Source organism: Allosphingosinicella vermicomposti, from assembly GCF_003012815.1.
Taxonomy (GTDB): Bacteria; Pseudomonadota; Alphaproteobacteria; order Sphingomonadales; family Sphingomonadaceae; genus Allosphingosinicella; species Allosphingosinicella vermicomposti.
The window spans coordinates 1-57671 of record NZ_PXYJ01000004.1 but is presented as its reverse complement, the minus strand read 5'-3'; the positions used below and the strand labels follow the sequence as shown (position 1 = coordinate 57671).

Genomic DNA, 57671 nt, shown 5'->3' with positions numbered 1-57671 from the left:
GAGCGGAATTCTATTATGCGTCTTTTTTCCACCCTCATGCTCAGCCTAGCCGTCCTGTTCGGCGCTGGCTGCTCGGAGCCGAGCCAGGCTCAGTCGGTCGAGCGCTTCGTCGTCAAGGGGCGCGTCGTCGATGAAAACGGCAAGCCCATGGCGGGCGTCGAAATCGTCGCCGATAATGAATGGCTTTCCGCGTCCTACGTCACGGGCCGCACCGGTCCCGACGGCCGCTATCGCATCCAGCTGCCCCGCGCGCATGCCAGCTACAGCGTCAGTGCCACCGCCAAGGTGAAGGTCGGCGGTCAGGTGACCGAAATGGATCTGGCGCCGGAAAATCCGGACTCCTTCGCTTCGAACGACGGCGCTGTCCGGAACTTCTCCCTTAAGCTGAGCGGCCAGAGGGCCGATGGAACTCATTACGGCGGTAACGTCCTCGTTTTCCAGCCTTGGGATTCGATGCTTGAGGAAACCGACATTCAGCTCACGCTTCAGCCTGTAAGCGGCGGCGCGTCGTTGACCAAGCAGGTGACGCGGACTCCTGACGGCCCGGCGGTCAAGGGCGTGCCGCTCAATACCTACCGGATTACGGCGTCGATCAATGGCAGGCCGCTCAAAATCCGGCGGCGTGACGAGGGCAATTTCGGCGCCTCGGTAACGGCTGGCTTCAAGGAAATCCTGACGGGGCTTCACGAACTCCAGATCGAAGTACGCTAAAAGAGGAAGGGCGGCCCTCAACCGGGAGCCGCCCTTCTTTGTAGGCGTAGACCGTTGGCAACTTCGCGTTGCTTAGCCGCGAAGGCAGCGTCCCGGCCTAGCCTCGTCAATGCGCGTCCAAAAAATCAGGCCCGTTGCAGTCCCCAGCCGCCGACCGGCTCCGTCGGCACGCTGCTGTCGAAACCGGCGATCAGTGGGCGTCCCTTCGCGATTGCGGCCTGAACGGCGGGTAGTGAAAGGGAAGCCTTGTGGCTTCCCGCGTCGTCCCACACTTCGGTGACCCAGACCGCGTCCGGATCAGTGGGATCGCGGGCGACGATATAGGAAAGGCAGCCGGGCATTTCTCCGGTGCCCTCCAACAGAATGGCAATAAGGGCGTCCCGTTGGCCGGGCGTTGCGCGCATCTTCCCGATAAAACCGTACATGGCTGTCCTTTCTCCGGCCACGGCCGGAAAGGCGGGAACGAGGCTTGCCGCCGCCAACCCGGCGAGGAGGGTGCGGCGTTCAAATCGCGTATCCGGCCTGTCTGGGCCCATCATCGGCTGGCCTTTCACGGGCGATGCTAGGCGGCGATCGATCGCCGTTCAAGCGCCTGCGCGGCTTCCTCCATCAGTGTCGCGATGATATCGGCGACAGGCCGTTCATCCTTCACCATGCCGACCGATTGACCGGCCATGATGGAGCCGCTTTCGACATCGCCGTCGATCACCGCGCGGCGGAGGGCACCTGCCCAATAATGTTCAATCTGAAGCTGGGCTTCGGCCATTTCGATCTCGCCGGTGTCGAGGCGGTTGGCGACTTCGCGCTGCTTTGCGGCGAAGGCTTCGGTTTCCTTGTTCTTCAAGGCTCGGACCGGGATGACCGGCAGGCGCGGATCGATCTGCACGCTCGTCACCGCGTCGCGGGCCGAAGCGCGGATGAACGCCTTCTTGAAATTGGGATGGGCGATGCACTCGGTCGCGCAGACAAAGCGGGTGCCGAGCTGCACGCCCGCCGCGCCCATTTCGAGATAACCGGCCATCGCTTCGCCGCGTCCGATGCCGCCTGCAACGAAAACCGGAATGTCGGCCGCGACTTCGGGCAGGATTTCCTGGGCAAGGACGGAGGTCGAAACCGGGCCGATATGGCCGCCCGCTTCCATGCCCTCGATGACCAGTGCATCAACGCCGGAGCGCACCAACTTCTTGGCAAGCGCGAGGGCAGGGGCGAAGCAGATCACCTTGGCGCCCGTCGCCTTGATCTTCTCCATCGCACCGCCCGGCGGCAGGCCGCCCGCGAGGACGACATGGCCGACCCCATGCTTGCCGCACACGTCGATCAGCTCGGAAAGCTGCGGGTGCATCGTGATGAGGTTGACGCCGAAGGGCTTGTCCGTGCGCTTCTTCGTTTCCGCGATCTCGGTGTCGAGAAGTTCAGGCGTCATGGCGCCGCATGCGATCACGCCGAAGCCGCCCGCATTGGAGATGGCGGACACGAGGTTCCTTTCGGATACCCAGCTCATCGCGCCGCCCATGATGGCCACCTCGGCGCCAAGGAAATCGGCGCCGCGCTGCATGAGTTCGGCGAGTTTCGAATAGCCCTCCCCCTCGATGGGGGAGGGTGGGGTGGGGGTGGTGTTCGTCATAGGGCGGTGTCCTTCATCGGCATCACCCCTCCCCAACCCCTCCCCATCGAGGGGAGGGGCTTAGAAGGGCTCACGCCGCGGTTCCAGTGTCGTCGAGGCCGTAGGCGGTGTGGAGCACGCGCACGGCAAGTTCGGTATAATCTTCGGGAATCAGGACGGAGACCTTGATCTCCGACGTCGTGATGGCGAGGATGTTGATACCACGGTCGGCCAGCGCCTTGAACATTTGGGCGGCGATACCGGCGTTGGATCGCATGCCGACACCCACCGCGCTCACCTTGACGACGTCCAGGTCGGTCAAGATTTCGCCAAACGCCACCTCGCCCCGCACCTTTTCCAGCACGTCCGTTGAGTGGGCGAGGGACGCGGTAGGGACCGTGAAGGTAAGGTCGCTCGGCTCGCCAGCGCGGGGCACCGACTGCACGATCATGTCGACGTTGATATTCGCATCAGCCAATGCCGCGAAGATCGTGGCGACCGCGCCCGGCCGGTCCGGCAGTCCGGTGAGGGTCACGCGCGCCTCATTCTTGTCATAGGCGATGCCCGTGATGAGCTGACGTTCCATCTGATAGTCCTCGATCTGGTCGTCGCCGACGACCATGGTTCCGGGCTTGTCCTCGAACGAAGACAGCACGCGCAATGCCACGCCCTCGCGCATCGCAAGGCCGACGGAGCGGGTCTGCAGCACCTTCGCGCCGACGCTGGCAAGCTCAAGCATTTCTTCAAAAGTGATCGCGGCGAGCTTCTTGGCGCGCGGCACGATGCGCGGATCGGTCGTGTAGACGCCGTCTACGTCGGTATAAATGTCGCAGCGATCCGCCTTGATCGCGGCCGCCAATGCCACTGCGGAGGTGTCGGAACCGCCCCGGCCAAGCGTCGAAACACTGCCGTCCGCCGCCACGCCCTGGAAACCCGGTATGACGGCGATGCCGCCCTTGCCGAACACACCTTCCAAAATGTCCGCATCGATGGCGTCGATCAAAGCCGCGCTGTGGGCGGGCGTTGTCCGGATCGGCAGCTGCCAGCCCATATATGAGCGCGCATTCACGCCCATACCCTGAAGCGTGATGGCAAGGAGGCCGCTCGTCACCTGCTCGCCGGACGCCACCACCACGTCATATTCGCGCGGATCGTAGAGGGAGGAGGCTTCGCGGCAGAATTGCACGAGGCGATCGGTCTCGCCCGCCATGGCGGAAACGACGACAGCCACCTGATTGCCCGCATCCGCTTCCCGCTTCACGAGGGCGGCAACATGGCGGATGCGCTCGATGCCCGCCATCGAAGTGCCGCCGAATTTCATGACGATACGGGCCATGTGCCTCGCGAAAAATGAAGGCCGAAAAGCCTTGGGAAAAGATGCGCCGTCCTGATAGAGTCGGCCCATGGCGAACGCAAGCGAACCCTCGACGATCGACCCAAAGGAAGCGGCGCATTTCGGGAAGATGGCGGCGGACTGGTGGGATCCGAAAGGATCCTCGGCGATGCTTCACAAGCTCAATCCCGTGCGCCTCAAATATATACGCGAACAGATCGACCATCATTTCCAGACGGATGAGACGAGCCGCACGCCGCTAGCCGGCAAGCGCGCCGCGGACGTCGGCTGCGGCGCCGGCCTGCTCGCCGAGCCGCTCCGTCGGCTTGGCGCGGACGTGACGGCGGTTGATGCCGCCCCCGAAAATATCGCGGCGGCGCGGCTTCATGCGCAGGGACAAGGGCTGGAAATCGACTATCGCGTCGGATCGGCCGACACGCTCGATGGCCTATACGATCTCGTCACCTCGCTCGAAGTCATCGAGCATGTGGCCGATGTGCGCGGCTTTGTCGGCGGTCTCGCGGACCATCTCGCGCCGGGCGGGCTGCTGATCCTGTCGACCCCGAACCGCACGCCGCAGTCGCGCCTGATGATGATCACCTTGGCCGAGGGGCTCGGGCAAATTCCCAAGGGCACGCACGACTGGAACAAGTTCCTGACGCCTGAGGAGCTATGCGCGATCGTCCGGGATGCGGGACTGGACGTGGTCGATGTGGAAGGGCTGTCCTTCTCTCCCACGCGCGGCTTCGTGCTTTCGGAGAATACGTCCCTCGATTATTTCATCGCGGCAAGGAAGGCCTGACGATTGGGCAGGACGGGTCGACTAACCCGCCGATACCCGCTCGATATCCGCACCCACGCCCTGAAGCTTCTCTTCCAGCCGCTCATAACCGCGGTCGAGGTGGTAGATGCGGGACACAACCGTCTCGCCCTCGGCAGCAAGACCGGCAAGGATCAGGCTCATCGACGCGCGCAGATCCGTCGCCATCACTTCCGCGCCGTTGAGCTTTTGCACGCCGCGCACCACGGCGGCGCGGCCGCGTACGTCGATATCCGCGCCCATGCGGATCAACTCCGGCACATGCATGTAGCGATTCTCGAAAATCGTTTCGGTCAGCAGGCTGGTGCCGTTGGCGAGCGCCAGCATCGACATGAATTGCGCTTGCATGTCGGTCGGGAAACCGGGGAAGGGCGCGGTGGACAGGGTGAGCGGCTTGATCTCCTCACCCGCGCTCACCTTGATGCCCCCCTTCACGTCCTCGACGACAACGCCCGCTTCGGTCAGCGCCTCGAGGATCGCGGTCATCGTTTCCTTGCGCGCGCCGACGAGTTCGATCGACCCGCCGGTAATCGCGGCGGCGCAGGCATAGCTTCCCGCCTCGATCCGGTCGGGCATCACGGAATATGTCGCGCCGTGGAGGCGATCGACACCTTCAATCGTCAGCGTATCGGTGCGCAGGCCGCTGATCTTCGCGCCCATGGCGATCAGGCACATGGCAAGATCGGTGATTTCCGGCTCGCGCGCGGCATTTTCGATCACCGTCGTGCCCTTGGCGAGCACGGCGGCCATCAATGCATTTTCGGTGGCGCCGACGGAAACGACGGGAAAGTTGATATGGCCTCCGCGAAGGCCGCCCGACGGTGCTTTCGCTTTCACATAACCAGCGGCGAGTTCGATCTCCGCGCCGAGCGCCTCGAGGGCTTTCAAGTGAAGATCGATCGGCCGGTTGCCGATTGCGCAGCCGCCCGGCAGCGACACTGTCGCTTCGCCTGCCCGGGCCATCAACGGGCCCAGGACGAGGATGGAGGCCCGCATCTTGCGGACAATGTCGTAAGGCGCGACGGTCGATGCGATGTTGGACGCGCGCAGCGTCATCACCCGCCCGAATTCGTCGCGCTTCGACCCCTCGATCATCGTCGATGCGCCGAGCTGGTTCATCAAATGGCCAAAGCCGTCGACGTCCGCGAGGCGCGGCAGGTTGCGCAATGTTAATGGTTCATCGGTTAAAAGCGCGCATGGAAGGAGAGTGAGCGCGGCGTTCTTCGCGCCCGAAATTGCGATCTTGCCTTCGAGGCGGCGGCCGCCCTTGATGATGATTTTGTCCATGGCGCCGGTCTTAGTGCTTTGCGGCGCGGGCGCAAGCGGGCGAACGGTGAAATGCCGTCTCCTGCAACGTCTTGATTTCGATTAGGGCGCGTTACGAATTTGCATCCTAATGAGCCGCTCAGGAGTGGGCTTAAAAATGGGGTATAAGCGTTGGGCAGTTGCCTTGCGGAACGTCTGTCGCACTATCTGGAGCTGACAGAAAACGAACACGCCGCCCTCGACGGGATTGAGGCGCAGCAGCGTCATTGCAAGCGGGGAACGATCCTTCGCCGCGAGCAGGATCGCGCCCGCGAGCTGTTCGTCGTCCGGTCGGGCTGGCTGCAAAGCCATGTCGTGTTGGGCGATGGTAGCCGCCAGATCATGCGATTCTTCTTTCCCGGGGATATTATCGGCCTGTCGAGCCTTGCGCTTGACCACTCTCCCGAAACGATCGTCACGGTCAGCGATGCGTCCGTCGCGGCGTTCAATCGCGAGAAGCTGTGCGACATCTTCGAAAATCACCCGCGTCTCGCCGCGTTGATTTTCACCGTTACGATGGCGGAAAGGGTGTCGATTTCGGACAGGCTGGCCTCGATCGGCCGCACGTCCGCACGGGCCCGCGTGGCGTCAATCCTTTGCGAGATTTTCGCTCGGAACCGCGTGATGCTGAAAGGCGAGCTGAGCGAGCTTCAGCTGCCGCTGACGCAGGAGGATCTTGGCGACGCCACCGGCCTCACCGCCGTCCACGTCAACCGTATGATGCGCGGCCTGATGGATGACGGCCTGATTGCACGGAGCGGCAACAAAGTTCGCCTGGTCGATGAAAAACGCCTGGCATCGGAGGCCAATTTTATCGATCGCTACGCGACGATCGACACCAGCTGGTTACCGCCCGCGCGCTGATCCGCGCTCAATTTAGGCTTTTTCCAGCGTGCATTGCAGCGGATGCTGGTTCTGACGGGCGAAATCGATCACCTGCGCGACCTTGGTTTCCGCGACTTCATAGCTGAACACGCCGCACACCCCGACGCCGCGCTGATGAACTTGTAGCATGACGCGGGTTGCATCGTCGATGTCCATGCGGAAGAAACGCTGCAGGACGAGGACGACGAATTCCATGGGCGTATAATCGTCGTTCAGCATCAGAACTTTGTAAGGGGAGGGCGTCTTGGTCCGCGTGCGCGTCCGGGTCGCGACGCCAAGACCGGTGCCCTCGTCCGGATCACGCGGATCGCCCGCCGCCATCGCGATCTGATGCTTCTGCCCAATCATCGTCATGCCCCAAATATGCTATTCACACGTGCCTCGGCAAGATGTCCGCCATCCCGCGACCGATAACGGCACACCGCACAACGCACGAAAATGGCGGCCGCTCCGCTCTGGAGGGCCGCCATTTTCCATTCTATCTATACCGCACTCTATTCCCAATACCGCTAGCCCTGAGCTTGTCGAAGGGCGTGTGGAGGGTGCGATGCACGCGGGCTTCGACAAGCTCAGCCCTAGCGGTGTTTGATGCGGGCAGGATCAGGTGTTCGCCAGACCCTTCACCCGCTCGGCGGCAACCGAATAGCGGCTGGTGATCGGCTCGGCGACCTCGCCAGCCAGCTTCACCATGGTTTCGCTCGCCTTGGCGCTTTCCGCGACGAAGCTGTCAAAGGCATTCTTCGCATATTCGCTTTGCAGGCGGAAGAAATCGGCCGGGGTTTTGGCTTCCGAAAGGCCGCGCAGCGTTGCCGAAGCTTCCTCGAACCGCTTGCGGCCATATTCGGCGGCGTCCTGGCCCAGGGTTTCGGCACCCTTGGCCGCAACCTTTGACGAAGCGACCAGCGCCTCGACATTGCCGCGCGCGATGTCGGCCAGTTCCTCGACGACCTTGGCGGTCTTGTCGGCGGCAACCTTGGCGCGTTCGTTCACGTCACCGAAGAAAGCCTGGGTCTTCTGGGCAGCGTCCTGAACCGTCTGGGTCGCTTCGATCGTCATTTCGTCTTTCCCTTCATTGCTCTTGCGGGCCCGCGCGGCACCAGCCGCCGCCGCTCCGGCCGCGGCTGCAACTGCCGTGGCCACGAGGGCGGGCTTAGCCCGCGTCTTCGCCCTGGATTTCGTATCAGCCATGTAAAGCCTCACTATGCTGCACTGCACAATAATGCCTCATGGTATCGATTTCAAGGGAAATGCTGCAGTGCAATATTAGGGTTGCTGTTTGACGAACGTCTTGTCGTTCCAAGACAGGGATTGGGTTGCGGGATCAAATAGAACCACCGCACGCTTTTCAGCCGGATTGTAGATCCCGGCGAAAACATTTTCGGCAGCTGGCACCAGGCGCATCGAATAAGCGCCAAGTTCTGCGACCAGGGTCTCACCCTCCGCCCGCAGCATCATGTCGCCCAGGGCAGGGCTGCGATAGCGTCCGGCGTAGCGCGCCAGCATATCCGGGTCGGGCTTCCATGCCCAGCCTTGCCATTTTGCATCGGCCACATCTTTCTCTTCCCGCGAGGCGCGGTTCTTGGCCTGCTCTTTGACCTGGGCGGCATAATCGGCCGCGAAGGCGACCGGATCGGGCGCGTAGGCAGGATCCGAAAGGGCTCGGATAAAGGCGTCGTGCAGCTTTCCACTAAGAGCTCCAGTCATGCTGTCGCTATTGGTCAGGAGCGCGAGCCCTACCCCTTCTTCAGGTGCGATCATCATGACCGATCGGAACCCCGTATAGCCGCCGCCATGGGTCAGATATGTGATGCCGTGCGCCGTGCATCGCGACCAGCCAAGCGCGTAGCCGTCGCAGCGTTCGCCTTCGCTGATATTGGGGGCGTGAGAAGTAACGTTATGGGCGGATCGATAGGACGGGCGCGGCAGCCCTTTCTCTTCGAGATGGGCTTGGAGCCAGCGCGCCATATCTTTCGGCGACGTGACGAGCCCGCCGGCGGCATGCATGAGGGGATCACGCTTCATGGAAAGCGCCTGCCAGCCCGTGACCGTCCATTGGTGCGCGGCTGTCACGACCGGAAAATCGCTGCCGCGCGGGGAGGTATGGCGCAGACCCAACGGCTTGAAGATCGTTTCGCCGAGCCAATCCCTCCAGTGGCGGCCGGTCTCTTTTTCCAGGATCGCTCCGTAAATCAGATAACCGAGGTTGCTGTAAGAGAAGCCCGGTTTGCGGAGGGTCGAATGGCTCGCGAGAAGCGCGGGATAATCCGCCGCCGCGACCTCATCGGCATATGCAGTCCGAAAGCTGAGCGGCGAATTTTCAAACAGGAGATGGTGGGTAAGGAGGTTGCGGAGCGTGATCGCCCGCAAATCCGTTCCGGGAATGCGCAGGTCGGGCCAATGATCCGCGACGGTACTATCGAGCTTCAAAACGCCTTTTCGATCGAGTTCGGCGGCGAGCAGGCCCATATAGGCCTTCGTCATCGACGCGATGTAAAAGGGCGTATCGCCATCGACCTTGGCGCCGCTGCGAACGTCGGCGACGCCATCGACAAGGACGACGGGCGGGGCGTCCTTCCGTACCGCGATGAAGGCGAGGGCGGGGGGCGCCCCCGGCACCGAGCGTGCCGCCTCGACAAGCGGGCGCACGCGGTCGACGGCGCGGTCGAAGTCCTCGCGATCGTCCGCCACCGATGGCGTGGCGGCGAGGGCGATGGGGAGCAACAAGAAACCAAAACGCATCTGCGGAGATCCATTCGTCTGGAAAACCGCATTTGCTAGAGTGGCAGGGATGCGGTGTCTTGAACCAATGTAACCCTAGCCCAGAAGGTTGCGGAGCGCCGCTGGGTTTAAGCCGGTTTGCTTCCTCAGAGCCCTGGTCATGTGGCTTTGGTCGGCGAAGCCCGCCGCTGCGGCGGCGTCGGCCAGTCCTTCCCGCGCAAGGAGATGGCTTAGCCCGCGCGCCGCCATGCAACGCTGACGATAGAGGCTTGGCGCCACGCCGAACTGGCGCTGGAAAGCACGCGAGAGATGAACCCGATGGACCCCCGCATCCGCCGCAAGCTCGCCAAGGCAGGCGCCCTCCGGCGCGTCAGCGATCCGCTCGCGAGCACGCTGGAGCCAGGCAGGAACGGCTCGCCCGGATCGGTGGCTCTGCCCGTCGTGGGAGAGGACGTCCCAAAACATATCTTCGCGGCTTCCCGCGCCATCCCGCAATGCGGTTCGGATCAAACCCAGCAAGGATTGCGGCAATGCCCGCCAGTGGCAAGGCTCGCCCCGATTGAAGAGGTCCGGGGCGCCACCCTCGGCAAAATCGAACGCCAGCATCAGCGCGCCATTCTTCCCGAAGGCCGCGGCGTGGCGGATGCCCGCTGGCTTGATCCCGCTCGCCGGAACCGACACGTCTGCTTCTCGCTGCCCAACGACCTCTAGCGTGTCGCCGAGCAGCAGGAAGGAAATCTGTGCCCGTTTGTGCTCGTGCTCGGCATGCCGCACGTTTGGCGCATAATGAACGAGGCGCGCCGTAAAGGCCGCTGTCTCACATAACGTCCGGTCCCGCCCCTCTTGCTTCATCACGGCGTTCGCACATAGGTGCCGGGGGCGTCTTCCAGCGCTTTCAACTTGCCCTCGCCGGGGATGCGCGCCGTGGCGGCGGCAATTTTCTTTCCGGACCGCTCGGCGATCCATCCGAGCCAATCGGGCCACCAGCTGCCTTTGGTTTCCGTGGCGCCCGCGATGAAATCATCGAGCGTCTGCACTGCCGCTTCGTTCGTCCAATATTGATATTTCTGCGCTTCGGGCGGGTTCACGACGCCTGCGATATGGCCGGAGCCTGCAAGGACGAAACGCAGCGGGCCCTCGAAGTGGTGCGTGATCTTCCACACGCTTTTCGCCGGGGCGATATGATCCTCGCGGCCTGCCTGGACATAGGTGGGGGTCTTCACCTGATTAAGGTCGATCGGCACGCCCGCGACATTCAGCGCGCCGGGCTGGACGAGTTTATTGTCGCGATAAAGGTCGCGCAAATAGGCCTGATGCCATTTGGCGGGCAGGTTCGTCGTGTCGCCATTCCAGTGGAGCAGGTCGAAGGGCGGATAATCCTCGCCCTTCAAATAATTGGCGGTGACGTAATTCCAAACGAGGTCGCGCCCGCGCAGCATGTTGAAGGTCGCCGCCATATAGCGCCCGTCCATCACGCCCTTCTCCGCCGACAAGGTCTCGATCAGCCCCAATTGCTCGTCCGTGACGAACAGGGAAAGGTCGCCCGCATCGGCGAAATCGACCTGGGCGGTGAAGAAGGTGGCGCTCGCGACCTTCTCAGCCTCGCCCTTCGCCTCGAGCCAGGCGAGCGTGGCGGCGAGGGTCGTCCCCGCGACGCAATAGCCGATCGTATGGACGCTCGGCACGCCAAGCAGGTCGCGGATCGTGTCGATCGCGTCGACCTGCCCGTGGATCACATAATCGTCCATCGTGACGCCGGCGAGGCTCTCGTCCGCCGACTTCCACGATACGACGAAGACGGTGAGACCTCGCTCGACAGCCCAGCGGATGAAGCTTTTCTGCGGATTGAGGTCGAGGATGTAAAAGCGGTTGATCCACGGCGGGAAGATGACGAGCGGCGTTTCGAACACCGTCTCGGTCGCCGGACTATATTGGATGAGCTCGTAAAGCGGGGTGCGCTTCACCACCCTGCCCGGCGTTACCGCGATGTTGCGGCCGAGCTCGAACGCGCCCTCGGCCGTGTGGGTCAGCTGCCCCTTTTCAATGTCGCGCAGCATGTGGGCGAGGCCGGAGAGGAGGCTCTCGCCCTTCGTTTCCATCGCCCGCTCCAGCACTTCCGGATTGGTCATCGGAAAATTGGACGGGCTCATCGCGTCGAGAAAGGCCCGGGTCGCGAAACGGAGCTGCTCCTTCTGTCGCCCGTCCAGGCCCTCAGCCGCATCCACGCTACCGAGCATATGGTCGCAAATGAGGAGGTAGCTCTGTCGCAAGAGGTCGAACATCGGATGCGCCTTCCACTGCGCGGCGGCAAAGCGCCGGTCGCGGTCGGCCCGTTCCTCGATCCGCTGCCGCTCCGCGCTCGATCCCGAGAGCATCTTCTCCCAGAGCGTCAGGCCCTCGGTCCACAAAGCCACCTGTGCCTTGGCGAGCTTGGCGGGATCGGCAAGCGCCCCCGCATCGGGCCAGAGCGCTTCAAGGCCGGGGAAGAGACCAACATGCTCCTGCATCTGACCCACCTGCCGCGCGGCGAAATCGAGCATCATCTCCTGCCCGCGCGCCATGAGCTGCGTCCATTGCTGGATGTCCTCGGGGGAGGGGGTTGGGGGCAGGCTGCGTTCGTCCTTATCCTTGACCATCACCCCTCCACCGCTAGTCCTGAGCCTGTCGAAGGACGATCCGCGTGGCTCTGTGCCAGCCGGGAAACCCGGTCCCAATCACCCGAGATCAACGCATCCTTCTTCGCCCGGCTCCATCCCTTGATGCGCCGTTCCGCTTCCTTGGCTTCAATGCGGGTAAAGAAAGTTTCGCTCCACACCCGCTGAACGGGTCGGCGCTTGTAGGTATAACCCATGACCTCGCCGGACTGATGCTGCGCAACCCGCCGCTCAAGTTCGTCCGTGCTACCGACATAATAATGTCCATCCGCACAACGCAGCATGTAAGCCCAAAACGCCATTCCCCATCCTAGCCGCTAGCCCTGAGCTTGTCGAAGGGCGCGTGAAGGATGCGATGCCCACGCCCTTCGACAAGCTCAGCCCTAGCGGTGGTGGTGAGCGGGCACAGTCGGAGCAACCCAAACCCGCTAGTCCTGAGCTTGTCGAAGGACGATCCGGCACGCGCGATGATGACGATCCAAACATGCTCTTTACACCCCCTCCGAAAAGCTCAGGGCTAGCGGTTTGGGAGGAGATCGAACAAGATGCCCCCATGAACGATGATTTCTACCGCATCCGCCGCCTGCCGCCCTATGTCTTCGCCGAAGTGAATGCGATGAAGGCCGCAGCGCGGGCGCGGGGGGAAGATATCGTCGACCTCGGCATGGGCAATCCGGACGGCGCGCCGCCGCCCCATGTGGTGGATAAACTCGCCGAAGTCGCCCGCAATCCCCGCGCGCATGGCTATTCGGCTTCCAAAGGCATAGCCGGCCTCCGCAAGGCGCAGGCTGCCTATTACGAGCGCCGCTTCGGCGTCAGCATCGATCCGGACAGCGAGGTCGTGGTGACTCTCGGCTCCAAGGAGGGTCTCGCCAATCTCGCTCAAGGCATCACCGCGCCCGGAGATGTGGTACTGGCCCCCAACCCATCCTATCCGATCCACCAATTCGGCTTCATCATCGCGGGCGCCGCGATCCGCTCTATCCCCGCCGCACCCGGTCCGGACTTCTTCACCCGCCTCGAATTCGCGATCCGCTATACGGTGCCCAAGCCCACCGTGCTGGTGATCGGCTATCCGTCAAACCCGACGGCCTATGTGGCGGACCTCGCCTTTTACGAGCAGGTCGTCGCCTTCGCCCGCGCCCACGGCCTGTGGGTGATCAGTGACCTTGCTTATGCCGAAATCTATTTTGGAGACACGCCCACCCCCTCCATCCTGCAAGTGCCGGATGCGAAGGACGTCGCGATCGAATTCACCTCGCTCTCCAAAACCTATTCGATGGCGGGCTGGCGGATCGGCTTCGCGGTCGGCAACAAGACGCTGATCAACGCGCTCACCCGCGTTAAATCCTACCTCGATTACGGCGCCTTCACGCCCGTTCAGGCGGCCGCCACCGCAGCGCTCAATGGCCCGCAGGACATTATCGCCGCCAACCGCGCCCTCTATAAATCGCGCCGCGACTGCCTGGTACAGAGCTTTGGCCGCGCGGGCTGGGACATTCCGCCGCCGGAAGCCAGCATGTTCGCCTGGGTGCCGATCCCGGAGCCGTTCCGCCATTTGGGCTCCGTCGAATTCGCCAAAAGGCTGCTCACCGAAGCCGGGGTCGCAGTCGCCCCCGGCGCGGGCTTTGGCGAAGAGGGGGAGGGCCATGTCCGCATCGCGCTGGTCGAAAACGAACAGCGCATCCGGCAGGCCGCGCGCGGCGTGAAGAAATTTCTGGATCGCGGCTGAAAGTAACAAAAGGGGAGGGGACATGATGAAGACATGGATTGCGGGGATGCTGGCGCTCGCCTGCGCGGGCACACTTCACGCACAGCCGCGCGTCGCGCAGGTCGATGCCGTCCTCAACAAGATGGTCGATGATGGCCAGCTCGCCGGTGTCGCGACCGAAATCTGGAAGGACGGCGCGCTCGTCGGTCGTTCGGCTTACGGCAAGCGCGATCTCAAAAGCGGCGCGCCGATGACGGACGACACGATCGTCCGCGCGTATTCGATGACGAAGCCGGTGACGGCCGTCGCGATGATGATCCTGCACGAACAGGGTAAATGGAAGCCCGAGGATCCGGTCGCGAAATATCTGCCCGAACTTGCGAACCTGAAAGTCTATAAGGGCCTCGACGCAAACGGTCAGCCAATCCTCGCTACGCCCGCCAGCCAGCCAACAATGGCTCAGCTCATGTCCCATATGGCCGGTTTCCAATATGATATGGGCCGCGGCGGCATCGACGATCTCTACCGCGCGGCCGATCTCTGGACTGCGAAGGATAATCGCGATTTCGTCGCCCGCGTCGCGAGCCTGCCGCTCCGCTACGATCCCGGCACAGGGTGGGAATATAGCATCGCGATGGACCTCCAGGGCGCGATTATCGAGCGCCTGTCGGGCATGAAGCTGCGCGACTTCATGAAGCGTCACATCTTCGATCCGCTCGGCATGGGCGACACGGATTTCTACGTGCCGCAGGAAAAGTTCGCCCGCCTCGCCACCGTCTATGAGTGGAAGGACGGAAAACCGGCCGAAGTGACGAGCCACCTCCTCGGCAACGATCCCACCGCGATGCCCGGCTTCGCCTCGGGCGGCGGCGGCCTCTACAGCACGGCAGGCGACTATGCCCGCTTCGCCCGCATGCTCCTCGGCAAAGGCGCGCTCGACGGCAAGCGCGTCATCAGCGAGGAAGCCGCGGCCGCGATCATGTCGCCCAAGCTCCCGCCCGAAATTCTGAAAGGCAGCTACGGGATCGGCCTCCAGCAGATGCGGCCGGGCTACGAATATGGCTATAACGGGGTGGTCGTCACCGATCCGCAGGCAGCGAAGGTCGCGCTTGGGCATGGCTCCTACCTTTGGGACGGCCTCGCCAGCACCTGGTTTTGGGTCGATCCGGAGCACCAGATCGTGTTCGTCGGCATGGTCCAGCGCGTCGCCGCCGAAGGCGGTCCACCCCTCCAACCCGCCTCGCAAGCGGCGGTAAAGACAGCCTTCTTTCCCGATAAGCTTCTCCCATAACCCACCCCGCTAGGGCTGAGCTTGTCGAAGCCCGTGTGCATCATACCCTTCACACGCCCTTCGACAGGCTCAGGGTTAGCGGTAATGGGTTTATTGATTGAGAGTGCGGAGCAGATACATACGCAATCGGCTCGCGCTTTCCGGAGTCAGTGGCGACAGGATTCCGCGCGCGGCCTCGGATATGTGGGCGGTAACATTCTCATCGGCCCCGAACACATAATGGTCGAACATGTCGCGCCAGTGCCGCCTCTCATCTTCCGGCAGATCGCGGATCGCCAGGATGGCGTGGTGCAGCGCATTTTGAGGCTGGCCGAGCCAGCGGGGCGTGTCCCGCCACCAATAATTGACAAGCACGTTGAAGGGATCGAGCCCCTCCACATGGTGCCACCAGCTCGACGGAATATGAAGCGCGTCGCCGGGTTCCAGCTCCGCAACAAGCGCGTGATCCAGCGCCTGCCTGAACCGGGGAAAACGATCGAAATCGGGCGCATGGATATCGGCCATGCTGACCGCGCGGCCGGCGGGCGTATTGTCGAGTGGGCCGAGGTAAAGGTTCGCGAACTGATCGGGCGGGAACAAGGTGAAACGCCGCCGCCCTACCGCAACGCAAGCGAGATTGTCGGGAAAGTCGTTATGCGCCGCAATCCGCGTCGGTGTCCCCATCCAGATGCTGGCGAGGGGGGATCGATCGCCGAGATTGACTTGGTTGGCCTCGTGCAGGCCCACGAAATAGTCCTTCATGTCGATCGATGACAGGTAGATCGTGCGCGCGTCCGCCCGCCCTTCTTGGCCGTCGATCTCCGCAAAAATGTCGGGGAGCTTCGCCTGCGCGCTGCGGAAGTTCATCCGCATCGTCTCATCATAAAAAATCCTGCCCTCGTTCGCCGCGTCGCCCGTCGCAACGGTGAACGGACGGTCGCGGTGATGGCGGAGCAGATAGTCGCGGGCCGCCTTGGCCGATTGCCGGCCCGCCGCGACAAGCGGCCAATCGGACACAAGGCCGCGCACAATGAAAGGCCCCTCGGCAGCATATAGCTGGGTGCCTAGCGCCCCCGCGTCTGCAACGTCGATTTCCGGCACGCGGGCAAGTGCGCCGACGGGGTCGTCTCCCTCAGCCATGGCGCAGTCGGCGGTTCTTCCGGGCAACCAGCGCGCCGATATTGGACAGGGACGCCAGCGCCATGAAGATCGGCATCAGATGTCCATCGGCGTGGAGCTCGCCGAGGATCGCGGCATCCAGGGCCTGCACCTTCTCCTCGTCAATCACGTGGAAACCGACGAGGCTTTTGACCGAGCCATCCACCAACGGAAATTCAAGCAGGAACGGTTCCAGCAGATCGTAGCGGCGCAGCGCGGCGAAGAAATCGGCCGATGCCTGATAGCCCGCATCCAGCGCGCCGAGCTTTTCGGCGATAGCGTTGAGGTAAGGCGTTGGGCTGCCATCTTCCTCAAATACACGGACCCCGTCGGACGAAATGCGCGGGCTGCCCATGTCGACATGAACCTGCCGTGCCCCGCCCGGAGCGGCGGGATGGCCGATCAGGAAGGGTTGCACGTCCATGGCGAGCGGGCGGTAGCGCGCGTGCCAACCGCCTTCCTCGACAAACAAATTCTCGCCATTTTCAAAGCCGAACATGGCAAGCGCGCTGAAGCTCTCGCGGTCGGCGCTGAGGCGGAAGAGGATCGGATATTCATTCTGCACCTGCCGGAATTCGTCCGGCATGGTGAGGCAGCACATCACTCCATCGCCCAGATCGGCGCCGCGATCGGGGCGGACGCGCAGATCGCGATGGTCTTCAGATGTAAGGATAGCGTGATCGGACATAGATTATCGGCAGTTCCATCTGTCGCGGCGTCCGCCGCTCTCGCGTTCTGACTGCCGCCCCGAAACGGAAAAAGCCATCCCTTTTGACGGGGATGGCTTTCCTTATGCCGATGCGGCAGCGTCCGGATCAGAAGTTGAAGCGGACACCTGCTGCGTAGCGTGCATCGCCCTGCGTCGCGAACACCACATTGTGTTCCGAGCGACGATGGCCGCGCCGGTCATCGCCCAGAATGTTGATGCCTTCGACAAAGCCGGTGAGGCCCGGAAGGAACTCATAGCTCGCGCTCAGGTCGATCTGGCCGTAGCTCTGAACGTAGAGCGGGTTCGGGCCCGAGCTCGCCAGGAACTTGTCGCGCCAGTTGTAGGCGACACGCGCCTGGATGCCGTTCTTATCGTAGAAGGCGACGGCATTGGCGCTGTCGCTGAGACCGGTCAGCGCGAATTGCGTGACGGTCGCCGGCTGCGTGTTGTCATAAGTCGCGTCGCCATCCACCTTCGTGTAGTTCAGGATGACGCCGAAGCCGGTTTCCCAGAAGGTGTGCTGGAGCGCGACTTCCCAGCCATAGAGTTTGGCGGTCTGATCGTTGTTAACCGGCGTCGAAACCTGGAAGTTGACCAGATCGTCTTCCGGCTGCGACAGGATTTCGCCACGGATGTTGCCGTTCGCGTTGAGAGCGAACGTGCCATCCGAGTTGTAAACCGGCCGCGTCGTGCTGGTGTAGTTGATGAAGATATAGTCGCGAAGCTCGCCAGCCGTCGCCGTTGCGCCGAGCGCCGCGACTGCCGCGCGGTAACGCGGGCCGGAGGCGGGGTTGCGCAGGTCGAAGGCTGGACCATCAACGCGCGACTGGCCGATGAAATTCTCGACGCTCTTGTGGAAATAGCCGACCGAAACGTAGCTGTCCGGCTGGTAATAATATTCCGCCGACAGATCGATATTCTTCGACTTGTACGGAAGCAGACCCGGATTGCCGCGGCTGCCGCCGCCAAATTCGCGACCGAACTGCTGGTTGATCGTCAGGCCGCCCTGAAGGCTGCCATAATCCGCACGGGTGATCGTGTGGCTATAGGATGCGCGCAGCTTCAGATTTTCCATCGGTTCGATGTCGAAATCGATCGACGGCAACCAGTGGGAATATTCGCCCTTGAAGGTCGTGAAGTCGCTTTCACCCGAATAGGTCAGGACGATTTCGCCGTCCGCAACCCAGCGCGTCCCGTTCGGGATCGGCACGAGCGCGGAGGATTTGATCGACGTATTTTCATAACGCAGACCCGCGATCACATTGGCCGGACGCGTGAAGGCGTCGAACTGGCCGTTGACCTGAACATAAGGCGCGAGCGTCTTTTCCGTGATCCGGCGATCGACGGTGTAGGGCGCAAGGCAATCGCCGTCGCCGCCGCACGTATTGTAGAGGCCACCGAGAAGGTCGACCATGCGTTCGAAATCGAAGCTCAGCAACGCCGGGATCATGTCCGGATTGCCCGCGCCGCCCATACCCTTGAACTTGTCGGGCAGGGTGACGACCGAGAAGATATCGTCCGGAATGTCGGACGGCGGCCCGGCGCCACCCCAGGTGTCCTGCTGGATGAAGCCATAAGCCGAACGCACGCTGCTTTCGATATAGGACGCGCCGAAATCGATGCTGCTGAGGAACGAGCCCTCATGATCGTAGCGACCCTTCAGCTGGATCTGGTCGATATCGTTCTTGAAATAAGCATTGCGGAACGAATTGCCGGTCGGCGTGACGAGGCTCGCGTCCAATGCATCGACACCCGGCGCGGTCGTGTAGGACAGCACCGGCAGATAGTCCCGCGTGTCGAACGATTTCGACAGGATGTTGAAGACCGCAGTGCCGATATGGGTGCTCGTGCCGTACTTGTTGGTCGGCTTCGATTCCGCGCTCGAATTGTGGTAGTCGAGCGCCATCGTGACGCCGCCCGGTGCTTCCCAGGTAAGGTTCGCGCCCAGCGACTTGTTTTCGGTTTGGTTGGCGGTCAGCGACCCGCCATAGGAGAGGTCGGACCCGCCCGCGATCAGTTCCGAATAGAAAAGCGGACCAGCAACCGGGCCGTCTGTCCATTCGCTGACGGTCACAGCGTTGTTGAACCACATGCCGACCGAGCTGGAGCGCGATTCCACGCGGTTGCGCGAATAGGTGTAATCGAGGGTCGCCGTCAGCGAGTCGATCAGTTCGGCCTGGAAAACGGCCTGACCGTTGATGCGCTCGCGGTCGATGTCGTTAACCGAATAGGCCGCATTTTGCGGGATTTCGTAAACGTCGTCCGGACCGGGCGCATTGGTGACCACCGCGCCTTCATTGGTCAGCGGCGCCGTGCCGCCGAAACGGCCGTCGAGCCAATCGATCTGCGCGTTGTTCACACTCGCCTTGCGGCGCTGGTAGGAGCCCGAAATGGCAACGCCGATACGGTCGTCCGCGAAGGTGTTGCTGACGATGCCGGAAATTTCCGGCGTGATCGGATTACCTTCGTTGCGCGACGTGTCGTACACGCCTTTAACCGCGACGCTGCCCTTCAGGCCCGCATTGTCGAGCGGGCGCGGCGTGCGGATGTTGATCGTTGAGCCGATGCCGCCGGAGGCGACGGAGGCGCGGCCGGTCTTGTAGACCTCAACCGCCGAAATGCCTTCTGAGGCAAGGTTGCCGAAGTCGAACGAGCGCGAGGACGGCGGGCTCATGCCGTCGCCCAGCGATGCGGTCGGCATCTGGCGGCCGTTCAAAGTAACGAGGTTGAATTCCGGGCCGAAGCCGCGAACGGTGACGGTCGAACCTTCGCCGTTCGAACGGTCGATCGACACGCCGGTGATGCGCTGAAGCGATTCAGCAAGGTTGGTGTCGGGGAATTTGCCGATATCTTCGGCGGAAATCGCGTCGACAACGCCCTGTGCGTCGCGCTTGATGTCCACCGCTTCGCGCAGCGAGGCGCGGATGCCAGTGACGACGATGTCTTCGCTGTCATCAGCGCCGGGCGCGGTTTCCTGGATCTCGGAATCGCCGGGCTGGCCGACGGTGGCGGCAGCGTCCTGCGCCATGGCCGGAGCGGCGATGGCGAGCGTCGAGACACCGAAAATAATATGCGAAAGCGAGCGAGCCGCAAAGCTGCGCATCATGCACCTCCCCTGTATCGCGCGGCTGATCCGCGCTTGTTGAGAACGCTCACTCGCGTGGATTGTGAACGCTGTCAAGAGGCTGTGTTACAGGAGCGTTACGGTTTTCCCGGACCCTGTTTCGCGGAAGCCACGGACGGGGCGTGAGTCGCGTCCGATTTCCAGTAGCGAACATGATCGACGGTCATAAGCTGCGGAAAAGACTGATCATCTACACCCTTCTGGCTCGCCCAGTCGCCGCCCACCGCGACGTTGAGGATGAGGTGGTAGGGCGTGGTGAAGGGCCAGGCCGCGGCGCCGCCGGGCTGATCGTTCCGGACCCGCATGAAGGCCTGCCCGTCCACGCCGATCGTGATCGCGTCCGGCTGCCAATCGAGCTGATAATCGTGGAAGGCGCTGCAGCTTGTCGGCACGCGCGTCTGCGCCCCGCGCTGCGTGCCAAGCCGGTGGTTGAACGCGCCGCTGTGCAGCGTTGCATGGATGACGTTTGGATCCCAGCCCACCATTTCCATGATGTCGATCTCGCCCGCATCCGGCCATTTGCCCTCGAGCGGCAACAGCCAGATGGCGGGCCAGATGCCGCGACCGCAGGGCAGCTTCGCGCGGATTTCATAGAAGCCGTAGCCAAGCGGCTGCTGCGTGATCAGCCGTGCGGAGGTATAATCCTGGCCGCCAAAGTCCGGCGCCTGATCCAGCCGCTCGCGCCGCGTTTCGATGACGAGCGCGCCATTTTCGATCCGCGCATTTTCGGGCCGCGCGGCTGAATAATATTGCTTCTCGTTATTGTGCCACCCCGCCTTGTTCCGCGCGGTATCGTAGCGCCACACGGCAGGATCGATTTCCTGACCATCGAACTCGTCAGCAAAGGAGGGCGCGCCCGTGGGGATGGCCATCGGCCCCTCCGCCTTCTGGTTGGACGCGGCCAGCGTCTCGGCCTGAACGGCGGCGGCAAGGGAAAAGGCGAGCAAGGTCGAGATCATGGCACATCCCAAAGTCATGGATCGCAGGGAACGGTGATCCTAACGCACGCGTCTGAAAAGAAAATGGCGGCCTGAAAATCAAGCGCAGCATTCAAGGCAATTGTTATTATTCGGGGTTTTCAGGGGCTTTCGTGGCCTTGGACGCAACTTACTCACTAACCTGAGTAAAGTTGGGGAACTGCGCCTTCATTCCGGGCATTCTGGCTTCAGGTCCCCCCTGCCGTCCTGGCCGTCATCCGGGATCCCCAATCGGCAGAGCTTAGGAATGAACCCGATGTTTTTTGGCGCGGAAAGTGATGCAGCAACGCGGCGGCTGACCCAGCCTGTGCGGGTGCTGGAAACCGGCGTGTATCGCGGCGCTCATTATTATAGCCATATGCCGATGGTGCGGATTATGCTCGATCTCGGGCGGATGGAAGAATGGCCATCGAACCGCTTGCCGGGTTTCACCGACCGCCTCATCGCCCTGCTTCCGGGGTTGGAGCGCCACGGCTGCTGCTACAAGGAGCCGGGCGGCTTCGTGCGGCGGCTGCGCGATGGCACCTGGCTCGGCCACATTGCCGAACATGTCGCGCTTGAGCTGCAAAGCCTCGCCGGGCACCGGCTCTCGCGCGGCAAGACGCGCGGCGTGAAGGGCCGCGAGGGCGTCTATAACATCATGTTCGCCTACGAGCATGAAGGGGTGGCGCTGGCGGCGGGCCGGGCCGCGATCGAGTTGCTCGACACCTTATTGCTCGATCATTTGCAGGGCGTCGAAGGGCTCGATCGCCTTCACGCCTTCGAGACGCCATTTGACCTGGACGGGCGGTTGGCTGCGCTCAGGCGGCTGGTGCGACGCACGTCCCTCGGGCCGACGACGCAGGCGTTGGTCGACGAAGCGCGACGCCGCGACATTCCGGTTCAGCGGCTCAACGAAGGCAGCCTGATCCAGCTTGGCCAGGGTAAATATCAGCAGCGGCTGCGCGCGAGCGTGACCGGGCGCACCTCGCTCATCGCAGTTGAGGCGGCGGGCGATAAGGATTTCACGAAAAGACTGCTCGGCGAAAACGGTATTCCCGTGCCCCGCGGTGCCGTCGTGCAAAGCGAAGAAGAGGCTGTGAAGGCGGCGCGGCGGCTCGGCTATCCGCTTGTCACTAAGCCGCTCGACGGCAATCACGGCCGCGGCGTGACGACGGACATTGGAGATAGCGATCAGCTGCGCGCGGGCTTTGCCGCTGCGCTGGCCGAGGCCAAAGGCAGGTCGGTTATCGTCGAGCAACACCTTCAGGGCCGCGATCACCGCATCCTTGTTGTGGGCGGAAATGTGATTGCCGTTGCCGAACGCATTCCTGCTCATGTTGTAGGCGACGGGCAAAGCACCATCGCGGCGCTTATCGAACGGGTGAATTGCGACCCCCGCCGGGGGGAAGGGCATGAAAAGGTGATGACCCGCATCAAGACCGATGCGGCGCTCGTCCACTTTCTCGCGCGGTCGAACCAGGATCTCGATACCGTTCCGGGGCCTGGCGAGGTGGTATTCCTGCGACCGACTGCAAATCTGTCCACGGGCGGCACGGCGGTCGACCGGACCAATGAAATCCATCCCGACAATGCGGAGATCGCTCGCCGCGCGGCGTTGATCCTGGGCCTTGATGTCGCGGGCATCGACTTTCTGGCACCGGACATCACGCGATCGGTGCGCGAAACCGGCGGCGGGATTGTGGAGGTGAATGCGGCACCCGGATTCCGAATGCATATCGAACCGTCGGAAGGCGTGCCCCGCGATGTGGCAAAGCCAGTCATCGGCCTTCTTTATCCCGAAGGGGCGCAGAGCCGTGTGCCGATCATCGCGCTCACCGGCACCAACGGCAAGTCGACCACCGGGCGCATGGTGAAGCACATCCTTCGCCTCACCGGCGCGGCTGTCGGCCTGACATCGACGAGTGGCGTCTATGTGAACGATTGCCTCGTCGCGCCCGGCGATGCGACGGGTCCGAAGAGCGCGCGCAAGGTACTGAACGACCCCACCGTCGAAGTGGCCGTGCTCGAAACCGCGCGCGGCGGCATCCTGCGCGAAGGCCTTGGCTATGAACGGGCGGATATCGGCGCGGCCCTCAACGTTACGCCCGATCATCTCGGCCTGAAGGGCATCGAGACGATCGAGGATCTTGCGCGTCTCAAGTCGCTGGTGGTGGAAACGGTGAGCCGGCGTGGTACCTCGGTTCTCAATGCCGACGATCCGATGACCCGCGCCATGGCCCGCCGCGCACGCGGACGCATTTGCTGGTTCAGCCTGGCGGGCGGGGGGAGCATGGCCCCCTGGCTTCAGCGCCACATCGATCGCGGCGGCATGGCAGTGGTCCGGGAGCAGGGCGCCGATGGCGGCTGCATCGTCCTCCATCGCGACGGGCGGCGCGAGGCGATCATCTGGGCGGCTGAAATCCCGGCGACGCTCCACGGCCTTGCTACTTTCAATATCGCCAATGCGCTCGCGGCGGCGGCGATCTGTGCCGCTTATGGCGTTCCGCTCCTCACCATCCGCGCGGCGCTCGCGACCTTCCATTCCAGCTTCGAACAAAATCCGGGGAGGCTCAATGTTCACGATGCCCACGGCTTCCGGGTGATCATGGACTATGCTCATAATCCGGCCGGATTAAACGCGCTTGGTGAAGCCGTTTCCGGACTGCGTTCGCGCCACAAAAGGTCGATCGGCGTGATCTCGATTCCCGGCGATCGTCGTGACGAAGACATTATGGAGATGGGCCGGATTTCGGCGCGAATCTTCGACACGCTCTTTTTCCGCGAAGACCCGGGTACACGCGGACGCACACGGGGACAGGTGATGGCGCTTTTAAAACAGGGCGCGGTCGTGGCCGGAATCTCGCCGTCCTCCGTCCACCTGATCCGGGGCGAAGCGGAGGCAACGGACGCGGCGCTGCGTTCGGCCGAGCCAGGCGATCTCGTCATCCTCACGCCCACAGATGTCGAGGGCTGCTGGAAGCAGGTGCTCAACTTCCAGACGGTTGGAGGCGGCAGCCCTGCCGCGTACCGCCCGCGCCTCAGCATCGCGGTCTGACCGGCTGATGGCGGAGAGCAATATGACCGGCGCTTTGGGGAAAGGCGATCTCATCATCATCGGCGGCGGTGAGGACCGCAGCCCCAACGGCGACCGGCTGATCTTGCGGGAAATCGCGCAGCGTGTGGCCGGCGGCAAGCTGGTCCTCGCGACAGTGGCGAGCCACGAACCGCGCGGCTATTTCGACCAATATCAGCGGGCGTTCCGCGATTTAGGCGTCGGCGACCTCGTCGAGCTCTATGTCGAAGATCGTGGCGAAGTGCCCCAGAAGATCGACATCCTCGACGATGCGGCAGGCCTGTTCTTCACCGGTGGTGACCAGTTGCGCATCACTAGCCAAATCGGCGCGACGCCGATCGAGGAGAAGGTACGGGCCCTGCACGCACGCGGCGGCCTTGTCGCGGGAACGTCGGCAGGCGCTTCGGTGATGAGCGATACGATGCTCGTCAAGGGAACGAGCCAGGAAACCCACCGCATCGGCGATCTCCACATGGCGCCCGGCCTCGGCCTCATGCGCAACGTCATCATCGACCAGCATTTCGCAGAGCGCGGGCGATTTGGCCGCATATTGGGCGCGGTCGCACATAATCCGCGCGTGCTCGGCATCGGCATCGACGAAGATACGGCCGCGATTGTCGAGCGGGAACAGCTTAGGGTGGTTGGCGATGGCGCGGTTTATGTGATCGACGGATCGGGCGTCACCCATTCGAACGTTGCTGAAGCGAAGCCCGAAGTCACATTGTCCATGCACGATGTGCGCGTTCATGTTCTGGCGAGCGGCGACCTGTTCGATCTTGAACGGCGCAGGCCCATTCCGGGTTAGTGTTCGTTACGCAAAGAACGCGGCATCGCGCCTCATGCCGCCGGAGAGGACGGGCAAGGCTGTGACGAACGGGCTAATGCACCCCGGTGGCAAGCTGGAATTGTGGGGCGGCGTCGAATGTTCGGTCGTGCGCGTCGGCGACGGCTGGCGTGATGAACTGGCCGAGACCGGGCATAGCCTTCGCGCCGACGATATCGATCTGATCGCCGATCTTGGCGTAACCGCCGTCCGCTATCCAATCCTGTGGGAACGGATCGCGCCGGAAGACCCGGACCAGCTCGATTTCACCTGGACGGATGAGCGGCTCGGCCGTCTGCGCGCGCGCGGTGTGCGTGTGATCGGCGGGCTTTGCCATCACGGCTCGGGGCCGCATTATACCGATCTCCTCGACCCGGCCTTTCCGAAAAAACTCGCGAACTTTGCCGCGCGCGTCGCCGAACGTTATCCCTGGATCGAGGATTGGACACCGGTCAACGAACCGCTCACCACCGCTCGCTTTTCGGCGCTTTACGATCATTGGTATCCGCACGCCCGGGATTTCGGCTCGTTCCTGCGCGCGCTCGCTTTCCAATGCCATGGCGTCTTGAAGGCGATGCGCGCGATCCGCAGCATCAATCCCTCCGCGCGGCTCATTCAAACGGAGGATCTGGGCAAGACCTTTTCCACCGCTCCGCTTCGCTATCAGGCCGCGCACGAAAATGAGCGGCGCTGGCTGAGTTTCGACCTGCTGTGCGGACGCGTCTGCCCGGGCCACGCATTTCATGATTGGATGCTGAAGAGCGGCGTTCCGGCGACCCTTCTGGACGATCTCGCGTCCGGGGAAGCGCGCCCCGATCTGATCGGCATCAACCATTATCTGACAAGCGAACGCTTCCTGGATCACCGGGTCGAACTCTACCCGGATGTCGAGCCGGGCGGGAATGGGCGCGACATATATATCGATGCGGAGGCTGTGCGCGTCGGGCGCCTCGACGGGAAAGCCGGCTTCGAACACCGCCTCCGCGAAGCCTGGCAACGCTACAAAATTCCGCTGGCCATCACCGAAGTGCATCACGGCTGCACGCGCGACGAACAATTGCGTTGGTTCGTGGAAGTCTGGAACACAGCAGGGCAGTTGCGGGGTGAGGGCGTCGATCTCCGTGCCGTGACGGTTTGGTCTTTGTTCGGCAATGTCGATTGGCGATCCCTACTGACCCGCAGGGAAGGTGTTTACGATGTCGGCGCCTTTGACGCGCGTGCGCCCACACCGCGCCCTACGATCCTCGCCTCAGCCGCGCGCGCCTTTGCAACAGGCCAGACGTTCGACCATCCAGTTCTCGATCTGCCGGGCTGGTGGCGGCGCCCGGAGCGGCTCTATCCCTGGAACGGCCGCAAACTTGGTTGCGGGCCCGGACGCAAGCTGCTGATTACCGGCGCGACGGGGACGCTCGGCCGTGCCTTTTCCCGCATCGCCGAACATCGCGGCCTTCCCAATTGCCTGACGAGCCGCAGCGAGCTTGACCTTTGCGATGCGCAGTCGATCCGTCGGGCCCAAGACGAGCACCGGCCCTGGGCGATCATCAATGCCGCCGGGTTCGTGCGCGTCGCCGATGCCGAACGCGAGCGCGACGCCTGCTTCGCCGCGAACAGCCTGGGGCCTCAGCGTCTGGCAGAGGCTTGCGCGGAGGCCGGCGTGCCGTTTGTCACCTTCTCGTCCGATCTCGTCTTCAATGGCCGCGCGGGGCCGTACTGGGAGGATGATCCGCTCGATCCCCTAGGCGTTTACGGTCTGAGCAAGGCGGATGGGGAAGGCCGTGTGCTGAGCATAAGCGGCGATGCATTGATGATCCGGACCGCGGCCTTTTTCGGGCCCTGGGACGAATATAATTTCGCTTGGGCGATCCTGAACGGCCTCGCGCGCGGCGAGCCGGTTGGCGCCTGTCCGAACACCGTGGTTTCGCCGACCTATGTGCCGGACCTTTGCCATGCGACGCTCGATCTGCTGATCGATGGAGAGAAGGGGGTGTGGCATCTCACCAACCAGGGCAGTCTGAGCTGGCACGAATTTGCACGGCGGATCGCCGATCGCGCAGGCTATGACGGATCGCTGATCGCGCCGGTGCCGAGTGGGGAGGGGGCAAATACCGCTCTCATCAGCCGCTGCGGCGCACTGCTTCGCCCGGTCGATCATGCGATTGACGATTTCGTGGCTCAGGTGCGGCCCAAGATACTGGCCTAGTTCCGACCTCGTTCGTCCCGAGCGAAGTCGAGGGGCTGAAACGAAAACCAGAAGTGCGCCCCTCGATTACGCTCGGGACGAACGGGGTTTGGGGGTACACAAAAAGGGCCAGAGTTTCCACTCCCCGGCCTCGATCCTTACTCCGCCGGTTCGACGATCAGCATATCGGGATCGTCCGATTCCACTTCCTTGGGGAGGGACGTGAGCAGGGCCGTCCTCTTCTCGTCCAAACGGCGGAAGGTGGCGAGCGCCTGGCCCACGACCTGATCCATATTGTAGTAGCGGTAGGTGGCCAGGCGGCCCACGAAGGTCACGCCCGGCGTCGCATCGGCCAGCGCCTCATACTGCTTGAACAAGGCCTGATTTTCCGCGCGCGGGATTGGATAATAAGGATCGCCCTCCGCGCTTGGATATTCATAGGTGATGCTGGTCTTTGCGTTCTCCTGACCCGTCAGATGCTTATACTCGGTGATCCGGGTATAGGACACGTCGGGATTAGGATAGTTCACCACCGCCACCGGCTGGAACTGTTCCTGATCGACGACCTTATGTTCGAACTTCAAGCTCCGGTACGGGAGCTTCCCGTAACGGAAGTCGAAATATTCGTCGACCGGGCCGGTATAGATGATGTGATCGGCGCGGACGGCCTTGCGGATATCCTTGAAATCGGCGCCGAGCAGCAGGTCGATATTCGGATGGTCGAGCATGTTGGCGAACATGGCGGTGAAGCCGCCCTTGGGCATCGCCTGATGCTTGTCGCCGAAATAGCGGTCGTCCGTGTTGGTCCGCGTCGGAATGCGCGCCGTCACCGCCTTGTCGAGGCCGCTCGGGTCGATACCCCATTGCTTGCGGGTGTAGCCCTGAAAGAAGAGTTCGTAGAGCTCGCGTCCGACGGCTGAAATCACGACATCCTCCGATGTCCTGATCTCGGCCACCGGTTCGGCGCGCGAGGCGAGATAGGCGGCTGCTTCCTCGTCGGTTTTGAGTTCGAGATCGAACAGGGCGTTCAGGGTCGTGCGATTGATCGGGATCGGCACCAGCTTACCGCGTACCTCGGCTAGCACGTTATGCTCGTAGGGGCGCCATTCCGTAAACTTCGACAGATAGGCGAAGACATCGTCCGAATTGGTGTGGAAGATGTGCGGCCCATATTGGTGGATGAGCACGCCCGCTTCGTCCGGACGGTCATAGGCGTTGCCCGCAATGTGCGGGCGCTTGTCGATTACCAGCACCTTGGCACCATGCTGGCTCGCCAGACGCTCGGCCAGGACCGAGCCAGCAAAGCCAGCGCCGACGACGAGATAGTCATAATGATCGTGCCGCCGTGTCGCGACGATCGAAGGCTGCGTCGCCTTGGGCTGCGCGACGCCCGCGACCAGACCCGCCATGCGCGCGAAGGTCGTGTCCCAACTGAGGTGTGAAAGCTTCGCGTCGACCGCGTCGAGCCAAGCGTCAGGATTTCCGGCACGCGCCATCGCGCGGTCGCAGGCGGCGATAAATTCGTCCGCCGTTCCCGTAATCTCGACGGCATCGAGATCGCCATAATGACGGATGACGTCGGTGATCGGCGTCGACACGACCGGCCTTCCGCCCGCCAGATATTCCGGCGTCTTGGTCGGGGAGATGAACTCGGTCGATTCATTGATGGCAAAGGGCATCAACGCGACGTCCCAACCGCCCAGATAGGCTGGCAGCTCATCATAGGTCTTGCCGCCCAGATAATGGATGTTCGGCCGCTGCGGCAGATCGGCGGGGTCGATCTTCACGACAGGGCCCAGCATGACCAGCGACCAATCGGGCCGTGCATCGGCGAGGCCGGCGAGCAGCTCCAGATCCATCCGCTCGTCGATCACCCCGTAAAAACCGAGGCGCGGACCCTTGATAGCGGCCTGATCGGCGGGCTCGACAACATCCTCGCGCGCCTTGGCGAAATGCGCCCGGTCCACGCTGGATGGAAAGGGGTGGACGCTGCGATGGCGCGCCTTCTTCGCCTCATACAGGCTGTATCCACCGGTGAAGACGAGGTCGGCCGCCTCGAAAAGCTCGCTCTCGAGGTCGAGCAGCTGCGGCGGCGCGAAGCGGAAATTGGCGAGTTCGTCCATGCAGTCATAGACGGTAGCCACCGCCTCGATATGCCGCGAAAAAGGCAGCATCATCGGGGTGTAATACCAGCGGATGACGGGCCCTTCCTCGCCATTCAGAAAGCCGCTCAGCAATGCCTTTAGATTATCGTCCCGCTCTTCTTCCGAAAGCCCTTCCGGAAGCATCGGCGTCGCGATGACCACGCCCGTTTGGCGGCACGGCATGATCCGCAGCGACACGGCTTCGTCGCCCACAATTTCCGGCTCTTCCCAGAAAATCACACGACGCTCGCGGGCAAATCGGCTCATCAGATGCTGCGGCCGCTGAAAAACGAAATTCCAGCGCAGGTGGGAAAAGCAGAGAAGCGTATGAGGCGAAGCAATAGACGTCGACAGGACGTCCGCGTCCTGAAGGGGCGATTGAAGCATGCAGGGGCTTTCTCAATGGAGTAGAGGTATTTGATGAACGAGGAGAAAGCACCACTCGTTCCCAATCCATTTACTTAACTAATCTCGATCAATGGATTCTATCGCTCGACGAATCCAGGCATCATTACGTCAGACATTATTAGTGACAAACGTAGGGACGCGCAGGGACAGTCTGCAATCGCAGGCCAGCGCAAAATCTACCAAATAGTTGAGGAAAGCCGTCCGGCGGCGCCTAAAAACTCGCCCTGATCAAAATGGTGACCCCTACGGGAATCGAACCCGTGTTTCAGCCGTGAAAGGGCCGCGTCCTAACCGCTAGACGAAGGGGCCATCCGGGACGCGACCGAAAGGCGCGTCAGCAGGCGGGGGTGCGATTAGGCGAGGCGGGCGGCGCGGTCAAGCGCTTGCGGGGATTTTTCTTTGGCGCCCCGTCATCCCGCCGCGCTCAATCGGCGAAGGCGGCGTCTTCCAGATGAATTTCCGCCGCAGGGCGGTCGCCCCAATCGTCGCGCTTGATGCGGCCCGCTATCCATAGCCGCCGGTCGCCACCGCAGGCGAGGAGGGTCTGGCCAAGTTCGCTTTCGGCGAGGCGGAAGCCGATCGCCTTCACGCGCCGCCCATCATCGCCCGACACGATCAGGCGCAGGTGCCCCTGACCCACGATATCGGCCTTCACGATCCGCACCGGCCCCGCCACGACGCGCGGCGCCGGCCATCCCGCGCCATAGGGTCCGCCCGCCTCCAGTGCGTCGCAGAGCGAGGGATGAACACCCCCCGGCGCAAGGACTGCGTCGAGCAGCAACGCGCGGTCGTCGCGCGCGCGGGACACGTCGGCGGCAAGGCGTTCGTCGAGAAAGTCGGCAAGCGCATCGATCCGGTCGCGTGCGACGGTGAGGCCCGCCGCCATGGCATGGCCGCCGCCCGCCGCCAGCAGCCCGCTATCCTTCGCCGCGAGCACCGCAGCGCCAAGGTCGACGCCGGAGATAGAACGGCCCGATCCCTTGCCGACACCATGTTCGTCCAGCGCCACTACGATGGCGGGACGGCCAAGCTTTTCCTTGAGGCGCCCGGCGACGATGCCGATCACGCCCGGATGCCAGCCCTGGCCGGACACGAGGGCGACAGAGCGGTTGCCCTGATGGCGCGCGGCTTCCTCTGCCGCTTCGCACACCAGCATCTCGATCGCGCGGCGCTCCTGATTGTAGCGTTCCAGCTCCTCGGCGATTTCCGCTGCTTCCGCGGGATCCTGCGTGGTGAGCAGCCGCACGCCGAGATCGGATTTTCCCACCCGCCCGCCGGCATTGATTCGCGGCCCGAGCGCGAAGCCGAGATCGGTGCAGGTCGGTGCGCGGTCGAGGCGCGATATGTTGATCAAGGCGTCGAGGCCGACATTGCGGCGCCCGGCCATGATTTTCAGGCCCTGCGTCACGAAGGCGCGATTGAGGCCCTTCAATTGCGCGACGTCAGCCACAGTCCCGAGCGCAACGATGTCGAGCAGGTCGACGAGCCTTGGTTCTTCACGGTTCGTGAAATATCCACGCCCGCGCAACACGCGCACCAGGGCAGCACCTAGTAGGAAGGCAACGCCAACCGCCGCAAGATGGCCGTGCGCGGCGGCATCCGGCGCCTCGTCCAGCCGGTTTGGATTGACGAGGGCGAGGGCGACGGGGAGCGCGGTCGCGCATTTGTGATGATCGACGACGATCACGTCGACGCCCGCATCCCGCGCCATGGCGAGCGCGTCGAAAGCCTGCGCCCCGCAGTCCACGGTGACGATCAGCGAGGCGCCCCCTTGCGCGATCCGCACCAGCGCCTCGCCCGATGGGCCGTAGCCTTCCATCAATCGGTCGGGGATATAGGCTTTGGGATCGCAGCCAAGATCGCGCAGCAGGCGAATGAGCAAGGCCGCCGATGTCGCCCCGTCCACATCGTAATCGCCGAAAATAGTCACGGCCTCGCGGGCCTCCACCGCGTCAGCCAGGCGCTCGGCCGCCTTGTCCATATCCTGGAAGATGGACGGATCGGGCATGAAGCCGCGAATGGTGGGCGCGCGATGCCGCTCCAGATCGTCCCGCGTGACGCCGCGCGCAAGTAGCAATTGGGCGACGAGATCGTCCGGCACGAAGCCCTGATCGAGCGCATCGCTCCCCGTCCCGCGCCAGCGCCACGGCTGCCCGGCGATGGATCGCGTCACGCCGCAAACGTGGACGAATTCGGATGAGGCGGGTGGGCGGTTCACGCGACCTGTCTAAGCGATCCGCATCGGAAACGGAATCCGGCTCGTCGCAAAAGTATGGAAGTTATCGAAACGCACACAAAGCCTGTCCCACCCCGCTAGGGCTGAGCCTGTCGAATCCCGTTGAATCGCACCCTGCACACGCCCTTCGGCAAGCTCAGGGCTAGCGGTGGCGGGGCTAAAGCGGGCTGCTCAATCGCAATGATGCCCTGGCTCATGGCGATGCTCGCCCTTCACCCAGCGCACCGTGCCCGTGCTGGCGCGCATCACGACGCTTTCGGTGGTGATGCAGCCCTTGCGGCGCTTCACCCCTTCGAGCAGCGAGCCGTCAGTGACGCCGGTCGCCGCGAAAATCACGTCGCCCTTGGCGAGGTCTTCGAGGTGATAGATACGGTCCAGTTCCTCGACGCCCCAGCGCCGGGCACGGGCGCGCTCGTCCTCATTTCGGAAGACGAGGCGGCCCTGGAATTGCCCGCCGACGCAGCGCAGGGCGGCGGCAGCCAGCACACCCTCCGGCGCGCCGCCCTGGCCGAGATAGATATCGATCGTCGTATCGGGATTGGTCACCGCGATCACGCCCGCGACGTCGCCATCGGGAATGAGCACGATGCCGCAGCCTAAAGCACGCAGTTCCGAGATGATCGCTTCATGGCGCGGGCGGTCGAGCACGCAGGCAATGATGTCGCCAGGCTCGACGCCCTTCGCCGCGGCGAGCGCCTTGATATTGTCGGTCGGCGACTTGGCGAGGTCGATCGTGCCTTCCGGATAGCCCGGTCCGATCGCGATCTTGTCCATATAGACATCCGGCGCGTTAAGCAGCCCGCCTTCCTCGGCAATGGCGAGGACGGCCAGCGCGTTGGGCCCCGCCTTGGCGGTGATCGTCGTGCCTTCCAGCGGATCGAGCGCGATGTCGATGCGCGGCCCGGACCCTTGGGCGGCGCCCACTTTCTCGCCGATATAGAGCATCGGCGCTTCGTCGCGTTCGCCCTCACCGATCACCACGGTGCCGTCGAACTCGAGCTGGTTTAAAGCCTCGCGCATCGCCTCGACCGCGGCATGATCGGCGGCTTTTTCATTGCCACGCCCGATAAGCTTGGATGCGGCAACCGCAGCCGCCTCCGTGACGCGCACCATTTCCAGCACGAGAACCCGGTCGAGCGCATTGGCAGCCGTCATGATTTTTCCTCTCTTGTTTTCATGGCCGATTAGGGAAGGCGGGGGGCCTTGTCGAGGCGCGGGACGCCATTAACGCCGCAGCAAGGTGAAGGATGCTGAATTGGCCTCGTCGACGGGATTCGGGGTTTCGTCGACGACGAAGAGATTTTCTTGGAAAATCAATCGATAGCCCAAGGGGGAGACAAATTATGACCATGATGCTGAATCAGCGCCTGTCGGGCGCACTCAAAGTAGCAATTCTGTCCGGCGCCCTCATCACCGCCGGAATGGCCAATGCGCAGGATATTCCGCCGGCGGAAGAAACCGTGGCTGAAACCAGCAGCCCGGATATCGCTGCGGAGCAGCAGCCGGAACCGGAGCAGAAGCCGAAGAAGGTTGCCAAGGTCAAGAAGCCCAAGCCCTGCAAGAAAAAGGGCGGCGGCCTGCTCGGCTTCATGAAGAAGACCGGCATTGCCGGCACTCTCGTCAACAGCGCCGTCGGCGGCGGCATGGCAGGCTATGCCTCGGGCCAGGTGGCCAGCGCTGCCCTCACCGAAGGCGCAGAAGCCGAGAAGAAGGCTGCTTCCGAAAGCGCGTGCTGATCTGAAGGAATCGGCGGTTCTCCATACCGTCGGGCAATCCTTCATGTCATGAAAAGGGCCTCGCCGGGCATCCGGTGGGGCCCTTTTCACGTTTGCAGCCCATGACCCGCAAAAGCAGCTTTCCGCCCGTCGCCGCCGCTTCGGCCCGCGTCCTAATCCTCGGCAGCCTGCCGGGAGAGCAGTCGCTCGCCAAGGCGCAATATTATGGCCATCCGCAAAACCAGTTCTGGCGGCTGATGGGCGAGGTGACGGAGGTTGATCTTCCGTCGCTGGATTACGCGGCGCGGCTGGATAGCCTGCTCGCCGACCGAGTGGCGCTCTGGGATGTCCTTGCCTCCGCGCTTCGGTCAGGGAGCCTTGATGCGGCCATCCGCGCGCATGAAGCGAACGATCTTCGCGGACTGGTTGCATCGCTTCCCGATCTGCGCGCCGTCGGCTTCAACGGAGGGACGGCCGCACGGATCGGACGCAAAGCGCTCACCGGACTCGACCTCACCCTCGTCGATCTTCCGTCGAGCAGCCCGGCTTACACGCTCTCCTTCGATCGAAAGCGTGAAGCCTGGCTGGCACTCAGATCGTTCCTCTAGCCTTGTCAAAGGCCGGCATCCAGACCCTCGATCATTGCCGCTGGGCCTCAAAGCATGGCGAAATGTCGCTACCTGCCTCCGAAGCGAAGGCCGACCCATAACGTACGCGGCGTTGCGCGTTCGATCAGGCCATCGCTCGACAGGGTGGCGACGACGCGCGCATTCGTTACATTCTCCGCCCGCACCGCCAGCGCGACCGCAGGCGTCAACCGCACCCCCGCCACTGCGTCGAACGTCAGCGCGTCCGGCAATATCCGTTCACCCAAATCGTCCTCATATTGATCGCCGGTATAACGTGCTGTGACCGAAACATGTGCGCCCCCTATGCCGCGCCAACCAAGGGTGGCGCTGGCGAAGTGGCGCGGCGTTTGCGCGGGCCGCAGCCCGTCCATCGCCGCCGCTTCGGCCGATCCGGAAACCTCTGCATCGACGTAGGAATAGCCGCCCGACAGCGACCAGGCGCCAAGCCGCAGCGAACCGTCCAATTCAACCCCGCGCGCCTCGATCGCATCGAGATTTCGCCGTTCGCGCAGGTTCGTGCCAAGGGTCACATTCGCGATCGGGTCGTCGAGGCGGTTGGCGAAGAGGGTGACGCCGATCCGCGCGCTCGACAAAGGGCTGTAGTCGATGCCCGCTTCGATCCCCTTCAATCGCTCGGGCGCCAGCTCGGCATTGGCGCGCGTGGTTTCCGCTCCTACCCGGAACGGCCGGTAAAGCTCGTTCAAGGTCGGAAGCCGCCAGCCCATATAGGCCGCGCCGCGCACGGTGACTGCGCCAGCAGGACGATAGGCGAAGCCCGCGCGTCCCGTCGGCCGCCATCCGTCGCGATCTGCGAAGGCGGTATCGGTGAGCAGCGCGCCGGTCGCGAACACCCGCTCGGTGAGGGTGCCGTTCGAAATCGTCCAGCGGTCCAGGCGACCGCTAAGGCTCAAGGTCAGGTTCTCGCTGTCCCACGCACCATCGGCGAAGAGGCCGATCGTGTCGGTCGCCCCGCCCGCCACGCGTCCGCGCGTCGCTTCGCCATCCACGAAAAAGAAGCCCTCGCGCGTTTCGCCGGAGGTGCGGCGCCAGTCGCCGCCGAGCCGCAATGTGACGCCGGAGCCGATCCGGGGCGCGACGTCGAAGCGCGCACCAAGGCCGGTGGACGGCACGCTCACCTGCTCGGCCACCTGCGTGGCTTCGCTGCGGTCGGCGTTCACGCTGGCGAAGCTGTTATAGAAATCGCGTGTCTGAACATAGAAGAGCGCCGACCATCGATCCGGACGCACGATCCGCAAGGCGGCGTCGGCGCCGGTCGTGCTGTTGCCGCTATACGGCGTCCCGCGTTCGCGAATATCGGAAAAGAAGGTGCTGCTGGCCTGGATTTCGACATCGCCGGAAAGCGGGGCGACGCCGCGCAACGCGAGGCTCGTTTGTTCATAAGGCGAAGGGCGATCCACCGGTCCCCGCTGGCCTTTAACGATTGGGGTAAAGCCGTCACCGCGTCCATAGCTGGCCGACACGGTCGCAAAGCCCTGGCCCATGCTTCCCGCCCATCCGGCGCGCGCGTCGATGCTGTCACGGCTCCCGTAAAACAGCCTGCCGCTTGCGCCCTCGATGTCGCCGAGCCCTGCGCTGTACATCTCGATCGTGCCAGCAAGAGCGCCGGGCCCGTAAAGCCCGCTGCCTCCACCCCGCACCACCCGCACCGCGCCAAGGCGTTCGGGATCATAAGCGGGCCAGTTGATCCATCCGCCGAACGGATCGGTCTGCGGCACGCCGTCCAGGATCAGGAGCGCCCGGCTCGATGCATTGCCGCCGAGAGCCCGAAGCGTTACCCCCTGGCTCGTCGGATTGGCCGAACGCGCGTCGGAGCGTCGGAAATTCTGAACCCCCGGCACATCGCGCAGGATGTCGTCGAGCCGCCCGGACGCGGACTGCGTCAGCCGCTCGCGATTGATGACTGTGGCATCATAAGCCCGCTCGCCCGGGCTCTCTTCAAGCCCTCGTCCCGTGACGACGATGTCCTGAGCGAAAGCAGGGCAGGGGAGGAGAGCGAGCAGAAGAAGCGCGGGACGGGGCATGAGGCTCCCATACAGCCCCTCCTGCCGCCGTCCAATCGGTCACCCGGCCATTCCAATCCGTCACCCCGGCGAAAGCCGGGGTCTCAGGACAAGAGAGGGGCTCTGTTCGTCATGAGATCCCGGCGTTCGCCGGAATGACGATGAAGCTTACTTCCGCCCGGCGGACGCCCGGCGCTTTGCTCGATTGGTCTTCGGCGCGCCACTGGATCCGAAATTCGGCTTCCGGCTCTTCGGCCGCCGCACGCGGTTGCGCTCGCGGTCTTCGCCGCCGCCAGTACCACGCGCCGCATGGCCCTTCGGCGCCTGCGCAGGCATCACCCGGCTCGTCCGGATCCGATCGGATTCGGCAAGGAAGCCGTCGGGCAGCGGAACGATCTCGACCTTCTGCTTGGTGAGCTTCTCGATGCCCTTCAGATAAGCGCGCTCATCATCCGCGCAGAAAGCGATGGCCATACCGTCCGCGCCAGCGCGGGCGGTGCGGCCGATGCGGTGAACATATTGTTCCGGCACATTCGGAAGCTCGAAATTGATGACGTGGCTGACGCCCGGAATGTCGATGCCGCGCGCCGCGACGTCGGTCGCGACCAGGATCTTCACTTCGCCCGAGCGGAACTGGCCGAGCGCGCGCTCGCGCTGCGGCTGGCTCTTGTTACCGTGAATGGCATTGGCCGCGATGCCATTGCCGCCGAGCAGCCGCACGACGCGGTCCGCGCCATGCTTGGTGCGGGTGAAGACGAGCACGCGGTCCATCTTGTTCGTCGAAAAGCCTTCGCGAAGGGCGATGGTCAGCAGCGCCTGCTTCTCCGTCTGATTGACGAAGGTCGCGAACTGTTCGACCCGCTCTGCGGTGGATGCGACCGGGGTCACCGCGACTTCAGCCGGATCGGTGAGGAAGCGGTCGGCCAATTCCTTGATCGACTTCGGCATCGTGGCCGAGAAGAACAAAGTCTGGCGCTTCGACGGCAGCAACTTCACGATCGCCTTCAGTGCATGGATGAAGCCAAGGTCGAGCATCTGATCGGCCTCGTCCAGCACCAGCACTTCGACATTGCGGAGCGTCAGGAAGCCTTGTTCGATCAGGTCGAGCAAGCGCCCCGGCGTGGCCACCAGCACATCGACGCCGCGTGCGACGTCGTTCTTGTTCTTGTTGATCGACGTGCCGCCGAACACGGTTGCAACGGAAAGGTGCGCGAACCGGCTATAGGCCTTGGCATTTTCCGCGATCTGCCCGGCAAGTTCACGGGTAGGCGCCAGCACCAGCATTCGGCAGGTGCGCGGCTGCGGGCGCTTGTTCGATTGCACCAGGCGGTCGATCGAGGGGAGCATGAAGGCCGCCGTCTTTCCGGTGCCGGTCTGCGCGATGCCAAGGAGGTCGCGGCCTTCGAGCACCAAGGGAATGGCCTGCGCCTGGATCGGTGTCGGCTGGCCATAATCCTTTAGCGCCAGCGCCTGCATGATCGGCTCGGACAAGCCAAGAGTAGAAAATTCGGTCATGGATAAACTCACGTAAAAGCGGCGTTCGCGCAGCCGAAATGGCGCGCGAATACGCGGCGGGTTTGTGCCGACCCGCGTGACAAGGGGAAGCCTTGGAAAGAGCGAAGGAGGCCGGCCCGGAAAGGGCGATCACGCTGCCTCTAGTAACTTCGCGTGGCCGCCATGTGGCCGCGCACGCGGCAAAAGTCAAGGAAAGCCGCTTTTATCTGTCCCGATGCGCCCAGCCGACCCGCCAGCCGAGCAGCCCCGCCGCCATCAAAATCGCCGCGGCCAGGTAGAAGGACAAGCCGGGAAGCGTCGTCACCGAACCGGCGTATACGAAGCCGAAGAAAAGCGGCGAGGCGACGCCCGCGATGCTGCCGACGCTCATATTGGCGCCTTGCAGCTGACCTTGTTCCTGCTCCGACACGCGCTGGGTCATCAGCGATTGCAGCGTCGGCATCGCAAATCCCCAAAGCGCGCTGACGAAGATACCCGCGACGAACCATTCGCCCGTTGGTGCCAAACCAAGCATGGCGAGCCCCGCCGCGCCGAGCATCAGGCCGAACACCATCACCGCGCGGTCGCCGACGCGCTTTACCGCCGGGCCGACGAGCACCGCCTGGACCAGAATGTCGAGCACGCCCCAGAGTGCGAGGCCAAGGCCGACCTCCCATGTGCTCCAGCCATAACGGTAGGCCGCATACAGCACGAATACCGCCGAAAAGACGTGATGCGCGAAATAGAGAATGAAATTGACGACCGCGAGGCCGGACAGCTCCGGATGCGAGCGGAGCAGGCGCAGCGCCCCGAACGGATTGGCGCGGCTCCACGAAAAGGCCATCCGCTTGTCCTTCGGCAGCGATTCCGGAAGGACGACAAGGCCGTATAGAAAGGCGACGCCCCCAAGCCCTGCCGCGACCCAGAAGGGCACGCGGGGCCCCCATTCACCAAGCACGCCGCCGATCATCGGCCCCGCGACGAAACCGCCACTGAACGCCGCGCCAATCAGGCCATAAGCGCGCGATCGTTTCTCCGGCTCGGTAATGTCGGCCATATAGGCGAACGCGGTCGTGAAGCTCGACGAGGTCAGCCCGCCAAGCATCCGCCCAACGGCCAGCCACCAAAGGTTCGGCGCTAGCGCCATCAGCGCGAAGTCGGCTGCGAGGCCGCCCGCCGAAATCAGGATGACGGGCCGCCGTCCGTAACGGTCTGACAAAGACCCGATGATCGGCGAAAAGACGAACTGCATCGCCGCCCACAGCGCCACGAAAAGCCCGTTATAAATGCCCGCCTGCGCGTTCGATCCGGTGAATTCGAGGATCAGCTCCGGCAGCACCGGTATCACGATCCCCATCGCCATCACATCCAGAAACGCGGTGACGAAGATGAAGCCGAGGGCAGGGTTGTAACGCGGCATATGGGCCTTCATTCCTTGGTGGCTGATGACCCACAACCGCTAGTCCTGAGCCTGTCGAAGGACGGGAGGTGCTGGTTCCGGGCTTCGACAAGCTCAGCCCTAGCGGGGTGAAGGTGAGCTGTCAGGCGCCCTCAAATTCCAGGATCACGGCGTCGACAGCCAGGCTATCGCCCGCCTTGGCCTCAACCGCCTTCACCACGCCCGCTTTTTCGGCGCGCAGGATGTTCTCCATCTTCATCGCCTCGACGACCGCAAGCGGCTGCCCGGCCTCCACCTTATCGCCTTCCGATACATGCAGCTGAGTGAGCAGCCCGGGCATCGGGCAAAGGAGATATTTGGAAAGATCCGGCGGCACCTTCTCGATCATATGTCCGGCAAGCGCCGCAGTCCTCGGATCGAGCACCCGCACCCTGTGCTTGGCGCCGCGCGTGGTGAAGAGCCAGGACGAGCCCTGCCGCTCGATCTGCACGGTCAAAGGCTTGCCGTCGATCATCGCATCCACGCGCCGCTGGCCGGGCGCATAGTCGACCTCGACATGGAAGGGCGCACCCGCAACGGTGACGTCGCCGTCCAGCACCGCAACTTCGAAATCCTCTCCGTCGATCCGTGCCACCCAGTTGGATGGCGGATCAAGCGGAGCACCGAGCTGGCCATCGATATGCCGCGCGCGCGCCGCTTCCACGGTCGCCACCTTAGCGCCGAGCGCGGCAAGGCTGCGGCGCAATTCCGCACTCGCGGGCGCGCCTTGGAAGCCTTCGGGATATTCCTCGGCGATGAAGCCGGTGGTGAGGCGCCCTTCGCGGAAGCGCGGATGCTGCATCAGCGCGGAGAGGAAATCGACATTGTGGCCGATCCCGCCAAGTTCGAACGCATCGAGCGCCGCAATCTGCTTGTCGATCGCTTCCTCGCGGGTCGCGCCATAAGTGATGAGCTTGGCGATCATCGGATCGTAGAACATGCTGACTTCGCCGCCCTCGAATACGCCATCGTCGACGCGGACGCCATTTCCGGCGGGCGAAGGGCGATAACGGCTCAGCCGCCCGGTCGAGGGCAGGAAGCCGCGATAGGGGTCTTCGGCATAGACGCGATTCTCGATCGCCCAGCCGGTCAGCTTCACATCTTCCTGCGTGAAAGCGAGCTTCTCGCCCGCCGCCACGCGGATCATCTGCTCGACGAGATCGAGGCCGGTCACCTCCTCCGTCACCGGATGCTCGACCTGAAGGCGGGTGTTCATTTCAAGGAAGTAGAAGCCCTGGCCGGTCGTGTCGGCGCCCGACACGATGAGCTCGACCGTGCCCGCGCTATAGTAGCCGACGGCGCGAGCCAGGGCGACAGCCTGCTCGCCCATCGCCTTGCGCATTTCCGGCGTGACGAAGGGGGAGGGGGCTTCCTCGACCACCTTCTGGTGGCGGCGCTGCACGGAGCATTCGCGCTCGCCGAGGTAGACGATATTGCCATGCTGGTCGCCCAGCACCTGGATTTCGATATGGCGCGGGCTTTCGATGAACTTCTCAATGAAGACGCGATCGTCGCCAAAGCTGGCAAGACCTTCGCGCTTTGTCGCCTCAAAGCCCTCACGCACGTCCTGTTCGCTATAGGCAAGGCGCATGCCCTTGCCGCCGCCGCCGGCCGAGGCCTTCATCATCACCGGATAGCCGATGTCCGACGCGATCCGCACCGCTTCGTCCGTGTCGGCAATCTCGCCGAGATAGCCGGGCACCACGTTGACGCCCGCTTGCTTGGCGAGCTTCTTGGATTCGATCTTGTCGCCCATCGCCGCGATCGCGTTCGGCGGCGGGCCGATAAAGGCGATGCCTTCTTCGGCCAGCGCCCGCGCGAAGCTTTCGCGTTCGGACAGGAACCCATAACCCGGATGCACCGCTTCGGCGCCCGTTGCCTTGCACGCCGCGATGATCGCGTCGGCGAGAAGATAGCTTTCGGCCGCTGGCGGCGGCCCCAGCCGCACCGCCTCATCCGCCATTTTCACATGCGGCGCGCGCGCGTCGGCATCGGAATAGACCGCCACCGTCTTGATGCCCATCTTCTTCGCGGTGCGAATGACGCGGCAGGCAATTTCGCCGCGATTGGCGATCAGGATTTTTTTGAACATGCGATGACAAATCCGGTTTCGGGTTCGTGGGCGACGTCGGTCGTGAAGAGATACTGCAAGGCGTCCGGGGAAACATCATGATAAATGGTGCCCTGCGTCGAATTCGCGGGCGGCGCATAGCCGATTCCGTCACGGCCAAGATGACTGGTGCCCGCGATATCCAACGCCTCACCGATCCTCATAAAGCGCCTGAAGCTCCTTGGTCCGCTGTTCCGTCGCGGATGTGAGGCAGCCAAGATTGATCAGGGTTTCCGCCGTCCCGCCGCGCGCCTGATAGCCCTGAACCACGCAATGGGCGTCGCGATAGGTGATCCAGGCACGCTGGGCCTCGCGCAGTTTTGCCTCGCCTTTCGGGCGGGTATCGCCGGGCGGAATGTCGTCCTTGTCCTGGCTGCGGACCACGGCAAGAGCCTCTCGCCACGCGGCGTTCAAAGCCTGGTCCGCTTTTTCATATTCGGCCGACGCGCATTCGTTGAGCTCTTGAGTGGTCACCGCATTCGCGCAATCCGGGGCCTGCGCAACGCTTGCCGCCAGGGTTAGAAAGATCATCATCATTTCGCAGCCTCACTCATCAGCCAAGCCTTGCGGCGGCACATTATGACCCAGCAGTTTCAGCACTTCGCCCGCCGCGTCCACCAGATTGGTGCCCGGCCCGAAAATGCCCTGCACTCCGGCATCGCGTAGGTACTGATAGTCCTGCGCGGGGATGACGCCACCTGCAATGACCTTGATGTCACTGCGGCCCGCATCCTTCAGATGTCCGATCAACTCCGGGATCAAGGTCTTGTGCCCCGCCGCGAGGCTGGAGGCGCCGACCACGTCCACATCCTTTTCGATGGCGAGGTCGGCGGCTTCCTTCGGCGTCTGGAAGAGGGGACCTGCCACCACCTCGAAACCGAGATCGCCGAAGACCGAGGAAACGAGATTGGCGCCCCGATCATGTCCGTCCTGGCCCATCTTGGCGGTTAGCATGCGCGGCTTGCGGCCCTTGCGCTGCGCCACGGAGCCGACACCGTCGACCAACTGCGCCCAGCGGCGGTCCTCGCTGTAGGCGCCGCCATAAATGCCGCTCACCGGCTGCGGATTGGTGCCGTAGCGGCCGAATGCATCCTCCATGGCGGAGGAAATCTCGCCGAGCGTCGCGCGGGCGCGGGCGCATTCCACCGCAAGAGCCAACAGGTTTGTTCGCATCCCATCCCGTTCGGGCTGAGCTTGTCGAAGCCCTGTCTTTCCTTCTGCATCGGTTGAAGAGGAGGACAGCCCTTCGACAAGCTCAGTCCGAACGGTAGGGGTGAAGGGTTTCGCGCCTTCGCGCAAAGCATCGAGCGCGGCCTGGCACCTGGCTTCGTCGCGCTCCGCCTTCACCTTTTCGATGCGGCGGATCTGCGCCTCGCGCACGGCGTGATTGTCGACATCCAGAATGTCGATCTCAGCCTCGTCGGCGAGGCGATAGCGGTTGACGCCGACGATCACGTCCTCGCCCTTGTCGACGCGTGCGGCGCGGGCGGCAGAGGCTTCCTCGATCATCGCCTTGGGCCAGCCTGCCGCCACGGCCTTCGCCATGCCGCCTTCGGCCTCGACGCGCTCGATAATCTCCCAGGCGCGATCGTAAAGCTCCTGCGTCAGCGCCTCGACATAATAAGAGCCGCCCAAAGGATCGACGACATTGGTGATGCCGGTTTCTTCCTGCAGCACGATCTGCGTGTTGCGCGCGATGCGGGCGGAGAAATCGGTCGGAAGCGCGATGGCTTCGTCGAGCGCATTGGTGTGAAGCGACTGCGTGCCGCCCAATGCCGCCGCCATAGCCTCCACCGTGGTGCGGATGACGTTGTTGTACGGGTCCTGCTCGGTCAGCGACACGCCCGACGTCTGGCAATGGGTGCGCAGCATTTTCGAGCGCTCGTCCTTGGCGCCGAGATCCGTCATCACGCGATGCCACAATTTCCGCGCGGCGCGCAGCTTCGCCACTTCCATGAAGAAGTTCATGCCGATGGCGAAGAAGAAGGACAGGCGGCCGGCGAACTTGTCGAGATCGAGCCCGGTCGCCATCGCTGCGCGCGCATATTCCTTGCCGTCCGCGATGGTGAAGGCGAGTTCCTGCACCTGCGTCGCCCCCGCCTCCTGCATGTGATAGCCGGAGATGGAGATGGAGTTGAATTTCGGCATATTCTCGGACGTGAAGGCGATGATGTCCGAAATGATCCGCATGCTGGGCTCAGGCGGGTAAATATAGGTGTTGCGGACCATGAACTCCTTCAGGATGTCGTTCTGGATCGTGCCGTCCAGCTTCTCCTGAGGGACGCCCTGCTCCTCCGCCGCGACGATGTAGAAAGCAAGGATCGGGATCACCGCGCCGTTCATCGTCATGCTGACGGACATTTGATCGAGCGGAATGCCGTCGAACAGGATCTTCATATCGTCGATCGTGTCGATCGCGACGCCGGCCTTGCCGACATCGCCGACGACGCGCGGGTGATCGCTGTCATAGCCCCGGTGCGTGGCAAGATCGAAGGCGACCGAAAGCCCCTTCTGCCCCGCGGCAAGGTTGCGGCGATAGAAAGCGTTCGATTCCTCGGCAGTCGAGAAGCCTGCATATTGGCGGATCGTCCACGGGCGGCCCGCATACATGCTGGCCCGCACACCGCGCGTGAATGGCGCGAAGCCGGGCAGGCCGGGGTCGATGCCCTCGACATCCTCCGCCGTGTAAAGCGGCTTCACGGCGATTCCTTCCGGCGTCTGCCAGGTAAGATCGCGCCCCTTCACTTCCTTGGCGGCCAGCGCCTCCCAATCGGCGCGCGTGGGTTTGTTGCTCACAAACCCTCTCCCGTCGGGAGAGGGAGGGGCCCATGCGCCAGCATGGGAGGGTGAGGGTGTCCGGTTCCGGAAAGCCCGACCACCCTCACCCCAACCCTCTCCCAAGGGGAGAGGGAGCTTGGCTCAATGCCCTTCACGCGGCGTCTCCATCAATTCCACCAGCATCCCGCCCATGTCCTTGGGATGCACGAAGATCACCGGCGTGCCATGCGCCCCGATGCGCGGCTCGCCAAGCACTTTGGCACCCTTGGCCTCCATCTCGGCCTTGGCGGCATGAATGTCCGGCACTTCGAAGCAGACATGATGCTGCCCGCCGAGCGGGTTCTTCTCCAGAAACTTCAGGATCGGCGAGGTTTCGCCCAGCGGCTCGATCAATTCGATCTGGCTGTTCGGCGTATCGACGAAACACACCCGAACGCCCTGCGCGGGCAAATCGAACGCTTCATGGATCGTCGTCGCACCGAGCAGGTCGCGATAGATCGGGATGCTCTTTTCGATGGACGGGGTCGCGACCCCGACATGGTTCAGACGGCCGAGGTTCATTCCTCATTCTCTTTTTCAGCGTGTTGTTCCAACTGAAAGAGGATTTCGTTCCGAAAATTCTCGACGTCCGTTATGCAGCGCATCTCCGACCAAACAGTATTATCGTCATCGTGGTAGAAGGCACCCACATCCGTTGCGATCCCTCGCAGGATTTCTCGGGCCCAGCCAAGCTCTTTGATTTTTGCAAATTCGGCAATTGCTTCGACTTGCTCGGCTTTCGATGTCCACTCGTGGAAAAGTAGCTGCCCAAAGATGAATCCCGGGTTGTTATAAGGTGCATCCGGCCAACCTTCTGAGTCTCCTCCAGTGGAACTGCTAAGTTCGTGGACATCCGTACCCATTGCTCCCTTCGGAACTACGACAAGCGCTTCTTCTAGCCATTTTCCTGACCCATCTGGCTCATGGTTCCAGACAAACTGAGCATCTTCTAAGGAAACAAAATCGAATTGCTCGCGAACCTGTCGCCGAGCGCGCTCACAAATTGCCTTAGCTTTTGACATCGTCATTCCCTTCTAAAGCGGAATATTGTCATGCTTCTTCCACGGATTTTCGAGCTGCTTGTCGCGTAGCTTCCGCAAGCCCAGCGCGATGCGCCGCCGCGTGGAATGGGGCATGATCACCTCGTCGATGAAGCCCTTGCTCGCTGCCACGAAGGGATTGGCGAAGCGTTCCTCATATTCGCGGGTGCGCTCGGCGATCTTTTGCGCGTCGCCAATGTCCTTGCGGAAGATGATCTCCACCGCGCCCTTCGCGCCCATCACCGCGATTTCGGCGGACGGCCAGGCGTAGTTCAAGTCGCCGCGCAGGTGTTTTGAGGCCATGACGTCATAGGCGCCGCCATAGGCCTTGCGGGTGATGACGGTGATCTTGGGCACGGTCGCTTCGGCATAAGCGAAGAGCAGTTTCGCGCCGTGCTTGATGATGCCGCTATGCTCCTGCGCGACGCCGGGGAGGAAGCCCGGCACGTCGACGAAGGTGACGATCGGAATGTCGAAGGCGTCGCAGAAGCGGACGAAGCGCCCGGCTTTTTTCGAACTGTTGATGTCGAGCACGCCGGCCAGCACCATCGGCTGGTTGGCGACGATGCCGATCGTGCGCCCCTCGACGCGCCCGAAGCCGCAGAGAATGTTCCCCGCATGGGTCGGCTGCACCTCGAAGAAATCGCCTTCGTCGACGACCTTCCGGATGAGCTCGTGCATGTCATAGGGCTTGTTCGCGCTGTCCGGGATGAGCGTATCGAGGCTATCCTCGATCCGGTCCCAGGGATCCGTCGTCGGCCGCGTGGGCAGATCGTGGCGGTTCGACAGCGGCAGATAGTCGAAGAAGTCGCGGGTCGCGAGCAGCGCTTCGATGTCATTCTCGAAGGCCACGTCCGCCACGCCCGACTTGGTCGTGTGGGTGACGGCGCCGCCCAATTCCTCCTGCGTCACGACTTCGTTGGTGACGGTCTTCACCACGTCGGGGCCGGTGACGAACATATAGCTTGAATCCTTCACCATGAAGATGAAGTCTGTCATTGCGGGTGAATAGACCGCGCCGCCCGCGCACGGGCCCATGATCAGGCTAATCTGTGGCACCACGCCGGATGCGAGCACGTTGCGCTGGAATACCTCGGCATAGCCGCCGAGTGAGGCCACGCCCTCCTGGATGCGCGCGCCGCCGGAGTCGTTCAAACCGATGACCGGCGCGCCGACCTTCAGCGCCATGTCCATCACCTTGCAGATCTTCTGCGCGTGGCGTTCGGACAGCGAGCCGCCGAACACGGTGAAGTCCTGCGCGAAGACGTAGACGAGGCGGCCGTTGATCGTGCCCGATCCGGTGACGACGCCGTCGCCCGGCACCTTCTGGCTTTCCATGCCGAAATCGGAGCAATTATGCTCGACGAACATGTCATATTCTTCGAAGCTGCCGGGATCGAGCAGCACGTCGAGCCGCTCTCGCGCGGTCAGCCGCCCCTTGGCATGCTGCGCATCGATCCGCGCCTGCCCGCCGCCCAGCCGCGCGCGCTCGCGACGGTCTTCCAGTTCCTCGATCGTGGTCGCCAAAGGAGGCTCCTCTCACTTGTCTTTGCAGCCCCTTTTTCAGGGACGCGCGCAAAAGGCAATGGAAGAGAGGCGCCTAGCCCCCATCGTCACCCCAACTTGTTTCAGGGTCCATGGCGGAGACAGTTGAACTGCCCGCTAGATGGATGCTGAAACAAGTTCAGCATGACAGGGAAGGTTACGCCGTTTCCAGCGCCTTCTTCGCGATCTTGTCCCGCCATACCAGCGGCGCAAGATGGTGGACGCTCTGTCCCTCGCTATCCACCGCCACCGTTACCGGCATGTCCTCGACCTCGAATTCGTAGATCGCTTCCATGCCGAGATCCTCGAACCCGACGACCTTCGATCCCTTGATCGCGCGGGCGACGAGATAGGCGGCTCCGCCGACGGCCATCAGATAGGCTGACTTGTGATCACTGATCGCGTCGATCGCCATCGGCCCGCGCTCGGCCTTGCCGACCATGGCGAGGAGGCCCTGTTCCAGCATCATGCGCGTGAACTTGTCCATGCGGGTGGCGGTGGTGGGGCCAGCCGGGCCAACCACCTCCTCGCCAACCGGGTCAACCGGGCCGACATAATAAATGACGCGGCCCTTGAACTCGACGGGCAGCTGTTCGCCGCGATCCAGCATATCCTTGATCCGCTTGTGCGCAGCGTCGCGGCCGGTGAGCATCTTGCCCGAAAGGAGCAGACGGTCGCCATGCTTCCAGCTCTGCACCAGCTCCGGCGTCAATTCATCGAGGTTGACGCGCTTGGCTTCCTTGCTTGGCGTCCAATTGACATCCGGCCATTCCTCAAGCTTCGGCGTTTCGAGGTAGACGGGCCCTGAGCCATCCAGCACGAAATGGGCGTGGCGGGTCGCGGCGCAATTGGGGATCATCGCGATCGGCTTCGACGCGGCATGGGTCGGCCAGTCGAGGATCTTCACGTCGAGGATCGTCGCAAGGCCGCCAAGGCCCTGCGCGCCGATGCCGAGCGCATTCACCTTGTCGAACAATTCGATGCGAAGCTCTTCGATCTTGTTCTGCGGCCCGCGCGCCTTCAATCGCGCCATGTCGATCGAACCCATCAGGCTTTCCTTGGCGAGTAGCATCGCCTTTTCCGCCGTGCCGCCAATGCCGATGCCGAGCATGCCGGGCGGGCACCAGCCCGCGCCCATTTGCGGCACCATTTCAAGTACCCAGTCGACGATGGAGTCGCTGGGGTTCAGCATCTTGAACTTGGACTTGTTCTCGCTGCCGCCGCCCTTCGCAGCGACCGTAATGTCGACCTTGTTGCCCGGCACCATCTCCACATGAAGGACCGAAGGCGTATTGTCCTTCGTGTTGACGCGGCCGAACGCCGGATCGGCGAGGATCGAGGACCGCAGCGGATTTTCGGGGTGACGATAGGCGCGGCGGACGCCTTCATCCACCACCTGTTGCAGGCTCAATTTGCTGTCGAGCAGGCATTCCTGTCCCCACTTCACGAACACGGTGACGATGCCGGTATCCTGGCAGATCGGCCGGTGACCCTCAGCGCACATGCGGCTGTTGGTCAGGATCTGCGCGATCGCGTCCTTCGCTGCCGGCGATTCCTCGGCTTCATAGGCGTCGCCCAACGCCCGGATATAATCCATTGGGTGATAGTAAGAGATGTACTGAAGCGCATCCGCGACGCTCTCGATAAGGTCCGCTTCCCGAATGATGGTGGTCAAGGTGGCAATCCCGCTTGGATATGAAGTCTGGCGCGCTTCTAGCGGGATGGACGCAAAAGGGGGAGGGGCTTTGAGTGGCGGGCGAGCCTCATGCTCGCACGGCCATTCCCATTCCCTTCAACCGCGCGATCACGTCGGGATTGTTGATGCGGCGGTAGCGGGCCTCGACGAAGCTGAAGAGGCCGAAGAGCAGGAGCCCCGCCGCGACGATCCATTGCAGTGTCGCGGGGAGCAAGGCCAAGGCCTGACCCATATCGCCGGCTTGCTCGGCGCGCGCGCTTTGCGCCGCGCGCCACAGGAACCAGCCCATGATCAGGAAAACGACACCGCGCGCGCTATAGCCTGCGCGGCCGATCCACATCACCCAGGCTTGGTGCGCCGCTTCGTGGTCGAGATGGTCGAGAAAGCGGAGCCGCACCGCTTTCACCATTTGATAGAGGCTGGTCCCGGCAAGGGCGATCGCGGCGATGGTGAGGAGAACCGGCCCTCCGGGCAGGCTGAGCGCTGTGGCCGCGCCCTTTTCCGCGCCTGCACCTCCACCGTCCCCGGCGGACATGTGGAGGGCCAGCATCAGGGCGTAGAAACCCAGGCCGAGATGGACAAGCCCGCTTACCGCCCCGCCAATGCGAACCGCCCAGCCTTTGGCATCTTTGCCATTGCCCTCGCTGTCGATGACTGCTTCCGACAGCCGCCAAATCGCATAGCCGGCAAAACCGAGCGCCATCAGGCCAAGGATGGCGCGGCCCGCGCCGCTCGACAGATATTGAAGCGCACCTGTGCCATCTTCGGTCCGTCCGGTCTGGATCGCGAGGTAACCGATCAGCACATACATCACGCCGCGTGCGGCAAAGCCGAGGCGGGTCATCGCCTCCATTCCATTCATGCTGATCATCCAGATCCTCCCTGTTGCGCACGGGAAACGAGGATCGGTAGGCCGCGTTCCGCTTATCCGTGCCCAGAGGCGGCGTCGGGCCGGTTTTTCTTGAGCGCGTCCACGATCGCCTTGGACAACGCTTCCGCGCCATAAGGCTTGCGCAGCATCGGGAATTCCGCGCCGACGCCTTCGATCACTTCCTCGCTATAACCACTGGCCAGCAGGACCGGCATTTCCGGGCTATGCTCCCTGATCCATTGCGCGAATTCTACGCCGCTCATTCCGGGCATCACGACATCGGTGAAGACGAGATCGAGCTGCCCGCTTTCGATGAGAGGCAGCGCCTCGTCCGCGCTGGCGGCGCTGACGACCGTGCAACGCAATTCCTCCAGGAGATGGCGCGCAAAGTCGCGCACCTGTTCGTTATCCTCGACCAGCATAACGCGCAGCCCTTCCGGAATAGCTGCACTTTGTTCGCCACTCATATCTGCGGTCAGCGGTTTGTCCGAGCGCGGCAGGATGATGCGGATCGTCGTGCCTTCCCCCTCCCGCGACTCTATCTCTGCCCGTCCCCCGGTTTGCGCGGCAAAGCCGTGGATCTGGCTGAGGCCAAGGCCGGTGCCCTTGCCAACCGGTTTGGTCGTGAAGAACGGTTCGAACGCGCGGGCAATCACGTCCTGCGGCATACCCGTGCCGGTATCCGAAACGGCAACGCAAATCGATCGCCCGTCATCGGCATTGGCGGTGGACAGGGTGATGCGCCCGCCGTCCGGCATGGCGTCGCGCGCGTTGATCGCCGCGTTGAGGAGTGCGGTTTCAAGCTGCGTCGCATCCACTTCCACATGGCCGAGACCCGGGGCCAAATCGAGCATGACCGCAATCTTGCTGCCTAAAGTTCGCGCCACCACCTCGCCAAAGGCATCCATACGCAGATTGAGATCGACGACCTCCGGCTTCAACGGTTGCCGCCGCCCGAACGCAAGAAGGTGGCTGGTGAGAGTTGACGCGCGATCGGCCGTATCCACGATGGCGTCGAGATATCGGGCGCGCTTTTCCTCCGACAAGGCGCCGCGCCGCAACAGGTCCGCCGCCCCGCGGATGACCGTCATCAGATTGTTGAAATCGTGCGCAATGCCGCCGGTCAGCTCGCCCAGCGCCTGTAATTTCTGCGATTGGAACAGAGCTGTGCGCGCTTCCTCCAAATTCTCAGTCGCTTGTTGGCGCTCGGTAATGTCACGGGTGATCTTGGCGAAGCCAGCGAGTTCGCCGGTTTCGGTGTAGATCGGATCGATAAGGATGCTGGCGAAGAAGCGCGTGCCGTCTTTTCGCACGCGCCAGGCTTCCCGCTCATATTTACCTTCACGAAGCGCGGTGGCGAGCGCCTTCTCGGGCTCCCCGCCTGTCCGGTCCTCGTCAGTGTAGAAACGCGAGAAATGCTGGCCGACAATTTCTTCGGCCTTATAACCCTTGATCGCTTCTGCGCCGCTATTCCAATTGGACACGATGCCTTGCGGCGTCAGCATGTAGATGGCGTAATCGCGCACGCCCTGAACGAGCATCCGGAAACGCTGCTCGCTCTCGTAAAGCTGGCGTTCGGCCTGCTTCTTGTGCGTGATGTCGCGCGTGACCTTGGCAAAACCGGCAATCTTGCCGCCGTCCCAGATCGGATCGAGTATGGCGCTGGCCCAGAAGCGCGTACCATCCTTGCGCACCCGCCAGCCTTCGGCTTCGAACCGCCCTTCGGCAGCAGCCGTCTTGAGTGCCCGCTCTGGCAGGCCGTCCGCGCGATCCTCATCGGTGAAGAAGCGCGAGAAATGCTGGCCGATAATTTCATCGGCTTCATAGCCCTTGAAGCGTCGTGCGCCCGGATTCCAGGTCGCGACATGCCCGTCCGCGTCGAGCATGTAGATCGCATAATCAGTGACGGAATTGACGAGCCGCTCGAAGCGCTGGTCAACGACATCGGAAGAATAAGGAGCTTGCCCGGCCATCTCTACTCATGAACAACGAGGCCGAAACGGCTTCGGCTCCATTTTGCTCCCCAGCCCGGATGGTCGTAACGGAAATATCGCGACGATCAAGGCGCGAAGGCGTTAGATAGGTTCCTGGCGACACACGCGCTAACATAGGTTAGGGCTTTGATAGCGATGGCGTCCACGATCCGTATCGATCCCCGCTTCCGGGGTCCGCCCGCCAGCGGGAATGGTGGCTATTCCGCCGGACGCCTTGCGGCTTTTCTCGGCGGATCGAACGTCGAAGTCACCCTCCGCCTGCCGCCCCCGCTTGGCCGCGATCTTCAGGTGGAACGGGGCGGGGAGGGCGCACGGTTACTCGATGGCGGCGCGCTCATCGCATCGGCGATGCCCGCGACTGTGGATATCGAGGTGCCGACCCCGCCAGATCTCGCCAGCGCGCATGAAGCTGAGCGTCACTATGCTGGCCTTATGGACCACGTTTTCCCCGGCTGCTTTGTTTGCGGACCGGAGCGCGCGCCAGGCGACGGCCTGCGCATCTTTGCAGGGGCAGTCGAGGGACGGTGCCAGGTCGCCGCAGTCTGGACGCCGGGTGCGGACCTCGCGGACGAGCATGGCCAAATATGGTCCGAATATCTGTGGGCCGCGCTCGACTGTCCCGGCTATTTCGCGGTGAAGGCTCAGGCCGGGTCCGCTGTCCTTGGCCGCATCGCCACGCATATCGGCGATCGCCCTAAGGCCGGTAAGCCTTTAATCGTCACCGGCTGGGCAATCGGCCATGACGGCCGCAAGCATCATTGCGGCACGGCGATCCACGACGCGGCGGGCGGATGCCTGGCATCCGCCCGCGCAACGTGGATTTCCCTACCCTGAAGCCGTAAGGCTTTCGGGATCAGTTTGACTTTTTACGACGCGCCTTCGTGGTCGCGCTAGATTTCTTGGCGGAGGCGGACTTGCGCGCCTGTGTGCCCTTGTCGGCGGTCCCGCCATCGCGGCCCCACCGGAAGAGCGGCACCGCTGCGGCTGCAACAGCGCCGACTACCGCGCCACCGACGGCAAGCGCCGCGCCCGGATTGGCTCGGGCCTTCGCGACGACACGGGTCGCGCCGTCGGACATGTGCTGAGACATCTGGCTGAACGACCAGCGTGACGAACCGCCGTCTTCGTTGCCTATCTGCTGCTGCTCGGTTTCGGCCTTGGCATGTTTCATGGCTGAACTGGGGATACGCGACATCATTCACTCCAATACTGTTATGTGGGAGCAACGATCCGCCTTTCGCCACGGTTCCAGACAGCGTCCGAAGGGGGGGGGCGCCCGGATGGCGATTATCGCGGCTTGGCGCGCAAAATACTCTACTGCCGAAACAAGCGCGGAAATCCGCCATTGCGACGAATTGATATGGTTAAATCCGATTTACCCCCTTGCGTCTGAAACTGGATCAGGCACTATAGGTTGTGGCGTCGCCAAAGGGGGCACGCTAGACATTGTAGCAGGGGCAGCGCGCCATTATATTGGCGTGGAAGGCATATTTGTGCCCTGTGGATATCGGGGACAAGCGAAATTAGCGCCCCCGCATGCCCCCAAACGGCGCTATGGATCGGGTCGTGGCCCGACTCCGTCGTGGAACAAATAAGGGGATGAAGTGATGGACCTTCTGGGCAGCAACGAAGTGGACTCGGGCGACGTGGCCGTCACCGTTGAAACGCCAAAGAAGGATCAACCGAAAAAGGCCGCGGCGCCGGATTCGAAGTCCGTGGCGCCCCGCGCATTCGACGTGAAGACGGATGACAGCCGCGACGCGCTTTTGACCGAATTCGGCAAGGATACGCTCCGCGACCGCTATCTCCTTCCAGGCGAAAGCTATCAGGATCTCTTCGCGCGCGTTGCCTGCGCTTATGCGGACGATCAGGGTCACGCCCAGCGCCTCTACGACTATATTTCGAAGCTGTGGTTCATGCCGGCGACGCCGGTCCTGTCCAACGGCGGCACCGGGCGCGGGCTTCCCATTTCCTGCTATCTGAACTCGGTCGACGACAGCCTGCAGGCGATCACCGAAATCTGGAACGAGAATGTCTGGCTCGCTTCGCGCGGCGGCGGCATCGGCACTTATTGGGGCAATGTTCGCGGCATCGGCGAGCCGGTCGGTTTGAACGGCAAGACCAGCGGCATCATTCCCTTTGTCCGCGTGATGGATAGCCTGACGCTGGCGATCAGCCAAGGCTCGCTGCGCCGTGGCTCGGCCGCCGTCTATCTCGACATCAACCACCCGGAGATCGAGGAATTCCTTGAGATCCGTAAGCCTAGCGGCGACTTCAACCGCAAGGCGCTCAACCTCCACCACGGCGTGCTCGTCACCGACGCGTTCATGGAAGCGGTGCGCAATGGCGAAGAGTGGATCCTGCGCTCGCCCAAGGACGGTTCGGAACGCGGCAAGGTCGATGCGCGCGCGCTCTTCCAGAAGCTCGTCGAAACCCGTCTCGCGACCGGCGAGCCCTACATCGTCTTCGCCGATCATGTGAACAAGGCGATGCCCAAGCATCACCGCGATCTCGGCCTCAAGGTTTCGACCTCGAACCTCTGCTCGGAAATCACGTTGCCGACCGGCCGCGATCACCTCGGTCAGGATCGCACGGCGGTCTGCTGCCTTTCGTCCGTCAATCTCGAAACCTGGGACGAGTGGAACGGCGACAAGATGTTCATCGAAGACGTGATGCGCTTCCTCGACAATGTGCTGCAGGACTATATCGACCGCGCGCCCGAAGAGATGGCCCGCGCCAAGTACAGTGCCAGCCGCGAACGCTCGGTCGGCCTTGGCGTCATGGGCTTCCACTCCTTCCTTCAGGCGCGCAACATCGCCTTCGAAGGCGCGATGGCGAAGAGCTGGAACATGCGGATCTTCAAGCATATCGCCGCGCAGGCGAGCGAAGCCTCGATGATGCTCGCCAAGGAACGCGGCCCTTGCCCTGACGCTGCCGACATGGGCGTGATGGAGCGTTTCAGCTGCAAAATGGCGATCGCGCCGACCGCGTCGATTTCCATCATCTGCGGCGGCACGTCGGCCTGTATCGAGCCGATCCCGGGCAACGTCTATACGCACAAGACCTTGTCGGGCAGCTTCTCGGTCCGCAACCCGCACCTTGAAAAGCTGCTGATCGAAAAGGCGAAGAATAGCGACGCGGTATGGAATTCGATCCTGGAGCAGGGCGGGTCCGTCCAGCATCTCGACTTCCTGACCCAGGAAGAAAAGGACACGTTCAAGACGTCGTTCGAAATCGACCAGCGCTGGCTGATCGAGCTCGCCGCCGACCGCACGCCCTATATCGACCAGGCCCAGTCGCTGAACCTCTTCATCCCGGCCGACGTCGACAAGTGGGATCTCCTGATGCTCCACTTCCGCGCGTGGGAGCTTGGCATCAAGTCGCTTTATTATCTCCGTTCGAAGTCCGTGCAGCGCGCGGGCTTCGCGGGCGGCGTCGAAGCGGACAACACGCCCGAATTGAAGGAAATCCAGCTCGCGGCGAACACGACCGATTACGACGAGTGCCTGGCCTGTCAGTGATGTGAGTAACCTCTCCCGCGCGTGCGGGAGAGGATGAGTTGGTTCCCCAGAGCGGGGGAACCGCCCGTGCCACACCTCCTTGCGGCACGGGCCCTCAAGGGGAAGCGGCGCCCTGCGGCCGGGGCACGGACCGCGCGCCGCTTCCCCGAATAGGATTAAGAAGGACGAGAGATGAGGATGAAGGCTGCCACTGCCGCTCGCTCCACCCGCGATCTGCGGGCGGATGCGGCTATGGACGGCGGCGCCTCAGTCGCCCTGTTCTTCCTCGAAGATATTGACCGCGACGTCGGCATTTGCGGACAGGCGCACCGTGTCGCCCTCGACACCGGCGACCAGTCCGGTCGAAATGAAGTGGTGATGTCCTTCGTGGGATCCCTGCCCGGAACTGTCCTTGGTCAGCTTGATCCGATCGCCCTCGACCTTGTCGACGGTGCCGACCTTTACGCCGTCCGCGCCGATCACCTGCGCATGTTCCCTGATCTGGCTGATGTCCACCATGAAGACTCTCCTGTTGAGTGTGGGAAGGGGAACGCGCGGGGACGCCAAATGCTGCATCGCGCCGCACTGATTTTCGCCGCGGCCCTGCCGCTTGCCGCCTGTGCCGCCCGCCAGACGAGCGAAGCGGTCGCCCACGACGCGCCGGGCTTCCTCCTCGCCCTGTGGCACGGCTTCATTTTCCCGGTCGCCTGGATCGTCTCGCTCTTTTTCCAGGACGTCGCGGTCTACGCGGTGCCTAATAACGGCGGCTGGTACGATTTCGGCTATTTCCTCGGCATCGTCGTCTTCGGCGTCGGCGCGCGGAAAACGAAGGTGGTGTATAAAAGGCGGGGGCGGGGATGATGCGTCTCTATCACGATCTCCCGTCCGGCAGTGTTGATCGCGCCCGTGGCCTGCGTCACAATGCGACCGAGGCCGAAAAGCGCCTGTGGAAGGCTCTGCGCGAAAGCCTCGGCCCAGCCAAGTTTCGCCGCCAGGTGCCCGTCGGCCCCTATTTCGCCGATTTCCTCAGTTTCTCCGCCAAGCTGATTGTGGAGGTCGATGGCGGCCAGCACGCGCTTCAGTCCGAACAGGACGCCGCCCGCACCCACTTCCTGAAAAGCCAAGGCTACCGCGTCCTCCGCTTCTGGAACAACGACGTCCTCGAAAACACGCCCGGCGTCCTCGAAACGATCGCCGCAGCCCTTCGCCCTCTCCCCCCGGGAGAGGGTCGGGGTGAGGGTGAGCAAAAGCCTACCCAATCCCCATATTCACCCTCACCCTCCCGCGCTGCGCGCGGGCCCCTCCCTCTCCCGATGGGAGAGGGGCGCAAGGAGTAAGCCCATGTCCCTTCTTCAAGCCTCCAAGACCTATAAGCCGTTCGAATATCCTTGGGCGTTCGAATATTGGAAGCGTCAGCAGCAGCTCCACTGGCTCCCCGAAGAGGTGCCGCTGGGGGAGGATTGCCGCGATTGGGCGCAAAAGCTCACCGATCATGAGCGGAACCTGCTGACCCAGATCTTCCGCTTCTTCACCCAGGCCGACGTGGAAGTGCAGGATTGCTACCACGAAAAATACGGTCGCGTGTTCAAGCCTACGGAAGTGAAGATGATGCTGACGGCTTTCTCCAATATGGAGACGGTGCACATCGCGGCTTACAGTCACCTGCTCGACACGATCGGCATGCCCGAAAGCGAATATTCGGCCTTCCTCCAATATAAGGAGATGAAGGACAAACACGATTATCTCGCCCAGTTTGGCGTCGATACGGACGAGGATATCGCCAAGACGCTCGCCATGTTCGGCGGCTTCACCGAAGGGCTGCAGCTCTTCGCCTCCTTCGCGATGCTGATGAACTTCCCGCGCTTCAACAAGATGAAGGGCATGGGGCAGATCGTCAGCTGGTCCGTCCGCGACGAAACCCTCCACTGCGAAGGCATCATTCGCCTGTTCCACGCCTTCGTGAAGGAACGCAATTGCATGACGCCGGCGGTGCGCGACGACATATTGGACATGTGCCAGAAGACGGTGCGGATCGAAGACGCGTTCATCGACCTCGTCTTCGAAATGGGCCCGGTGAACGGCATGACGCCCAAGGACATCAAGAAATATGTCCGCTACATCGCCGATTGGCGCCTCGGACAGCTGGGCCTCAAGCCCATCTACATGATCGAGGAACACCCGCTCCCCTGGCTCGCGCCGCTGCTGAACGGCGTCGAACACGCCAACTTCTTCGAAACCCGCGCCACCGAATATTCCAAGGCCGCGACCAAGGGCAATTGGGGCGAAGTCTGGGACAATTTCGACCGGCGGAAAGCCGCCAAGGCCAACGATGTGGCCGAAGAAGGCGACGCGGGCGTGGATATGTTCGGGCAGGCGGCGGCGGAGTAAGTCCTTTGACGTCGGACACCGAAGTCAATGAAACGCAGCCTCACATGTTGGATGGCTGCGATTTGGATGAATGTTACAAGACTATGATGAGCGAGCGCACAGAGCTCATAAAGGCTCGGCGCGAGGCAGAAGACACGCTTGTCAAAACGATCATTCAGCTCTCGGCGACTTTGATTGCCCTGATTGCAGGCTTCATCACGCAGACAAGCGTCCAGGTCGAGCCGCGCCTGTTGCCAGTTTTGATCTTGGCATTGATACTTCTGGTTTTAAGTCTTGCTAGTGGGTTGTCTGAGCACATTTTCTCCTCAAAAGCTTACCTTGCTCAGCAAAAACTCGTTGAGCAATTCTATTCGCGTAAGATAAATAGCTTTGACGAGCCTTGGGAGAATAAGTGGGTCAGGCGATGCCAAGTCGCATCTTTTGGGTTATTTGTTTCCGCACTTATAAGTCTCGCGACATTCTCAGTCTTTCAAGCAGGAGAGAAGAGTAATGGCAAATCCATCGCCACCACCGCCGCCCCCGCCACCACCCCCGCCGCCCCCGCCACCACCCCCGCCGCCCCCCCCCCCCCCCCCCCCCCCCCCCCCCCC

48 protein-coding genes and 1 tRNA gene are annotated in these 57671 nt (G+C 62.9%); 16 read left to right on the top strand and 33 right to left on the bottom strand.

What is annotated here, in order from left to right; translation table 11 throughout:
* The first annotated feature begins 15 nt into the window (after positions 1 to 15).
* On the top strand, positions 16 to 711 hold the full coding sequence (locus C7I56_RS11445) for a carboxypeptidase regulatory-like domain-containing protein (protein ID WP_106640766.1): 696 nt from the start codon (positions 16 to 18) through the stop codon (positions 709 to 711).
* Between the two features lie 125 nt (positions 712 to 836).
* Here C7I56_RS11445 and C7I56_RS11440 read toward each other — a convergent pair whose 3' ends face one another.
* The 3 genes from C7I56_RS11440 to C7I56_RS11430 all read right to left on the bottom strand — a co-directional run bounded on the left by C7I56_RS11440 (position 837) and on the right by C7I56_RS11430 (position 3650).
* Entirely contained in the window at positions 837 to 1250 is a 414-nt protein-coding gene (locus C7I56_RS11440; protein ID WP_245409702.1) for a putative quinol monooxygenase, read from the bottom strand.
* A gap of 23 nt (positions 1251 to 1273) precedes the next feature.
* Positions 1274 to 2335 (bottom strand): nitronate monooxygenase, encoded by a 1062-nt coding sequence (locus tag C7I56_RS11435; RefSeq protein ID WP_106640764.1) that lies wholly within the window; start codon positions 2333 to 2335, stop codon positions 1274 to 1276.
* A 70-nt stretch (positions 2336 to 2405) separates the two neighbouring features.
* Positions 2406 to 3650, bottom strand: a complete 1245-nt coding sequence (locus C7I56_RS11430) for an aspartate kinase (RefSeq protein WP_106640897.1) — start codon at positions 3648 to 3650, stop codon at positions 2406 to 2408.
* Positions 3651 to 3717: 67 nt separating this feature from the next.
* Here C7I56_RS11430 and ubiG point away from each other — a divergent pair, with 67 nt between their 5' ends.
* Positions 3718 to 4449 (top strand): bifunctional 2-polyprenyl-6-hydroxyphenol methylase/3-demethylubiquinol 3-O-methyltransferase UbiG, encoded by a 732-nt coding sequence (ubiG, locus tag C7I56_RS11425; RefSeq protein WP_106640763.1) that lies wholly within the window; start codon positions 3718 to 3720, stop codon positions 4447 to 4449.
* 21 nt (positions 4450 to 4470) lie between these two features.
* Here the strand turns inward: ubiG and murA are convergent, their stop codons facing one another.
* Positions 4471 to 5754, bottom strand: coding sequence for a UDP-N-acetylglucosamine 1-carboxyvinyltransferase (murA, locus tag C7I56_RS11420; RefSeq protein WP_106640762.1), 1284 nt, complete (start codon positions 5752 to 5754; stop codon positions 4471 to 4473).
* A 150-nt stretch (positions 5755 to 5904) separates the two neighbouring features.
* On the opposite strand from murA, the gene C7I56_RS11415 reads away from it, so the two are divergent.
* On the top strand, positions 5905 to 6636 hold the full coding sequence (locus tag C7I56_RS11415) for a Crp/Fnr family transcriptional regulator (RefSeq protein ID WP_245409701.1): 732 nt from the start codon (positions 5905 to 5907) through the stop codon (positions 6634 to 6636).
* 12 nt (positions 6637 to 6648) lie between these two features.
* Here C7I56_RS11415 and clpS read toward each other — a convergent pair whose 3' ends face one another.
* From clpS to C7I56_RS11385, 6 genes are all read right to left on the bottom strand, one after another.
* The gene (gene clpS, locus C7I56_RS11410; RefSeq protein ID WP_425352395.1) at positions 6649 to 7011 is read right to left on the bottom strand and encodes an ATP-dependent Clp protease adapter ClpS; all 363 of its coding nucleotides are present in this window, start codon (positions 7009 to 7011) and stop codon (positions 6649 to 6651) included.
* A 246-nt stretch (positions 7012 to 7257) separates the two neighbouring features.
* Positions 7258 to 7845, bottom strand: coding sequence for a phasin family protein (locus C7I56_RS11405; protein ID WP_106640761.1), 588 nt, complete (start codon positions 7843 to 7845; stop codon positions 7258 to 7260).
* Positions 7846 to 7920: 75 nt separating this feature from the next.
* Positions 7921 to 9396: a serine hydrolase gene (locus C7I56_RS11400; RefSeq protein WP_106640760.1), complete on the bottom strand. Its 1476-nt coding sequence runs from the start codon at positions 9394 to 9396 to the stop codon at positions 7921 to 7923.
* Positions 9397 to 9471: 75 nt separating this feature from the next.
* Positions 9472 to 10227: a helix-turn-helix domain-containing protein gene (locus tag C7I56_RS11395; RefSeq protein ID WP_245409710.1), complete on the bottom strand. Its 756-nt coding sequence runs from the start codon at positions 10225 to 10227 to the stop codon at positions 9472 to 9474.
* Entirely contained in the window at positions 10227 to 12011 is a 1785-nt protein-coding gene (locus tag C7I56_RS11390) for a PHA/PHB synthase family protein (protein WP_106640759.1), read from the bottom strand. The genes C7I56_RS11395 and C7I56_RS11390 overlap by 1 nt, the downstream gene beginning before the upstream one ends.
* Positions 12011 to 12331 (bottom strand): GIY-YIG nuclease family protein, encoded by a 321-nt coding sequence (locus tag C7I56_RS11385; RefSeq protein ID WP_106640758.1) that lies wholly within the window; start codon positions 12329 to 12331, stop codon positions 12011 to 12013. The genes C7I56_RS11390 and C7I56_RS11385 overlap by 1 nt, the downstream gene beginning before the upstream one ends.
* A gap of 251 nt (positions 12332 to 12582) precedes the next feature.
* Here C7I56_RS11385 and C7I56_RS11380 point away from each other — a divergent pair, with 251 nt between their 5' ends.
* Together C7I56_RS11380 and C7I56_RS11375 are read left to right on the top strand one after the other, a co-directional pair.
* Positions 12583 to 13761, top strand: a complete 1179-nt coding sequence (locus C7I56_RS11380) for an LL-diaminopimelate aminotransferase (RefSeq protein WP_106640757.1) — start codon at positions 12583 to 12585, stop codon at positions 13759 to 13761.
* A 22-nt stretch (positions 13762 to 13783) separates the two neighbouring features.
* Positions 13784 to 15031: a serine hydrolase domain-containing protein gene (locus C7I56_RS11375; protein WP_106640756.1), complete on the top strand. Its 1248-nt coding sequence runs from the start codon at positions 13784 to 13786 to the stop codon at positions 15029 to 15031.
* A gap of 90 nt (positions 15032 to 15121) precedes the next feature.
* Here C7I56_RS11375 and C7I56_RS11370 read toward each other — a convergent pair whose 3' ends face one another.
* From C7I56_RS11370 to C7I56_RS11355, 4 genes are all read right to left on the bottom strand, one after another.
* Positions 15122 to 16150 carry a cupin-like domain-containing protein gene (locus tag C7I56_RS11370; RefSeq protein ID WP_106640755.1) on the bottom strand — a complete coding sequence of 343 codons (1029 nt, stop codon included), beginning with the start codon at positions 16148 to 16150 and terminating at the stop codon, positions 15122 to 15124.
* A complete protein-coding gene (locus C7I56_RS11365; RefSeq protein WP_106640754.1) occupies positions 16143 to 16856 on the bottom strand; it encodes a SapC family protein in 714 nt (237 codons plus the stop codon). Before C7I56_RS11365 ends, C7I56_RS11370 begins: the two co-directional genes overlap by 8 nt.
* A gap of 127 nt (positions 16857 to 16983) precedes the next feature.
* Positions 16984 to 19983 carry a TonB-dependent receptor gene (locus C7I56_RS11360; protein WP_342587710.1) on the bottom strand — a complete coding sequence of 1000 codons (3000 nt, stop codon included), beginning with the start codon at positions 19981 to 19983 and terminating at the stop codon, positions 16984 to 16986.
* Between the two features lie 95 nt (positions 19984 to 20078).
* On the bottom strand, positions 20079 to 20960 hold the full coding sequence (locus C7I56_RS11355) for a glycoside hydrolase family 16 protein (protein WP_106640753.1): 882 nt from the start codon (positions 20958 to 20960) through the stop codon (positions 20079 to 20081).
* Between the two features lie 265 nt (positions 20961 to 21225).
* On the opposite strand from C7I56_RS11355, the gene cphA reads away from it, so the two are divergent.
* From cphA to C7I56_RS11340, 3 genes are all read left to right on the top strand, one after another.
* Positions 21226 to 24015 carry a cyanophycin synthetase gene (cphA, locus tag C7I56_RS11350; protein ID WP_245409700.1) on the top strand — a complete coding sequence of 930 codons (2790 nt, stop codon included), beginning with the start codon at positions 21226 to 21228 and terminating at the stop codon, positions 24013 to 24015.
* A gap of 22 nt (positions 24016 to 24037) precedes the next feature.
* Positions 24038 to 24838, top strand: a complete 801-nt coding sequence (locus C7I56_RS11345; RefSeq protein WP_199792399.1) for a cyanophycinase — start codon at positions 24038 to 24040, stop codon at positions 24836 to 24838.
* 61 nt (positions 24839 to 24899) lie between these two features.
* On the top strand, positions 24900 to 27056 hold the full coding sequence (locus tag C7I56_RS11340; RefSeq protein WP_245409699.1) for a family 1 glycosylhydrolase: 2157 nt from the start codon (positions 24900 to 24902) through the stop codon (positions 27054 to 27056).
* Between the two features lie 137 nt (positions 27057 to 27193).
* On the opposite strand, the gene glf is transcribed toward C7I56_RS11340, so the two are convergent.
* From glf to glpX, 4 genes are all read right to left on the bottom strand, one after another.
* Positions 27194 to 29566 carry a UDP-galactopyranose mutase gene (gene glf, locus C7I56_RS11335; protein WP_245409698.1) on the bottom strand — a complete coding sequence of 791 codons (2373 nt, stop codon included), beginning with the start codon at positions 29564 to 29566 and terminating at the stop codon, positions 27194 to 27196.
* A 255-nt stretch (positions 29567 to 29821) separates the two neighbouring features.
* A tRNA-Glu gene (locus C7I56_RS11330) sits at positions 29822 to 29896 on the bottom strand.
* Positions 29897 to 30011: 115 nt separating this feature from the next.
* Complete coding sequence (recJ, locus tag C7I56_RS11325; RefSeq protein ID WP_245409697.1) at positions 30012 to 31805, bottom strand: single-stranded-DNA-specific exonuclease RecJ; 1794 nt, start codon at positions 31803 to 31805, stop codon at positions 30012 to 30014.
* Positions 31806 to 31994: 189 nt separating this feature from the next.
* The gene (glpX, locus tag C7I56_RS11320) at positions 31995 to 32978 is read right to left on the bottom strand and encodes a class II fructose-bisphosphatase (RefSeq protein ID WP_106640751.1); all 984 of its coding nucleotides are present in this window, start codon (positions 32976 to 32978) and stop codon (positions 31995 to 31997) included.
* A gap of 188 nt (positions 32979 to 33166) precedes the next feature.
* Between glpX and C7I56_RS11315 the strand changes: the two genes are divergently transcribed.
* Positions 33167 to 33559, top strand: coding sequence for a hypothetical protein (locus C7I56_RS11315; protein ID WP_106640750.1), 393 nt, complete (start codon positions 33167 to 33169; stop codon positions 33557 to 33559).
* A 101-nt stretch (positions 33560 to 33660) separates the two neighbouring features.
* Positions 33661 to 34146, top strand: coding sequence for a DNA-deoxyinosine glycosylase (locus C7I56_RS11310; protein WP_106640749.1), 486 nt, complete (start codon positions 33661 to 33663; stop codon positions 34144 to 34146).
* A 68-nt stretch (positions 34147 to 34214) separates the two neighbouring features.
* Here C7I56_RS11310 and C7I56_RS11305 read toward each other — a convergent pair whose 3' ends face one another.
* From C7I56_RS11305 to C7I56_RS11245, 13 genes are all read right to left on the bottom strand, one after another.
* Positions 34215 to 36209: a TonB-dependent receptor gene (locus tag C7I56_RS11305; protein WP_106640748.1), complete on the bottom strand. Its 1995-nt coding sequence runs from the start codon at positions 36207 to 36209 to the stop codon at positions 34215 to 34217.
* A gap of 147 nt (positions 36210 to 36356) precedes the next feature.
* Positions 36357 to 37703 carry a DEAD/DEAH box helicase gene (locus C7I56_RS11300; RefSeq protein ID WP_106640747.1) on the bottom strand — a complete coding sequence of 449 codons (1347 nt, stop codon included), beginning with the start codon at positions 37701 to 37703 and terminating at the stop codon, positions 36357 to 36359.
* A 202-nt stretch (positions 37704 to 37905) separates the two neighbouring features.
* Positions 37906 to 39102 carry a TCR/Tet family MFS transporter gene (locus C7I56_RS11295; protein WP_245409696.1) on the bottom strand — a complete coding sequence of 399 codons (1197 nt, stop codon included), beginning with the start codon at positions 39100 to 39102 and terminating at the stop codon, positions 37906 to 37908.
* 121 nt (positions 39103 to 39223) lie between these two features.
* Positions 39224 to 41212 carry an acetyl-CoA carboxylase biotin carboxylase subunit gene (locus C7I56_RS11290; protein ID WP_106640745.1) on the bottom strand — a complete coding sequence of 663 codons (1989 nt, stop codon included), beginning with the start codon at positions 41210 to 41212 and terminating at the stop codon, positions 39224 to 39226.
* The gene (locus C7I56_RS11285) at positions 41194 to 41394 is read right to left on the bottom strand and encodes a hypothetical protein (protein ID WP_158703110.1); all 201 of its coding nucleotides are present in this window, start codon (positions 41392 to 41394) and stop codon (positions 41194 to 41196) included. Before C7I56_RS11285 ends, C7I56_RS11290 begins: the two co-directional genes overlap by 19 nt.
* Complete coding sequence (locus C7I56_RS11280) at positions 41381 to 41767, bottom strand: lysozyme inhibitor LprI family protein (RefSeq protein WP_106640743.1); 387 nt, start codon at positions 41765 to 41767, stop codon at positions 41381 to 41383. The genes C7I56_RS11285 and C7I56_RS11280 overlap by 14 nt, the downstream gene beginning before the upstream one ends.
* Before the next feature lie 9 nt (positions 41768 to 41776).
* Positions 41777 to 44026 carry a methylmalonyl-CoA mutase gene (gene scpA / locus C7I56_RS11275; RefSeq protein ID WP_106640742.1) on the bottom strand — a complete coding sequence of 750 codons (2250 nt, stop codon included), beginning with the start codon at positions 44024 to 44026 and terminating at the stop codon, positions 41777 to 41779.
* 123 nt (positions 44027 to 44149) lie between these two features.
* The gene (gene mce / locus C7I56_RS11270; protein ID WP_106640741.1) at positions 44150 to 44569 is read right to left on the bottom strand and encodes a methylmalonyl-CoA epimerase; all 420 of its coding nucleotides are present in this window, start codon (positions 44567 to 44569) and stop codon (positions 44150 to 44152) included.
* Positions 44566 to 45069 (bottom strand): hypothetical protein, encoded by a 504-nt coding sequence (locus tag C7I56_RS11265; protein ID WP_158703109.1) that lies wholly within the window; start codon positions 45067 to 45069, stop codon positions 44566 to 44568. Before C7I56_RS11265 ends, mce begins: the two co-directional genes overlap by 4 nt.
* Positions 45070 to 45081: 12 nt before the next feature.
* Entirely contained in the window at positions 45082 to 46614 is a 1533-nt protein-coding gene (locus tag C7I56_RS11260) for an acyl-CoA carboxylase subunit beta (RefSeq protein WP_106640739.1), read from the bottom strand.
* A gap of 175 nt (positions 46615 to 46789) precedes the next feature.
* Complete coding sequence (locus tag C7I56_RS11255) at positions 46790 to 48307, bottom strand: fumarate hydratase (protein ID WP_106640738.1); 1518 nt, start codon at positions 48305 to 48307, stop codon at positions 46790 to 46792.
* Positions 48308 to 48395: 88 nt separating this feature from the next.
* Positions 48396 to 49199, bottom strand: coding sequence for a DUF1206 domain-containing protein (locus tag C7I56_RS11250; RefSeq protein ID WP_106640737.1), 804 nt, complete (start codon positions 49197 to 49199; stop codon positions 48396 to 48398).
* A 53-nt stretch (positions 49200 to 49252) separates the two neighbouring features.
* Positions 49253 to 51172, bottom strand: coding sequence for a hybrid sensor histidine kinase/response regulator (locus C7I56_RS11245; RefSeq protein WP_106640736.1), 1920 nt, complete (start codon positions 51170 to 51172; stop codon positions 49253 to 49255).
* A gap of 156 nt (positions 51173 to 51328) precedes the next feature.
* Here C7I56_RS11245 and C7I56_RS11240 point away from each other — a divergent pair, with 156 nt between their 5' ends.
* Complete coding sequence (locus C7I56_RS11240) at positions 51329 to 52027, top strand: hypothetical protein (protein WP_106640735.1); 699 nt, start codon at positions 51329 to 51331, stop codon at positions 52025 to 52027.
* Positions 52028 to 52046: 19 nt separating this feature from the next.
* On the opposite strand, the gene C7I56_RS11235 is transcribed toward C7I56_RS11240, so the two are convergent.
* Positions 52047 to 52364, bottom strand: a complete 318-nt coding sequence (locus C7I56_RS11235; protein ID WP_106640734.1) for a hypothetical protein — start codon at positions 52362 to 52364, stop codon at positions 52047 to 52049.
* Positions 52365 to 52800: 436 nt separating this feature from the next.
* Here C7I56_RS11235 and C7I56_RS11230 point away from each other — a divergent pair, with 436 nt between their 5' ends.
* On the top strand, positions 52801 to 54714 hold the full coding sequence (locus C7I56_RS11230; protein ID WP_106640733.1) for a ribonucleoside-diphosphate reductase subunit alpha: 1914 nt from the start codon (positions 52801 to 52803) through the stop codon (positions 54712 to 54714).
* Positions 54715 to 54960: 246 nt separating this feature from the next.
* On the opposite strand, the gene C7I56_RS11225 is transcribed toward C7I56_RS11230, so the two are convergent.
* Complete coding sequence (locus C7I56_RS11225; RefSeq protein WP_106640732.1) at positions 54961 to 55212, bottom strand: DUF2171 domain-containing protein; 252 nt, start codon at positions 55210 to 55212, stop codon at positions 54961 to 54963.
* A gap of 48 nt (positions 55213 to 55260) precedes the next feature.
* On the opposite strand from C7I56_RS11225, the gene C7I56_RS11220 reads away from it, so the two are divergent.
* From C7I56_RS11220 to C7I56_RS12500, 4 genes are all read left to right on the top strand, one after another.
* Entirely contained in the window at positions 55261 to 55554 is a 294-nt protein-coding gene (locus tag C7I56_RS11220) for a hypothetical protein (protein WP_106640731.1), read from the top strand.
* The gene (locus tag C7I56_RS11215; protein ID WP_245409695.1) at positions 55551 to 56030 is read left to right on the top strand and encodes an endonuclease domain-containing protein; all 480 of its coding nucleotides are present in this window, start codon (positions 55551 to 55553) and stop codon (positions 56028 to 56030) included. Before C7I56_RS11220 ends, C7I56_RS11215 begins: the two co-directional genes overlap by 4 nt.
* Positions 56031 to 56034: 4 nt before the next feature.
* Positions 56035 to 57081: a ribonucleotide-diphosphate reductase subunit beta gene (locus C7I56_RS11210; RefSeq protein WP_106640730.1), complete on the top strand. Its 1047-nt coding sequence runs from the start codon at positions 56035 to 56037 to the stop codon at positions 57079 to 57081.
* A 5-nt stretch (positions 57082 to 57086) separates the two neighbouring features.
* A partial coding sequence (locus C7I56_RS12500; RefSeq protein WP_199792398.1) for a hypothetical protein occupies positions 57087 to 57671 on the top strand: 585 nt, incomplete at its 3' end.

Excerpts from the sequence above, each read along its gene's own strand:
- C7I56_RS11445 (WP_106640766.1), top strand. The coding sequence starts at position 16 with ATGCGTCTTTTTTCCACCCTCATGCTCAGCCTAGCCGTCCTGTTCGGC.
- C7I56_RS11440 (WP_245409702.1), bottom strand. The coding sequence starts at position 1,250 with ATGATGGGCCCAGACAGGCCGGATACGCGATTTGAACGCCGCACCCTC.
- C7I56_RS11435 (WP_106640764.1), bottom strand. The coding sequence starts at position 2,335 with ATGACGAACACCACCCCCACCCCACCCTCCCCCATCGAGGGGGAGGGC.
- C7I56_RS11430 (WP_106640897.1), bottom strand. The coding sequence starts at position 3,650 with ATGGCCCGTATCGTCATGAAATTCGGCGGCACTTCGATGGCGGGCATC.
- ubiG (WP_106640763.1), top strand. The coding sequence starts at position 3,718 with ATGGCGAACGCAAGCGAACCCTCGACGATCGACCCAAAGGAAGCGGCG.
- murA (WP_106640762.1), bottom strand. The coding sequence starts at position 5,754 with ATGGACAAAATCATCATCAAGGGCGGCCGCCGCCTCGAAGGCAAGATC.
- clpS (WP_425352395.1), bottom strand. The coding sequence starts at position 7,011 with ATGACGATGATTGGGCAGAAGCATCAGATCGCGATGGCGGCGGGCGAT.
- C7I56_RS11405 (WP_106640761.1), bottom strand. The coding sequence starts at position 7,845 with ATGGCTGATACGAAATCCAGGGCGAAGACGCGGGCTAAGCCCGCCCTC.
- C7I56_RS11400 (WP_106640760.1), bottom strand. The coding sequence starts at position 9,396 with ATGCGTTTTGGTTTCTTGTTGCTCCCCATCGCCCTCGCCGCCACGCCA.
- C7I56_RS11395 (WP_245409710.1), bottom strand. The coding sequence starts at position 10,227 with ATGAAGCAAGAGGGGCGGGACCGGACGTTATGTGAGACAGCGGCCTTT.
- C7I56_RS11390 (WP_106640759.1), bottom strand. The coding sequence starts at position 12,011 with ATGGTCAAGGATAAGGACGAACGCAGCCTGCCCCCAACCCCCTCCCCC.
- C7I56_RS11385 (WP_106640758.1), bottom strand. The coding sequence starts at position 12,331 with ATGGCGTTTTGGGCTTACATGCTGCGTTGTGCGGATGGACATTATTAT.
- C7I56_RS11380 (WP_106640757.1), top strand. The coding sequence starts at position 12,583 with ATGAACGATGATTTCTACCGCATCCGCCGCCTGCCGCCCTATGTCTTC.
- C7I56_RS11375 (WP_106640756.1), top strand. The coding sequence starts at position 13,784 with ATGATGAAGACATGGATTGCGGGGATGCTGGCGCTCGCCTGCGCGGGC.
- C7I56_RS11370 (WP_106640755.1), bottom strand. The coding sequence starts at position 16,150 with ATGGCTGAGGGAGACGACCCCGTCGGCGCACTTGCCCGCGTGCCGGAA.
- C7I56_RS11365 (WP_106640754.1), bottom strand. The coding sequence starts at position 16,856 with ATGTCCGATCACGCTATCCTTACATCTGAAGACCATCGCGATCTGCGC.
- C7I56_RS11360 (WP_342587710.1), bottom strand. The coding sequence starts at position 19,983 with ATGATGCGCAGCTTTGCGGCTCGCTCGCTTTCGCATATTATTTTCGGT.
- C7I56_RS11355 (WP_106640753.1), bottom strand. The coding sequence starts at position 20,960 with ATGATCTCGACCTTGCTCGCCTTTTCCCTTGCCGCCGCCGTTCAGGCC.
- cphA (WP_245409700.1), top strand. The coding sequence starts at position 21,226 with ATGAACCCGATGTTTTTTGGCGCGGAAAGTGATGCAGCAACGCGGCGG.
- C7I56_RS11345 (WP_199792399.1), top strand. The coding sequence starts at position 24,038 with ATGACCGGCGCTTTGGGGAAAGGCGATCTCATCATCATCGGCGGCGGT.
- glf (WP_245409698.1), bottom strand. The coding sequence starts at position 29,566 with ATGCTTCAATCGCCCCTTCAGGACGCGGACGTCCTGTCGACGTCTATT.
- glpX (WP_106640751.1), bottom strand. The coding sequence starts at position 32,978 with ATGACGGCTGCCAATGCGCTCGACCGGGTTCTCGTGCTGGAAATGGTG.
- C7I56_RS11315 (WP_106640750.1), top strand. The coding sequence starts at position 33,167 with ATGACCATGATGCTGAATCAGCGCCTGTCGGGCGCACTCAAAGTAGCA.
- C7I56_RS11310 (WP_106640749.1), top strand. The coding sequence starts at position 33,661 with ATGACCCGCAAAAGCAGCTTTCCGCCCGTCGCCGCCGCTTCGGCCCGC.
- C7I56_RS11305 (WP_106640748.1), bottom strand. The coding sequence starts at position 36,209 with ATGCCCCGTCCCGCGCTTCTTCTGCTCGCTCTCCTCCCCTGCCCTGCT.
- C7I56_RS11300 (WP_106640747.1), bottom strand. The coding sequence starts at position 37,703 with ATGACCGAATTTTCTACTCTTGGCTTGTCCGAGCCGATCATGCAGGCG.
- C7I56_RS11295 (WP_245409696.1), bottom strand. The coding sequence starts at position 39,102 with ATGCCGCGTTACAACCCTGCCCTCGGCTTCATCTTCGTCACCGCGTTT.
- C7I56_RS11290 (WP_106640745.1), bottom strand. The coding sequence starts at position 41,212 with ATGTTCAAAAAAATCCTGATCGCCAATCGCGGCGAAATTGCCTGCCGC.
- C7I56_RS11285 (WP_158703110.1), bottom strand. The coding sequence starts at position 41,394 with ATGAGGATCGGTGAGGCGTTGGATATCGCGGGCACCAGTCATCTTGGC.
- C7I56_RS11280 (WP_106640743.1), bottom strand. The coding sequence starts at position 41,767 with ATGATGATGATCTTTCTAACCCTGGCGGCAAGCGTTGCGCAGGCCCCG.
- mce (WP_106640741.1), bottom strand. The coding sequence starts at position 44,569 with ATGAACCTCGGCCGTCTGAACCATGTCGGGGTCGCGACCCCGTCCATC.
- C7I56_RS11265 (WP_158703109.1), bottom strand. The coding sequence starts at position 45,069 with ATGTCAAAAGCTAAGGCAATTTGTGAGCGCGCTCGGCGACAGGTTCGC.
- C7I56_RS11250 (WP_106640737.1), bottom strand. The coding sequence starts at position 49,199 with ATGATCAGCATGAATGGAATGGAGGCGATGACCCGCCTCGGCTTTGCC.
- C7I56_RS11245 (WP_106640736.1), bottom strand. The coding sequence starts at position 51,172 with ATGGCCGGGCAAGCTCCTTATTCTTCCGATGTCGTTGACCAGCGCTTC.
- C7I56_RS11240 (WP_106640735.1), top strand. The coding sequence starts at position 51,329 with ATGGCGTCCACGATCCGTATCGATCCCCGCTTCCGGGGTCCGCCCGCC.
- C7I56_RS11235 (WP_106640734.1), bottom strand. The coding sequence starts at position 52,364 with ATGAAACATGCCAAGGCCGAAACCGAGCAGCAGCAGATAGGCAACGAA.
- C7I56_RS11230 (WP_106640733.1), top strand. The coding sequence starts at position 52,801 with ATGGACCTTCTGGGCAGCAACGAAGTGGACTCGGGCGACGTGGCCGTC.
- C7I56_RS11225 (WP_106640732.1), bottom strand. The coding sequence starts at position 55,212 with ATGGTGGACATCAGCCAGATCAGGGAACATGCGCAGGTGATCGGCGCG.
- C7I56_RS11220 (WP_106640731.1), top strand. The coding sequence starts at position 55,261 with ATGCTGCATCGCGCCGCACTGATTTTCGCCGCGGCCCTGCCGCTTGCC.
- C7I56_RS11215 (WP_245409695.1), top strand. The coding sequence starts at position 55,551 with ATGATGCGTCTCTATCACGATCTCCCGTCCGGCAGTGTTGATCGCGCC.
- C7I56_RS11210 (WP_106640730.1), top strand. The coding sequence starts at position 56,035 with ATGTCCCTTCTTCAAGCCTCCAAGACCTATAAGCCGTTCGAATATCCT.